The sequence below is a fragment of the Paraburkholderia sp. RL17-373-BIF-A genome (assembly GCF_046030175.1).
In the GTDB taxonomy this organism is placed as follows: Bacteria; Pseudomonadota; Gammaproteobacteria; order Burkholderiales; family Burkholderiaceae; genus Paraburkholderia.
Genome location: NZ_JARESO010000045.1, coordinates 1 through 57,671 on the forward strand (window position 1 = coordinate 1; position 57,671 = coordinate 57,671).

The following is a 57,671-nucleotide window of genomic DNA, read 5'->3' on the forward strand; positions in this document are numbered from 1 at the left end:
GGATGGCAACGGTTGGCTCTTGCAGGAGATTACAGCGCGCTTGTCCGCAGATATCAAGGTGGGCGACCCTAGATTCACCACTGAGGTGGTGAAAGCGATTTTCAGTACGACACCTGATTAGGCATTGCGGCGATAGGGGGATGGTGACTGGGGTTGCGCGCTGCCGGCGCTTGGGCTGAGCATCAAGACATCGGCCAAACCGTGTTCCGAAGCGAATAAATTAGTTTTGCTACGGATCGGAGACCGAAATCTAGAATGTCAGCGAGTGGAGTTTTCGCACCTCGTCAAGTAGCCATTGAAACACAGACTGTTCGGAAGCAGGGGACTGCTGGACCTCGGAAGACAGCTTGCCCAACGTCGCATCCTGGCGCGACAACATTCGGCACATTCGTTTCGCGACTTCAGGATTGGTTTGGAGGATTGGCGTAAGGTCATCTTTCTGGAGTTGATACGCGGCACATTTTGTGAGCGCGGTAATCCGGACCTTTGTCGACAGGCCAGCAAGCAAGCCCGCCTCACCAACGGCATCACCAGGGCCGAGACGTGTCACTTCAAACTGGCCGGAGGTCTCGTCAGCTGTCACAGACAGCACGCCGGAATCAACAATGCTCAAAGTATTTGGCGCGGTATCTGCAGTCACGAGTACTTGTCCGCGGTCAAGCTCCCGTCGTGTGAGCCTGGCTGCCAGTTGCCTGATCTCGTCGTCTTCCAGCGCTGTGAACAGGTCGACATTGCGAAGGAGCCGTTCCCTGGAATCAATCGGATTGCGGGAGGGCCCCGTCACGCCGAGCGGATGCAGGTCAATCCCCGCTGCGGCCAGATGTCGATAACAAAGGTCGTACAGATCGTTGGAGGCTGGGCGTTTCCTTTCCATATCGTCGACATAGGCTGTAACCTCATACTGAATCGAATTGACATTTGTCTTTTTAACCTGAGCGTGGGGGGCGGGTGTCTGCAAAATGAAACATGTTGCCGCCAGCGCATTTTCGAGTGCTGCGAGAACGGTCCTGGGGCGCTCTTCAGGCGATATCTCCAGTAAGACACTGATGGCATGCAGCGAGGGCGGCCGGCTATGGTTCATGATCTTTGTTTTTGCAGCCAGGGCGTTTGGCACGATGACCACGTTGCCTTGTGACGTCAAAAGATGCGTTGCACGCCAGTTCATCTCAAGCACCTTGCCTTCATCACCGTCGATAGCAATCCAGTCGCCCACCTGATACGGCTCGGTCGTGTTAATGACGATACCAGCGAAAACATCACTCAGCGTGCTCTGGATTGCAAGGCCAAGAACGATCGCCAACGCCCCTGAAGTTGCGACCACGCCTCGTATTGGCAAGTCCAATACGAAGGCGAGGGCCGCGACAATTGCGGCAAGAAAAACCACCGCCCCGAACACATCCTGAAAAAGACGCTGCTTACGCCACCGCTTCGGCAGCAGCAATGCGTCGAGCGCAAGTGACAACAGGCGCGCCCCGTTGAGCCACCAGATTATTTCAAGAACCTGTTCCGCAACGTGCTGAGCAGATGAATGCACATCGGGTACGGGCGAAACGGGGCTAAGTCCTGTGGTGAATAGCAGTAGAGTCAGCAGAGCGAAAAGAAGCAGTCGAATGGATAGCCGGGTGTTTTCATTCTCCGGACGCCCGAATCGCCAAAGTAGCATGTCGACTATTACGAGCGTGTACCCCGCAAGTAATGGATGGCTCATGGTTTCCGTGTTCGTTTCATCGTAATCGGCCCCGCGGCAGGGCGCCGTGTCCCATCGCACGCGTTGCACCGGACGGCGTTGTTCAGCCCTCGAGCGCAGCCAACGCAGCCTCCGCAACTGCTATGTCCTGCTCGACGGTTCCTGCGCTGGTTCCGACCGCACCGACAATGCTACCGTTGATGACGATCGGGATGCCGCCGCCGAAGATGACAACCTTACCTACACCACTCTCCTGGATGCCGAAGAGCGGCATGCCCGCCTGAGCGAGCTTGGCCAGGTCAGCTGTGGCTTTTTCAAAAATTCTTGCTGTCACCGCCTTATTGATGGCGAGTGAGATGCTGCCGATGAGCGCGCCGTCATGGCGCAAGAAAGCCACCAGATGTCCACCAGCATCGACCACCGCGATGTTGTAAGCGATTCCCAGGCTCGCAGCCTTTGCCTCCGCGGCGGACAACATCCGCTTGGCGTCTTCGAGCGTAACGGTGTCGTATCGTCTTGGCATATCGTCCTCGACATAGTAGGTGGATCGCGCCAATTGCCTTTCGAGAAGACAGCTGCTTTGTCGCTCACAACTTCCGCCATGCACGCACTGATGCCTGCGCGATTATCCCCACTCCGAAGCCGACGAACCCGCAGGCTTTGGCGTAAAACTAAGCTACCACGTTCGTAATGAGCGAGCAAATGACGAGAGTCTGGAAGTTCTCGGCGCCGAGGCGTCCCGCGACTTCCGGCAACTGGTGGTTTGGAGTGAATTGTGGCGTATCAGGAATAACTCCTTTTACCGAGCGATATTTGCGTAACCGGATCGGGAATCTACAGTGCTTGGTGATCAGGCCACTCTAGATGCCGTAGAAGCCGGTTTTTCGAGAGGCCTTTACGGATGTGGCGCCGGAACCGGAATGTTGCTTCGGTAGTTCAGGCGGATTCGTCGAGTAAAAGCCTCATTGCTTATCTGGATTGTCAATGGAGCATTGCAATGGTTCGTACACACCAACCGGGTGAGTCTGCCTTCAAAACTATTCTGTCCGAGGACATTGAGTGGAAGCAGTTTCCGGCCTTTCCACCTTCGGCCCGTCTCGCCGTCCTTATCGGCGAACCCTCGGAGCCCGGCCCCTATGTGATCCGCGTGAAAGTGCCGGGCGGTGTCAAGCTGATGCCCCACAAGCACCCGGAAGACCGCATCTACACGGTGATGTCGGGCATCTTTTATATCGGGCTCGGCGAGCAATTCGATGGGAGCAAGGTCGAGGCGTATCCACCGGGCAGTGTCATCGTTCTACCTGGTGAGACCTGGCACTTCCACTGGGCCAAATCCGGCGAGTACGTCACGCAGGTCATGGCGATTGGGCCGCTCGGCCTCGATTATCACGATTCTGCCGACGATCCACGCAACCAGGCGCCGAGCGGAGACTGAGCTTCGCCGGAATTACTGTTGCTGTCCGAGTCGACGCTCACGGCCGCGACATGGCTGGATTCGCGAATCCGCACGTCTGTAACGGCTTGGGGTAGTTTCGCGATGTCACGCTCGATGTCAGTGTCGAGCTGTTTTCCAATGTCGAGAATCCGGTTCTGGATGCCGCTGGACGAAATGCCCTTGTCCAGCGGCAGCACTTCCTTGAGCATGTTCGCGGCCTGCCGGTATGGCAAATGAGCTGCCCACTTCGCCTGGAGGTATTCAAGCTCCGGAGTGACGCGCCAGCTTAGGTCTTTGGACAGGAGATGCACTACGTGCTGTGCCGTCCGCGCAGTCCGCTGGCAGGCACACGGCCACAGCCGCGGACTCTTCACCGTCACTTTGCCGTAGACGGTGCGCAGACCGTCGAGCGGCTGTCATCGTGCTCTCAGGCCGAACCGCAGTTCCGACAATGGGTCTGGCCTGAGAGCACGACTGCACCTGTTTCGAAATGAGCTCGGCTTGCATCTGTGCCAGCAACGGCCGTCCCTTCCGCGAGAGTCAGGCCCAGTTCGGCAAGACAGCAATCAGGGCGCTCAATCAGAGCCAGAACTCCGTCACCTTCCTCGACCGTGTCATTGTCTCCGTCTGTAGGTGTTCATAATTGCCGCTAGCCGTGTTCACTGGAATGCTAGCGGCTAAGACGTCGAATGCCCCGCTGCGTAAGGTGAAGACACGATCGGCGCGATTCGATGCCTGTTGCGATGGTGCAACAACCGAGATGAAGCGTGTTCAGTAACTCTGCGAGCGTGGTCCTTGGCGGTCTCGGATATCGAATCTCGCGGCGGATGTGATTCGAAAGATGCTTGCCATAATCTGCAATCTTTATTGAGCGGGGTGCCACGTTGCCAGAAACAGGTTCTGTTCTTGGTGGACGAGTTCTGGACCAAACTTTATTGCTTGTAAGAGGGGATATTCTGAACGACACGCATGGTGGCGTTCCGCGATTACCCAACTGTGCCAAGCGCCCGCTCTAAGTAAGGGGTATTGCTGGTTCGAGGCTCAGCGCGTTGTTCGAAATGAATTGTCAGGCGTGTGTAAGGCACGCTAGCATCATTAACGAACATGCTAGCGCCCTATGAACATTCGCTAGCAGCAATTCTGACCACCTACAGCATTGACGATTGCGACCTGTAGCTCGCGGGCTCAGGTGGCAGGGGCGGTGCTTGAGAAGCTTCCAATGATCGACGCCCCAAAACTGTCGTGTGCGATACGCAAAACCGGGTGTTGACGACTTTACTTCGTTTTTGGTGACGACTTTACTTCGTTTCACGAGAACAACGCCGGTACGCTCGTGAACTATGGCATGCGCTATCACAAGGGGCTGCCGATCAGCAGCAGCATTGCCGAGTCTGCGGTGAATCTGGTGGTCAGCCATCGCATGGCGAAGAAGCAACAAATGCGATTGACGGACGAGGGAGCGCACTGGCTGGCACAAGTCAGAGTTGCTGTTCTCAACGAAGAATTCTCGGTTAAGAAGCTTGCCGTGTTGACCAACACTTCTGCAGCTGCAAACTCGCCGAGTGCGTGCCGAGCGGCGTGAATTGACCTCCCACGGTTTGGTTCACTCTCATCAAAATTGACGCAAAGTTGTCCAGCACTGCTCGCTGTGCTTTATAGACTGGTCTTTGGGTCCGGACGACTTTAAGTCATTGACAGCCGGCGCGACCGAATTGATGCTGACGGGCATGAGATATCGACTGGACAAGATGTATTGGGACCAGCACGAGCTCGCCGTACACATCCTGTCCTCGCGGACCGGGGCTAGGCGCCGGGCAAGCTGAACCGCGACTTTGGGCTTGCCGTCCCCCGACGGCCTTGAACTTGATGACGTGAATGACACCCCAGGCCGAGGAACACCCTTAGTCTTGGGCAATGCTTAGGCGAAGCCCGTCGAGTCCTCATATCTAGCCTGGCCGTAGGCCAGCCCGCTGGGCAGCCACCTGAATACCGTAAACAGTCGAGCCAGTAATTACCCCCGTCATCAACACGCCGATGAAAGCAAGCAAAACCGCGATGATCCGACCAAGCGTTGTGGTCGGCACGACGTCGCCGTAGCCGATGGTCAGCGCAGTGACCGCGCAAAAATAGAACGTCTCGCCCAGAGATGATTGCGTACGTGTGACCGTGTTGACGGCCCCTCCACCGTAATACATCGCGATCGACAGAAAGAAGAAAAGCACGACCAGAATGGCCAGAATGCGGCGCAGGTGCCAGAGGACCTTGGCAACCTCAGCAGCCGCAGTACGCGGCGAGATCTTGGCGTGAAGGTTGTCCTCGTTGCCACTATCCATGTCTCTTAAGCCTGTCAGGTTGATTCGGGCTCTCTTTGAGAGAGAGCCGCGTCCACAGAACCAACATAAAACGTTGTGTCCGGCGGAGATATTGCATGTTTACGTAATCCGAGGCAAGTGCGGGTGTCTGCCGTCGTGGCTGAACAAGCGTCGAGCGCCAACAGCCTCGCTGGATTCATTGCATATACATGTAATAGCCGTTCTTCGCCAAGCCAACTATCATCGGGAGTTCGGGACTTGGAACCGTTCAGTTTGTCAATACGGCTTGGCGATTGCACTGCGGACCTCGATGTGACCGCAGTCCGGATGACCGTCCTGCCGGGCAATTCACGGCAACCGGTTCAGCAACTCGTCCTGGAGAAACGATATGGCTTCGAAAGGGAAGTGTCTGTGGCTCTGTCGAGTTAACGCGGTGAAGTAGATTCGGTCGGACCGTAACGCATGATGAGCATGATGGCAAAGACGAGGCGGCTGGTTCGTCGCTCGGTATATCGCAGCGATCATCGGGATCTGGGTGGCGCTCATCACGCCTGCATCGGTTACGCTTGCCCTTCGGGTAGGGCAGATCGATCCCGCACATAAGGGCACTTCGCTGGCGTTTGTTGCGAGTCTTGGCGCCCTTGCCGCCCTTTTTGCCAATCCCATTTTTGGCGCGCTAAGCGATAGTTCGACCTCGCGGTTCGGGCAACGGCGTCCTTTTATCATTGGCGGCATGATCGGTGGCACGTTGTCGATCTTTTTTATCGGGTTTTTTGCCACCACCGTCAACATGGTGACAGTCGGGTGGGTCGCCGCGCAGCTCTGCTTCAACGCTGCGATCGCCGCTACAATCGCAGTCTTGCCAGAGCGCGTTCCGACCGAAATGCGCGGCAAGGTGTCTGGATGGATGGGAATGACCACGCAGGTAGGCGTAGTCGGAGGCGTCTTCCTCATACAGCTTGCTGGCACAGAGGGATACGGGCCTTTTGTTTGGCCGGCCGTGGTTGGTGCGCTGATGGTTTTGCCGTTTTTGCTGACCCTGCGCGAGAAGCCCAGGAGCAAGGACGAGGTGGTGCCGTTGTCGCTGAAGTCCATCGCATCGTCGCTGTGGATCAATCCAGTCAGACACCGCGATTTCGCATTGGCGTGGTTGGGTCGATTTCTGGTCTGGACGTCACTGTACAGCCTGACGACGTACAAAACATATTTCCTTATTGACACTCTGCACTACACGACGAAAACCGTCGCCCCAGTGCTCACCGTAGCGATGTTCACGCTAGCTCTCTGCATTGCGGCCTCCAGCATCCCGTCCGGATGGCTCTCCGATAAAGTTGGCCGCCGCAAACCGTTCGTCGTCGCTGCCTCTTTGCTTTTCGCAGTCGCAATGGTTATTGTCGCGTACGCCGGATCAGTTAGTCAGTTCGTGGTTGGGGTCGGCGTTGCCGGCTTGGCCCAAGGGATGTATCTGGGCGTCGACTACGCTCTGGTATCGGAGGTTTTGCCTGACAGCAGTGAACAGGCAGCGAGGGGCATGGGTTTCTTCAATCTATCGAGCACGATTCCGCAGACGATCGCTCCCGTGCTTGCCCCGGTCCTATTGAAAATCGGCGCGACAGGCACGACCGGCAACTATGCTGCTCTCTTCGGCGCGGCGGCCGTGTTTGCAGTCGTTGCTGCATGTGTTACTCAGCAGATCAGAGGTGTGCGTTAGTCGTCGAATGTTGAAGTCCTTAAAAACTGCTAATCGTGTCCATAGACTACGCTAATGTAAGACTGTATTTTGACGCCGCAAAATAAGGCATAGCAGCGGTTTCGCACGTCTTTCTAGGCGTTGCATTTCAGCAACGCAGCACGCTCGGACCTCCGTTGATTTTGCTAACGCGTTCGTCGTGTCCGCTAATTCGGCTAATGCGGTTGTAGAGGAGCGCGATAGGTGCATTCGCTTGAAGCGGCAGCAAGTGCAAATACCCGAGGTCATTTTTTGATCTTCGGAAGGTGGCCATCTCAGTGCGCAGATCAAAAATGCCATACAGTACGGCACGTTGTGTGCCACATCGGGCCTTCAACATCCCCTTGTGTGGATGTTGGTCAGCACGGCGTCGTCCTGCGCTTGGTCAGTCGTGTCGGGCAGTGAGTTCGCGTTGTGGTAGAAAAGCCGCGCTAGCAGAATGAATGGGCACGATTTGCGCTTCAACGGACATCATTAGCAGAATTTGCGAACTTCAACATTTGTGAACACCAACAATTGGAGCGTCAATGTCGCAGTCGAGGAAGCTATCTGATAAGGATGACTACTTTTTGACTAGGAAAACAGCCGACGCTCGTCAACTTGACAAGGCCGTACAGATCATCGACGAAACCCCGGCCGTTCCAGTGTCAGCTGCAATCGTTGAGCCTGGTCCAGATGAAAAATGAACGACGGGCGAGACTGGACGAGCAGTGTCTTCAGTTCCATGCTGGTCGTGGTCCGAATGAAGGTGTCTACCGTTTTGACCAGCTGATGCAGGACAATGACCTCGCGATCAAGGTAAGTCTGGTCGAAATCGTAAATTCCGACTTCGTTAAGCCTTGCGAGGTCATCGTAGCTCTGCCGCGTCAGCGCATCGCTGATCTTGCTTCGTTGTGGAGTCGCTCCGAGTCTCTGCAGCAATTCGGCGGTTTCCTGAATGACCTGTCCATGCTCGTCAACCATCCGGCTCGCGAAGCTTTGCACGCCTCTCAACCGAGTTCTGCGCAAGGCTATTTGCCCTGCCGCGATTTCCGCCTGATTCGCCACAAGGATGATACCGACGATCTGTGCATTGGTCAGCCCGTCATCCTGACCAAATGCGCAAATGGATGATGCGAGGAGCAGCAGCAGCGCTCCAGCGGTACATTTCACGTTCATTGCTCACCTGAAACTTGTGTTCCGGTCGTTGACGCACCGTTCAAGCCGCACGTCGGCAGCACAGTTGACATGCTATACCGGCGAGCCGACGAGTGCACCAGACGAACAAAGAACGCCACGCGAGTTGCCCGCAGCTTCCAGAGCTCGGCTCCAGCCGGCGCAAGCAATCAGGGCTGCGATGAGAAGAGGCAGGTTTCTCTTCTCAACGACCGGGTCCGTGGCGTCTGCGGAAAGGGCGCGCCGTTCTGCGGGCAGCCCCGCCGCCACGGAGTTCTGCTGAACGGTCGATTCAGGTCAGAGCGACACGATCTGCCGCAATAGTTCCAGCGCTTTCATTTCGTCAAGACGACCGGTTCGTGCCTTACCTGCGAGCGTCTTGATCAGCGCCTCGGCGATCGGCTCAATACCGATCAGATCGCCAAGGCTGGTCACGGGAGCAGAACGGCGCGGCTCCGCGATGACCTCTGTGATGGAGGCCCGCATCGAGGAGCAGTGTCCTGCACCACACACACGCGACAGGCCCTAACGCACGAACTGTCGCGGCAGCTTTAAACAGTTCCACGCGCAGCCGCCTCAATGCCTTTTCATGGTCCTTCCTGGGCAGCTCCTTGTTTCTCGCGGACCAGTCCATTGAACCAAGGTCCAATGGCGGCGGTTCTTCGAAGGTTATAGGCTGAGTGGGCGAGAAATCTTGTCTGCGGGAGCACTAGATTGCCGCCCACCTTCCCGCAGCCCATCGCGCGGCCCTGTCGGCGGTATGCGCCACCGGACCGCACGCCCCCGCGCGGCTTTGGCCTGATCGCGTGTCAGGAGAATGACGTGAAGTCGCGACCGCAAGCGGATATTGCCCGCATCCTGCTGATCATCGTGATTCTGTCGCTGCTGATCTTCGGCAGTCTTTATATCGTCCGTCCGTTTCTGCCGGCGCTGATCTGGGCGACGATGATCGTCGTTGCCACCTGGCCCGTGATGATCGGTATCGAAAAGCGCGTCGGTGGCCGCCGCTGGATCGCCGTCACGGTGATGCTGGTCGGCCTGCTGGTCGTGATCGTGCTGCCGCTCTACGGGGCGGTGTCGACGATCGCCGAGCACGGCGGCGACATTGTCGACCAAGCCGAGGCGCTGCCGAACTACTCGCTGCCTCCCCCGCCCAGCTGGCTGCATCAGGTGCCGCTCGCCGGCGAAGGCCTCGCACGCGAGTGGCAGCGCCTGTCCGACGCAGGTCGCGGTGGCATCCTTGCACAAGTGCAGCCTTATGCGCTGATAGCCGCGAAATGGCTGCTCTCGCAAGCCGGCACGGTCGGCTTGCTGGTGATCCACCTGGTGCTGACCCTGATCATCGCCGGCATTCTCTATTCGCAGGGCGAGGCCGCGTCCAGCAGCGTGGTGCGTTTCGCGGCGCGCATCGCCGCCGAACGCGGGGCGGCGGCAGTGCGGCTTGCCGGATTGTCGATCCGCGCGGTCGCGCTCGGGATCGTCGTAACGGCGGTCGCGCAGGCGACGCTCGCCGGGCTGGGCCTGTACGTCGCCGGAATCCCCGGCGCGGGGATCCTGACAGCGCTGATCCTGATTCTCTGTCTCGCGCAGATCGGTCCGGGCCTTCCGCTGATCGGTGCCGTGGTCTGGCTGATCTATCACGACCAGCTTGTCACGGGAATCGCGCTGGGGGTCTGGTCGGTGTTCGTCGGGCTGCTCGACAATGTGTTGCGGCCGCTGCTGATCAAGCGAGGCGTGGACCTGTCGCTGCTGCTGATCCTGATCGGGGTGATCGGCGGGGTGATCGCGTTCGGGATCGTCGGCCTGTTCATCGGCCCGGTGATACTCGCGGTGACCTCCACGCTGCTGCAGGCGTGGATCGACGAGGAGGCGCCACCGGCGCCCATCGAACCGGCGCTCACGAGCACCGGCGACCCGCCGGATCGCGAGCGGCGGTAGCGCCACCGACGCGCCGCGCGTGATACGGCGAGTGCGTCGGGTAACGCGCTTGACATGAATGTACCGGCGGTATGCCGTTTCCCGGGGACGTTATGAGTTTTTGTACCGTCAAGGCGTATTTGATGAAGTCTTCAAGCAAGCAGAACGTTCAACGCCACACATACCGATGCACCGGCGTTGCCTGAATCGCGCACGATGAGCGCTCGGTGTGGCGCGCCCGCCTGTGTTGCGTCGAGCTGAGGTCATTTACCCCTAACGGAGCAAAAGCATGGGTACTGGAATCGTGGACGTAGCGGAACAAAAACGCCTGAACGACGCGCGTGAGGCCCAGGTGCCGTGGAAGAAGTGGGGGCCTTACCTCAGCGAGCGGCAGTGGGGGACAGTGCGAGAGGACTACAGCGACAACGGCGATGCCTGGAACTACTTCACCCATGACCATTCCCGCTCACGTGCCTATAGGTGGGGCGAGGACGGGCTCGGCGGACTCTGCGACGAGAGACAGCAGCTGTGCTTTGCGCTTGCGTTGTGGAACGAGCGCGATCCGATCTTGAAGGAGCGCCTCTTCGGCCTCACCAACAGCGAGGGCAACCATGGCGAGGACGTCAAGGAATATTACTTCTACCTCGACAGCACGCCCACCCACTCCTACATGAAGTACCTCTATAAGTACCCGCAGCGAGAATATCCCTATCGGGACTTGATCGAGACCAACCGGAGGCGATCGCGGGAGGAGTTCGAGTACGAACTGCTCGACACCGGTGTCTTCGATGATGACCGGTATTTCGATGTGTTCGTCGAATACGCGAAGGCGGATCCGGACGACATCCTCGTTCGTATTTCCGTGCACAACCGCGGACCAGAAGCGGCACGGCTGCGGGTCCTGCCGACGCTATGGTTCCGCAACACATGGTCATGGGGTGAGGACGATCGCAAGCCCTCGCTGCTCGATGCGGGCCCAGGCGCCATTCAGGCCACGCACCCTGAACTGGGCCAGTACTGGCTCCATTGCGATGGCTCCCCGGAGACGCTCTTCACCGAGAACGAGAGCAATGCGCAGCGTCTGTGGGGCCAGCCCAACGCGTCTCCCTACGTCAAGGATGCGTTCCACGCCTACGTCATTTCGGGACAAGGCGACGCGGTGAATCCCGCCAGGACCGGAACCAAGGCCGCGGCCCACTATATCTGCGACGTGCCCGGCGGCGGCAGCACGACCATCCAGCTGCGTCTGATGGCAACCAAACTGGACAATGCGTTCCGCGACTTCGAGAACATATTCAATAGCCGCATCGCCGACGCTGACGAGTTCTACGAGCGGATTGCGCCCGCATCGTTGACCGAAGACCAGCGCCGGGTGCACCGTCAGGCGTTGGCGGGAATGCTGTGGAGCAAGCAGTACTACTACTTCGACCTGCAGCTCTGGCTGCGCGAGCACCGTAGTCATCCATTGCTCGAGGCCCAGCGCCACGACGTGCGCAACACCGAGTGGTTCCACATGTTGAATGCCGACGTGATCTCCATGCCGGACAAGTGGGAGTATCCGTGGTACGCCGCCTGGGACCTGGCCTTCCATACGGTCTCCCTGGCGCTGGTGGATTTCGATTTCGCCAAGGAGCAGCTGCTGCTGATGCTGCGCAGCCTGTACGTCCACCCAAGCGGGCAGATTCCAGCCTACGAGTGGAACTTCAGCGACGTGAATCCGCCAGTGCATGCCGCTGCCACGCTCTGGCTGTACAAGTACGAGAAACAGCTGGGTCGGGCCGACCTGCGATTCCTGGAACGCTCGTTTCAGGGGTTGATGCTCAATTTCAACTGGTGGGTCAATCGCAAGGACCCAGCGGGCCGCAACGTCTTCGCTGGCGGTTTTCTGGGTCTGGACAACATCGGTGTATTCGATCGCAGTGCACAGCTCCCGACTGGTGGCTCGCTGGAGCAGGCGGACGGGACGGCGTGGATGGCGTTCTATTGCCAGAGCATGCTGGAGATGGCCATGATTCTGACCGAGTACGACCCGATGTACGAGGAGGTCGCCTTCAAGTTCGTCCAGCATTTCATGTGGATCGCCTATGCGATGGACCGTCGTGGCGAACATAGCGATGAGATGTGGGACGAGGAGGACGGTTTTTTCTATGATCTGTTGCGGCTCCCCGACGGCCAGACGATGCGTTTGAAAGTGAGGTCACTGGTGGGATTGTTGCCACTGTGCGCGTCCACGGTGTTCGAAGCGGAGTCTGTCACGCGGTATCCGAAGCTGATGGAGCTGATTGCGCAGTTTCGAAAACGCTACCCCGAGCTGGTTGCCCATGTGGCTCCGACCGACGCGGGTTTCATCGGCCATAGGGAACGGAGACTTCTATCGATTCTCAACAAGCGGAAACTCGAGCGCGTGCTCGGTTACCTGCTCGATGAGAACGAGTTCCTGGGGCCGCACGGCATTCGTTCGCTTTCTCGCTATCACCTGGAACATCCGTTCGTGCTTCACGTCGCTGGACAGGAGTACAAGGTGCAGTACCTGCCGGCCGAATCGAATACCGGCATGTTCGGTGGCAATTCGAACTGGCGCGGCCCGGTGTGGATGCCAGTTAATCTGCTGATCGTCCGGGCGCTGATGAATTTCTACACTTTTTTCGGCGATGACTTCAAGGTTCAATGTCCGACCGGCACGGGTCCGCACATGACGCTGTTCGAGGTAGCGCAGGAGCTTGTCCGTCGGCTGACGGGTACGTTTCTGCGCGATGCCGACGGGCTACGGCCCGTCTACGGCGGGGCGGCCAGATTCCAGGACGATCCGCATTGGCGCGACCTGATCCTGTTTTACGAGTACTTCCACGGTGACAATGGCGCGGGCCTTGGGGCCAGCCACCAGACAGGCTGGACGGGCCTCGTCGCCCCTCTCCTGGACCTGTTTGGGCGTGTCGATGCGCAAACTATGCTGGAAACCGAACGCGCGCGTGTGATGGCGGGGATCGTAAGGGGGCAGGTGGGCGGAGAAGGGATCGGCGAGAAGTAAAGGAGAGGATATGTTCGACTTACGCTACCCGGCGCTGTACCAGATCAACACCCGCGTCTGGCTGACCGGGTTGTCTCGCGTGCTGGGGAGGAGCGCGACGCTGGACGATATTCCGGATGCCGAACTGGATCGCCTTGCCGAGTTGGGCTTTGACTGGATCTGGTTGCTGAGCGTCTGGCAGACCGGCTACGCAGCGCAGGCGATCTCGCGTGCGAACCCCGAATGGCGTCGCGAATTCGCCGAAACGATACCGGACCTCTGCGACGAAGACATCGCTGGCTCCGGGTTCGCCATCCAGAGCTACACCGTCCATCGCGATCTGGGCGGCGCCGGGGCGCTCTCCCGATTGCGGCAGCGTCTGCAGCAACGCGGACTGAAGCTGATGCTCGATTTCGTGCCGAATCACATGGCGCCGGATCACGACTGGATCGATGAGCATCCGGACTACTTCGTCCACGGGAGCGAGGCGGACCTGGCTCGCTCACCGCGCAACTACCGCCGGGTGCAGACAAGGAACGGTCCGCTGGTGCTTGCCCACGGCCGGGATCCATACTTCGACGGATGGCCCGATACGTTGCAGCTCAACTACGGCAATCCGGAGTTACAGCAGGCGATGATCGACGAGTTGCAAAGAATCGCAGGGCAATGCGACGGCGTGCGATGCGACATGGCCATGCTGGTCTTGCCCGACGTGTTCGAACGCACCTGGAACATTCGCGCCGATCCCTTCTGGCCGAAGGCGATCGAATCCGTGCAGCGCAAGCATCCGCAGTTCCTGTTCATGGCGGAGGTCTATTGGGACCTGGAATGGACGATGCAACAGCAGGGCTTCGATTACGCCTATGACAAGCAGATGTATGACCGCCTGCGCGATGCGCACGCACGGTCGGTGCGCGAGCATCTGCACGCCGGGCTCGATTACCAGGACAAGCTGACCCGCTTTCTGGAAAACCACGACGAGCCCCGGACCGCGGCGGCCTTCGAACCCAGCAGGCACGAGGCAGGCGCCATCATCACGTTTCTTTCGCCTGGTCTGCGCTTCTTTCACCAAGGCCAGTTCGAGGGCTGCAGGAAACGCATTTCGCCGCACCTGGTCCGGTCGCCACAGGAGCCTATCGACGCAGCGTTGCAGGCGTTCTACGAGAGCCTGTTGGCGGTGCTGCGTCAGCCCGTCTTTCGGGACGGCGCGTGGAACCTGCTCGAATGCGTGCCGGCGTGGGAGGGCAACTGGACCTCGGATTGTTTCATCGCGTGGTCCTGGCAACGAGCCGACGGCGACCGGCGGCTCGTTGCCGTCAACTACGCCGACAACCAGAGCCAGTGTTACGTGCGACTGCCGTTTCCCGACATGGCCGGCCGCACGGTGCGGATGAAGGACATGATGGGGCCGGCCAGTTTTGATCGCGACGGCAACGATCTCATTTCACGCGGTCTTTACCTGGATCTGCCACTATGGAGCTACCACGTCTTCGAAATGACCGCATCGTGAAGGCGCGCACGACGCCAGGCGTGAGAGCATTGCAACCCGAGCTGTAACCCGTTGGCGAAACCGGGGCAACTCCAGCTCCACCCGTCGCGACGTGCCCACGGCGCCATTGCGTTATTACGGGCCGCGACCGTCCGCTGACGTGGGACAAGTCCGAGTCTCCGCCCGGCACGTTGCAGATCCTTGTAAAAGCGCACCAGTCGTGGCGCGAATAGTGGCGAGCCCAAGTGTTTCCACGTTCAGCCAGCGATTGAACCAGCGGTATTGGAGCGCGACCGCGACGGTCTGGAAATTTCCACCGATGCGTGTCGATAACCCACGCGACCATGCGAGTTTGGTTGACCATTGTGCAGCAAGTGGAACCGACAACGTGATCCCATAGCGAGTACTGCTTTGCAGATCTTGGTTCTCGACGCCATTGATCATTGTCCGGCCGCCCGTGAGATACGTAACGTCCGCGGCAATCCACAGTCCGGGCCGCCAGCCGAATCGATCCGACCGTGTCGGGGAAAACCACACTACGCCTCAAGATCCGCGCCGCGAGCCGCATACTGGCGGCATATCCTGGAAGGCTGTGTTCACATTTGCGACGGTGCCAAATGCGCGGGCAAGCGATGCAACACGAGATAGCTGTCGGCGAGCTTGTCATATCGAGTGGAGACGCGGCGAAAATGTTTGATGCGGTTGAAGCGATATTGGACCAAAGTTCAATTGCCTTTTAACGCAAACGAGATCAATACTCCTTTCAGCCATTATGAGTTGCGAACCGTCGTCTGCTCATCGACGAATGCTTGTCTCATATTCGCAATGGCCCAGCGTCGTGCGCGCCAGGCGGATCTCGAAGACGACGTCAACGATTTTGAGCAACCTCGGGCCGCAAGAGATACGTCACGGCAAGGAAGTGGCGGGCCTGATCGGGACGGTGGTGACGTGCACGGTTCCGGTTTCGGCTTTGCGCCTTGACGGCGTGTTCACCGCCGTCGATAGGCGGGTCGGCGAATATTCGAAAGCATTTTTTGGGGCTTTTCGCAATGCAACGAATTGTTCGATTTTCGATCGGCCTGGCGATCTCGTCGCTGGCAATTGCGGCAGCGGCGCAGCAGCCCATCATTTATCCCGCCCGGGGGCAGAGCCCGGAACGCCAGCGAACGGACACCGCAGAATGCCAGGCGTGGGCTCAGCAAACCACCGGCGTCAATCCTGTCGCGCTCGCGCAGCAGATGGCGAGCAGCCCACCACCACCCTCGCAGCAAGGCCACTTGTTCCGCGGCGCCGCGGGCGGTGCGTTGTTCGGAACGCTGATAGGCGGCGCCGCTGGCGGCCATTGGGGCGAGGGAGCGGGAATCGGCGCACTCGTCGGAACGATGGGGAGCGGCATGCGGATGCGGCGCGAGCAACAGCAAGCGGCCATGGAGCAGGGAAGCATGCAGCAACAGGCGTCGAGTCAGCTTTCGACATACAACCGTGCGGTGGGAGCGTGCATGACCGGCCGTGGCTACACAGTCGAGTAGTCACTGGCGCTGGTGATCCAGTCCATCGAGCGCTTGCTCGCTGATTCACGACAGTCAGGAGTAGCAGCTATGTTGAAGACACTGCGGACAAGCACCCTCGCGATCCTCGTTTGCTCGGCGCCGTCATGGGTGCTCGGCGCAGACTTCGACGGTAGCAAGCCGCTGTTGTGCGCCACTATCGATGCGCATTTCTGCGGCGTCGGGGAGGTTTGCTATCGAACGGTGCCGGCGGTCCTTGGCGCGCCGCAATTCATCCGCATCAACTTCGCCAAAAAAGCCGTGATCGGGTCGCAGCGCACCACCGAGATCCGGCACATGGAGCCGAGCGAGGGCCAGTTGCTCCTTCAAGGCACCGAGCTGGGCTACGGCTGGAGCATTGCACTCGATACCAGGACGGGCAGCATGTCCACGACCCTCGTCAACCGTGAAGACGTGTTCGTGCTCTTCGGCGCCTGTACGCCGTCGTAGCTCGCTCGCGGCTCCGGATGCCGCGCCAATCGCGTCGCGCGGGAGGCACGGACCCGGATCGCCCCGGCGCCGATGTCGCACTTCGAGCACCGGGTTCCGCTGTTGTCATGGAAACGGCCACATGCCAGCGTCATCGGAGATTCTCCGTTGCACGTGCTCCTAATCGGACATGCGTAGATCATGAACAGCGAGGATGTCGAGAAGCAGCACGCAGAGCTCGTCGCGCTCGCCATCGTTTCGCTCATCGCGGGCGCGGCCTGCGGAGCGCTGGGAACGCTTTTCCGGCTCTCGCTCGCACGAGCGGACCAGGCGCGCGACGTGTTCATCGCGTGGGCGCGCTCCGAGCATGCCGTCGTCGGCTTCGTCCTCGTGCTGCTCGCCGCGTCGGCATCGACCGCACTTGCCGCGTGGCTCGTCAGGCGTTTCGCGCCGGAGGCGAGCGGCAGCGGCATCCCTCACGTCGAGTCCGTGCTGAACGGCGACCAACCCACCGCGCCCCTGGCGCTCATCCCGGTGAAGTTCGTGGGCGGCGTGCTCGCCATCGGCGCCGGGCTCGCGCTGGGCCGCGAAGGTCCCACGGTTCAAATGGGCGCCTCGATCGCTCATTTGCTCGGTACACTCTTTCGCCGCAATGCGGACGACTGCCGGGTCCTGCTCGCGGCGGGCGCCGGTGCCGGACTTGCGACGGCATTCAATGCACCGATCGCCGGCGCGGTATTCGTACTCGAGGAACTGGTGCGCCGCTTCGAGACGCGTACGACCATCGCGGCACTCGGCGCATCGGCCGGCGCAATCGCGGTGGCGCGCTTGATGCACGGCGACTCGCCGGACTTTCAGTTCGCGGCGCAGCCCTTCCCGGGCTTCGGCACGGTGCCGGCGCACCTCGCCCTCGGCGTCGTCGTCGGGCTGCTGGGCGCCGCCTATTGCCGCGCAATACTCCTGGCGCTCGCCGCCTCCGACCGGCTTGCACGCTGGCCGGTCGAAACGCGCGCGGCGCTTGTCGGTGCAGCGGTAGGACTGCTCGCGTGGCTTGCACCGGACCTGGTGGGCGGCGGCGACGCGGTCACACAGCGCGCCCTCGCGGGCACAGGCGCGCTTTCCGGCATCGCGCTCACGCTCCTGATCCGCTTCGGGCTGGGTGCCGTGTCATATGCAGCGAATACCCCGGGCGGACTGTTTGCGCCGATGCTCGTGCTCGGCGCACAAACGGGCCTCGCGTTCGGCCGGATCTGCACGCACTGGTTCCCCGGGGTGGCCGCTGATCCGACCGCGTTCACCGTGGTAGCGATGGCGGCCATTTTCGCGGCCGTCGTGCGCGCGCCGATTACCGGCATCGTCCTCGCCACTGAAATGACGGGGAGTTTCACCCTACTTTTACCGATGCTCACCGCATGTTTCAGCGCGATGATCGTTCCCATCTTGCTGCGCTGTCCGCCGATCTACGATTCGCTGGGCGAGCGCCTTCCGCATAAAAGCGGGCACGCAGGGAAACCTGCGCAATGATGGACCCGTCGGTGAGTTGGCGCTCTCACTGTGGGTATTGACCTGGGTTGCGAGTCCGTACCGGACGCGACGACGCTGCTCAATTTCCGTCGGATGCTTGAGGCGAACAAACTGGGGGAGCAGCTCTTCGCCGAAGTGGGCCGGGTCCTGCAAGCCAGCGATGCAGTGAACGGGACCTGAAACCGAGGGCGAGCCGTCAGACCTCGTCCAACGGTCTCCTCGTTGAATCGCCGCTACCAGCGGGGCGTCGGTTGCGTCGGAAAGCAGTGCTCCGGCTGTCGGCCTGGACTCGGGTCGGCTGGCCTGATAGCGTTTGCTGACAGATGACGTGTCCGTCGCCGTGTCGTATATGGCCCAAGTTTGTCTACACCAATACCCGCATGGGAAAGAAACGATTCCGGACACGGGCAGCAGGCCTCGTGCCCGATCAACGGTGCGTTGCGGTGCTACCGGACGCGAATCGTGCGCGTCATCGCGGAAGCACGTGGGCAGCGCGCGATGATCGAATCGCTCGACGCAACGAATGCAGGACATTCATCAGCACGGTCAAAGCGGGCAGCCCGCGCGAATTAGGCGCCCAGCTATTCTGAACTTGGCCTGCATCGCGGCCCATCTCACAGTCAAACCTTCGTTTCACACATTAACAGTGCGTGCGGGTCGGATATGGCCGATTCCCCGCAGGGAGGGCGGTGTCCATTCCATCTAGGCCGGTCAGCGACCGCCCGGCTTGCCTGCGTTACGCCGAGCTTCGCTGGATCGTGTCGTAATAGGTGCGGACTGTTTTCTCGCACGGCGAAGGAGCGATGCCGCCACGCCTGCGCGGTGCTTCGCAACGGGCGGCCTGCACGACCGGTAGACCGACTCATCCCCCCGGCGCGTCCGCGAGCGGAGCAGGCGCGATGTTCTGGTTCAGGCGGAACAGGTTCGTCGGGTCGTACTGCGCTTTGATCGCGCCGAGCCGCCCGAGCTTGGTTCCATACGCCGCCTGCAATCCTGCGAAGCCCTCGTCGCCGCCGAGATAGTTTACGTACGCACCCGGCGCCCTGTACGGCCCCAGTGCGTCAAGCAGCTCACGCGTCCACGCAATGTTCCGTTCGCTATCCTTTGCATCGGACCATGCAGACGTTACCACGATATTCCACGGCCAGTTGCGATGCCCGAACGCGGTCGCCGATTCGGGAACGCGACTCCATGCGCTGTTGCCATAATTCTCCAGGACGACCACGGTATGCCGTGACGGGACATGCGCGAAACGATCGACCACGATGTCGATGGCCGCGTCGTCGAGCGCCTTGAAGTAGCTCGATTTCCAGTAACTGTGCAGGCCCGGCGGCCACAGGAAGTCCGCCATGCGCTGCGCATCGTTGTATGGCGTGGGTGCGAACTTGTCGACAAGGGGCGGCCCGTATTCGCGCAATCGCCGTAGGATTTTCTCGCCTTCTTCCACCGGCCCGGCGTAGACGCCACCCAGACCAGCGACCGGGGCGCCGCGCATCGGTGGAGGCAGTGAAGGATCGTCCGGCATGTGGAACAGAAGCGCGCCTAGCGTCGATTCGTCCGGTGCTTCCGCTTCGAGATCGCGCCATCTGCGGATTGCACCCGCCGCTGCTCCGGCGGGATGGAGCACAATGCCAGCGAGCACCGTTCCGGCCGGGTGCACCTTGAATTCGAACGAAGTCACCACACCAAAGTTGCCTCCGCCGCCGCGTATCGCCCAGAACAGATCCTCATTCTCGTGGCTGCTGGCCTTCACCCTGCGACCGTCGGCGAGCACGACCTCGGCGCCCAGCAGATTGTCAAGCGCAAGTCCATGCTTGCGAACGAGCCAGCCGAGGCCACCGCCCAGCGTCAGTCCAGCCACGCCGGTGATTGACACGAAGCCGCCCGTGGCGGCAAGGCCATACGGCTGGAGCGCGTCATTGACTTCGCCCCAATTGCAACCGCTTTCCGCACGCACGGTGCGCACCGACGGATCTACCGTCATCGCTTTCATGCGCGACAGATCGACCACGACGCCGTCGTTGCATACGGCATATCCGGCGACGTTGTGACCGGTGCTGCGTACGGCAAGCGACAGGTTGTGCTTGCGCGCGAGCACCACAACCCTTGCCACGTCGTCGGCGTCGACGCAGCGCGCGATCAGCACAGGACGCTTGTCAATCGAGACATTGAAGACGGCACGCGCCTCATCGTAATCCGGATCCTCAGACTGAATGAGCTCACCCCGAAAGCCGGATTGCCGAATTTCAGAAGAATTGATCATCGCATCCTCCTTCGGCGACTTGCTAATCAATCAGTACGCCTATGTGGGCGTCAAGCGCTACATAAAATATCGCGAAGTCCCGCGCCGATGACGCATACAGAGTGCATTAGAAAAAATGGACAACTGACGATTTCTAGTCGTAACTCTGGCCCAATGCGGCCCAGCTTCACTCTAGGAAAATGTAAGCCGCATATCAAGGTTCGCGACAGGATTAGGGCGGCTGAACCCATAGTCGTTCAATCAGCACTTAAGACGTACAACATCCGGGACCCCAAGTGTTGATGGAAGCCATTAAAAACCCCGGGATGTTCTCTGCCAGGTCCACGTAACACGTCGTTGTCCAGTCCACGGAAACTGTCGCCGAGCGAGTTCGTCAAATTCTTGGTTCAACAGCGACGCGCGCTTGCACGACGCTGTGTGCTCCCACTCGACTCCAGCGCCGCTTCTGAATACGCTGGGTGAAGCGCGAGACTTGAATTTTCACCGAGGCTAACTATCCGCTATCCAGGTTATTTGATCTGTTGATGGCGCGCGGGTTACGTTACGAAAACGAAGACCAACCGCGCGAGCCGAATCGAAGCGCGTGGCTTGACATGCGACAAAGCCGTCCGGGGCATTAGTTATGAAGCCATTCGGAGGAGACGCAATGCCCGACATCGACTTAATGAAGCGAGAAAGTCGCGTTTTCGAAGCCGGAGCAAACTTTTTTGGTCTAAGCCATTTTCCGAGGTTCTTGACGACAGCAATGCCCGCCCACTTGTCGCGAAGAATGCGGGGTTATCGCTACTTGTCCAGCGGTCTCATGCGCCGATAATTGTCAATTTTGACCTTCCCCCGGATCGAAATGCGCGACCGAATCGACGATGAGATCACCTTTCGCAAGCTGGAAGTCCTGCTCGCATTCATGGAGACCGGAAACCTGTCGAAGGCAGCCGAGGCGCTGAACGTGAGCACGGTCAGCGTGCATCGAGCGCTGCACTCGCTCGAACAGGGCGTACGATGTGCGCTCTTCCGGCATGAAGGCCGCAACCTCAAGTCGACGGAAGCTGCGCAAATGCTCGCCGATGTGGCACAAGAGGTGCTCACTCTGATGTCCGCCGGCATTCACGCGACCCGTGAGGCGGCGGGGTATTCGTCGGACCGGCTGAAGATCGGCTCGCTGTACTCGCTGACCATCAGGACCGTGCCTGACATCGTCGTCGACATCAAGGTGCGGCGGCCGACGCTCCAGGTCGAACTCGTGCTCGGTTCGAATGCCGAACTGCTCGACAAGCTGAAGCAGGGCACCATCGATGCGGCCCTGATGGCCTTGCCGGACGGCGAGCCCGAAGTCGATTCCATCCCACTTTTCGAAGACGACATCTTTTTCGCGGCGCCTGCCGGTTCACCATACGCGAACCAGGAGGCGGTCGATTTGCGGGACTGCCGCGACGAGACCTTCGTTTCCCTCGGCGAGGGCTTCGTGACATATCGAGGCTTTATGGAGGCATTTCGCGTCGCGGACTTCACGCCGAAGGTGACCATGAAAGTCGGCGATATTTTTTCGCTGATGAACCTTGTGAGCGGCGGGGTCGGGTATACGCTATTACCAGGCCGCGTGCGTGGCGTGTTCGGCGACAAGGTGCAATTCATTCCTCTCAAGCCGCAATACCTGATGCGCCAGTCAATCGGTGTCAGCTTTCTCCACGCACGCGAGCGCGACCCGAACCTGTTGGCGCTGATGGCCGTCTGCCGTCTTTGCACGAGAAGGGCTGGCTGAGGTTTCAGCCCTCACTCGCGCACCCGTTCCCGCTCGATCAGCGCGCCAAGGTCCGGCAGCGCCGTCTCGCTGCAACTCACCGCGATCCCCTCTGTGAGAATCGCGCTGCTCAACCGGGTCAGCACGTTGGCCGGCGGCATCTCGACGGCGAGGCGTGCGCCTCGTTCCCACGCAAGCCTCACGGTGTCATGCCAGCGCACCTGCTGCGCCATGTTGCCTGCAAGATCGGCCGCGATGCGTGGGCCGTCAAAAAGCGGGCGTGCAATGTTGCTGCTCAGATACACGATACGAGGCGCGCGCACGGTGATCTGGCCAAAGGCATCGGCGAGCGCCACCGCGGGTGCGTCGAGCAAAGCGCAATGCGACGGAGTCGCCACGTCGAGACGCTCGCAGCGTTGCGCCCCGTATTCGATCGCAAGCGTCGTAAGGCGGTGCATGGCAGCATCGCTTCCTGCAACGACCATCTGCGTTTCTGCGTTAATGTTCGCAAGGAACACGGGCGTGGCCTCGCTGTTCACTTGCGCGATCAGTCTTTCGAGCGCCCGCTGCGTCATGCCGATGATCGCAGTCAGGCCGTAGCCGCTCGGGTAGGCGCGTTCCATCAAGTGGCCGCGCAACTCGACGAGCTTCACGGCGTCGGCGTATTGAAGCGCGCCCGCGATCACGGCGGCCGGATAGGCGCCGATCGAAAGCCCCGCCACCATGTCGGGTTCGTAGCCGCGGGCGCTCATCACGCGTGCCTGAGCGACGCCCGCGATCAAGATGCAAAGTTGCACCGCGACGGTAGAGCGCAGCGAATCGGTATCGTCGAGCGATGTGACGTCGTAGCCCAACGTGTCGCTCGCTTCCTGCAGTGTTCGAGCGGCTTCGGCGTGAGACGGGAGCGCATGCAACATGCCCGGGCGCTGCGAGCCCTGACCGGGGAATGTGAACAGTACGCTCATGATGCGCCAACCCAGGGATCCGATACGAGCAAGGGTCCATGCCCCGTCTTCAGCAGAACGCGATCCGCGTTGCCGGCCCATTCCGCGAGCGCGAACCCGCCGTGGCCTGTGTCGACCTGCATGTCGATGCGCGCGGGCGACGCTTGCAGCAACGCGAGAAGCGAGCGGGCTTCGTCGCGCGGTAGAGGCTTCGATGCGCGCAGCAGCAGATCGAGGTCGCTGTCCTGCCGCAGCGTGCTCACGCCGCTCGCAAGCGCAAAGCCGACGCTGCCGGTGATGCCCCACGTCAACCGAAGCCGGTCGAGTTCTGGCGCCAGGCGACTCAGTGCGCGCACGCAGGGCAGGGCCGCGAGTGCGGCGTTGGTCCGCCAGGCGCCGCCTTTGGCGAGCGCCTCGGGCGTGACGCTGAGACGAATGCGCTCGCGCGCCACGTGAGCGGCGAACCGCTCACTGCGTGCACGACCGCGAAGCCCGACCGGCACCACGCCCTGCTCGCCGACCGCTTCGCGCCGCATGACCACCGGCGCGTGCGAAAGCCACTCGCGCGAAGCCCATCCAGGTACTTCCGATGTCGAACGAAGGTCCTCCCGCTCACTGATCCACAGGAGGTCGTGCGGGCGAAGCGGTTCGTGAGCGGTAGACATGAGGATTCTCCCAGGCCATCAAGCGTCCATCAAAGCCTTAGTCGCAAAGAACAACAGCGAAGGTCCGAGCAGGCAGCCGACGCCCGTATGGAACGTCGCGATCAGCGCCCCGTAAGGCACGAGCCGACGATCGGTCGCGGCGAGACCCGCGCTCACACCGCTCACCGTGCCCGCCAGGCCGCCGAAGATCATCGCGGAGCGCGGCGTCTTCAGTCCCATGAAACCGGCCGCGAGCGGCGTGCCGATCATCACGATGATCGCCTTGATAAGGCCCGTCGCGATGCTGAGCGCGATCACATCCGAGCTCGCGCCGATCGCCGCGCCCGTCACCGGTCCCACGATATACGTGACGGCGCCCGCGCCAATGGTCGTCATGCTGACAGCATCGGTGTAGCCGAACGCATGCGCGATACTTGCGCCGACGATGAACGGCAGCACGGTCCCGAGCAGCAGCGACACCACGCCAATGAGTCCCGCCTTACGCGCCTCGGTGGCCTGCACCTCGAACGCGGTCGCGACGATCGCGAAGTCGCGCAGCATCGCGCCGCCCATCAGACCGATGCCGGTAAAGAGCGGCAGGTCGGCGATACCCTTTTGCCCGCCGGTGAAGGCGCCGCCGACATAGGCGAGCGCGAGGCCGATTACGATGGCGATTGCCGAGCCGTGCACGCGGCCGAAGGTCAGCTTGCGCGAAATCAGCGACGACACCCACATGATGAGGCCCACCAGCGCGAACGCAGTGACGAGGCCGTTCTGAATCAGATTTTTATCGAGAATTTGCAACATGACTGACTCCTGATTCAGATTTCTTCAAGATGCGGAGCGTTCACGAACGATGTGCTATCGCGACCGGTGCGGGAAAGAACGGCAATGCAGCATGCGCAGACGGCCGCAGCCCCCAATGCCGAAAGCAGTGCGACGGGGCCGCCTTTGAGCGCGGCGACGACGTTCTGGTTAGCCGCCATCGCGACGACGACGGGGATGTACATGGCGCCCCAGAAGCCGACCCCAAATTCGGTTTCCTTCGGCAGCAGTCCCTTCTTTTGCAGATAGAGCTTCAGGAAAATCAGCAGCAGCATCGCGATGCCGACGCCGCCGACGTTCGTCTTCACGCCGATCGCGACGCCGAGCAGGTCGCCGAGAAAGAGTCCCGCGAGATGGCAGAACGCGAGAAGTGCAGTTCCATAGATGATCATTTCATGTCTCCTGTAATACCTTTATTGGCTTCTGACGAGCCGGTGCGAGAAGTGACGCTCTACCGCCATTGCTCCCGCAGCTTGCGGCGAACCGTCGCGGAGGCCGCGCGGTGCTCGCTGCCGAGCCGACTTTCCAGACCGCGCGACGGGTCGTTGCGGATGTCGTCGAAAGCGGCTTGCAGCGCCTTCTCGACGGTGGTCTGATCGGCGTTGGTCGGCGCATCGGCGTTGGTTACGCTCAGGAGTTTCCAGAGCAGCCCGAGCGATGCGTAGTTGTCGATGTCGTAGGCCATCGGCGGGACGCGCGCCGTGAACGCTTCGAGATCGGCGACCGAGCGGAGCGTGACCCGCGCCGCCGATTCCTTGCCCATCGCGTGGACCATGACCTTCGGATCGGCGAGTGCGATGAGGCGGTTGGCCTGATAGCCGTGCGCGAGAAACGCCCCCGACATCGCGCGCCCGACGATCAGCCCGATCACCGGATGGCCCGCGAGACGCGCGCTGGCGTAGGCATCGGCGGCGGCGGCGAGCGCCTGGTGGATGCCGTACGCTTCCTCGCGCCGGCCGTACGCCTGGCTCGCCACGTCGATCACCGCGACGATCGCGCGTTTCTCTTCACGCTTGCAATCCGCATCGACGACCTCACGCACCGCGCGCGCCACTTCCCATCCTTCGACGAGACCGACCTCGCCGCCGCGCGCCCGCGGGAACGGATTGTCCGGATCGGGCACCACGGCGATGAAGCGCGTGGGATGGTCGCCCAACCGCGCATCGGCGACTCGCACCGAAGGCGGATAACCAGCCTGCAGCGGCGCGCTGTAAGTGAGCGCGTCGAGCCAGACTGCGCCGCGCTTCGAAAGCTCTTGTGTGCTCATAACTGAAACCCCTTGCCGTAGATGGCGGCCGCCTGTTCCGGCGTGGCCTGCACGCCCGGATCGACCTCGGAAAGCCGCGTCAGAAAACCCGCGACGCGCTCGCTGCGGCATGCCTCGGGCCGCCCCGCGCGAAAGCGTTCGATGACGGCCGCGCGGATCGCGTCGGCGTCGTCGGCGACGTAGTCGTCGACGAGTCCCGTGCGATGCCGCTGCTCGCAGCCGGTGAAGCTCCAGATCATCGGACGGTCGCGCGAATCGAATTCGGCGATGCCCGCTTCCTGTTCGATGACCGCCGGGCCGTTGAGGCCCAGGCGCGCTTCGCGGGTGCCGATCAGATAGCTGCACAGTCCCGCCGCGATCGACATGCCCCCATAGCAGCCGATCGGCCCGGCCGTGATGCCGATCACCGGCTGGTAGCGCCGCAAGTCGACGACGCCTGCGTGAATTTCCGCGATCGCGGCGAGCCCGAGATTGGCTTCCTGCAAGCGCACGCCGCCCGTTTCGAAGAGGATGACGGCGCGCGTCGGGATGCCTTTGCGGTTGTCCTCGGCGGCGAGTTCGAGGCTGCCCGCGATCTTCGCCGCCGACACCTCGCCCATGCTGCCGCCCTGGAATCCGCCATCGATGCCAAGCACGACGGCTGGCTGCCCGTCGATGGTTCCCTTCGCGACTACCATGCCGTCGTCGGCCTGCGTCACGATGCCTTGGCGCATGAGCCACGGCGACGTGATGCGCTGGAACGGATCGATCAGTTCGCTGAAGGTGCCTTCATCGAGCAGCTTCTTCGCGCGGCTGCGCGCGTCGAGCTCAATGAAGCTCTGGCGTTCGAGCAGTTGCTGTGTATCCATGATCATCACGCTCCGCCGGTTGATTTCAGTTGTTCAAAGACCTGCCCGATGCGCATCTGCACGACCCCCGGCGTCGCGCCCGAATCGTTGATTTCGAGCTTCGCGGCGGGGAGCGACCCATCGCCGAAGATGCGTTCGAGCACGGCCTGCCAGAGGCGGCCCTTGCCGTCGACGGAAGTCGTGACGCTCACGACGGTGCGGTGCGCCGTGTTCGCTTCGAGCAGCACTTCGAGGTCGCCCGAGGCGACGACGCCCGCGAGCGCGCGGCCTTGTACGGGTTGCCCCGCCGGGAATTCAAGGACGATGGTTTCCATGTGTGTTCCTATGTGTTCGACGTGTGAGCGGCTTCGCGTTGAAGCCGGTCGAGAAAGAGCGTGGCGGCGAGCAGGTCGGCGGCTCCCCCGGGCGATACGTGCAGCTCGACGAGACGGCGGTCGAGCACCTTCAGTTCGCGGCGCCCCGCGAGCGCCGCGGCGCCGCCTTGCTCCAGAACGCTCCGCGCGCCGTCCTGCATCTCGACGAGCGCGTCGGGTCCGCCGCGCGCGAGCACGCAGGTGTCGTCGAGGCTCGCCATCACGGCGAGCAGCGCGTTCAGGCGCGCGGCCGTTTCGCTGTCGCCGCGCATGCGCGAACGCACGAGTTCTGGCAGCGCGACGTCCACGACGTGCGGAAAGCCGGCCTGCGCCTGTCCGCGCGCGCCGCCGACGTTGTAGTCGAGGCACGCCTGCTCGCCCTTGTTGCCGGTCAGCGCGGGCGCGTGGCGATCCTGCACACGCGCAATCGATCCGGCGCGTGCGGCGACTGCCTCCGGCGCGAGGTCCGCCGGTTCACGCGCTGCGCCGGTCACGAGCAGCCCGAGCGCCCAGATCGCGCCGCGATGCGTATTCACGCCGCCGGTCGCATCGAGCATGCGCGCTTCGCCAACGCGCCCGATTCCGCCGATGCGCTCACGCAGCGCGAGCAGCGGTTGCGTTTCGATGCCTGCACGCGCCAGTTCGACGAACGTCGGCTGCAATGCGAGTGCCGATGCGCACATCAGTTTCCAGTCGAGATCGAGATGCGCGCCGCGGCTGTGGATATCGACGAGTCCGGGCTTCGGCGCGAGCGTGACTTCGTCAATCAGCGCTTCCACCACATGTGCGCCGAAATGGTCGGCCAGGTCCGGCGCCTGGCGCAGCGGCTGCGCCGCGTTCATTGCGAGGTTCTCGCGCATTACCAGCTCCGAAAGCGTGCGGGCGGCTCGTACAGCCCGTCCGACCAGTCGACGATATCGGCCATGCTCTTCGCGGCGAGCAGCGACCGGCTCGCTTCGCTGCGGTGGATGCCGAGGTCCTCGGGCAGCGCGACGAAGCCATCGCGGCGCAGCGCCGCGAGCTTGCCTGCGTCGCTCTTGAGACCGATCGGCGTGACGCCCGAGACGGCCGCGATCATCTCCTTGCGATGGTCGAGCGAGCGCGCCTTGTAGAGATACGCGATGCCTTCCTCGGTCAGCACGTGCGTGACATCGTCGCCGTAGATCATCACGGGCGCGAGCGGCATGCCGGATTCGCGGCCGACCTCGACGGCGTCGATCGATTCGACGATGGTCGGCTGGCCGCCCGCCTGGAACGTCTCGACCATCTGCACCACGAGCTTGCGGCCGCGCTCCAGCGGGCTGTCCGTCTGCAGCAGATCGAGCCACGCGGGCGTCGCGTGGCGCCGGCCGTGCGGATCGTGGCCCATGTTGGGCGCGCCGCCGAAGCCGGTGAGCCGCCCGTGCGTCACCGTCGACGAGTTGCCTTCTCCATCCATCTGCAGTGTGGAGCCGATGAACATGTCCACCGCGTATTGCCCCGCGAGCTGGCACATCGTGCGATTGGAGCGCATCGAGCCGTCGTGGCCGGTGAAGAAGATGTCGGGCCTTTGCGCGACGTAGGCTTCCATGCCGAGTTCGCCGCCGAAGCAGTGCACGCTGTCGACCCAGCCGGTTTCGATCGCGGGGATCAGCGTCGGATGTGGGTTGAGTGTCCAGTGGCGGCAGATCTTGCCCTTGAGACCGAGCTTCTCGCCGTAGGTTGGCAGAATCAGTTCGATCGCGGCCGTGTTGAAGCCGATGCCGTGATTGAGCGACTGGACCTGATGCTTCTCGTAGATACCGCGAATCGCCATCATCGCCATTAGCACCTGGATCGGCGTGATGAGGCGCGGATCGCGCGTGAAGAGCGGCTCGATGAAGAACGGCTTGTCGGCCTGCACCACGAAATCGATCCACGAGCCGGGGATATCGATGCGCGGCAGGTCCTTCGGATTGTCGACGATCTCGTTGACCTGTGCGATCACGATGCCGTCGCGAAACGCGGCGGCTTCGACGAGCGACGGCGTGTCTTCGGTGCTCGGACCCGTGTAGAGATTGCCTTCGCGATCCGCCTTGTAGCCGGCGCACAGCACGACGTTCGGCGTGAGGTCCACGTAGAGCCGCGCATAGAGTTCGATGTAGGTATGGATCGCGCCGATTTCGAGGATGCCGTCCTGCAGGAACTGCGAGATGCGCAGGCTCTGCGCGCCGGCATACGCGAAGTCGAGCTTTCTGGCGATGCCGCGCTCGAAGAGATCGAGATGCTCGGCGCGGCTCACGCTCGGAATGATGAGATGCAGGTTGTGGACGACTTCCGGATCGACCTTCGCGAGGGAACGCGACAGGAAATCCGCCTGTTTCTGGTTGTTGCCCTCGACGACCACGCGGTCGCCCGGGGCGACGAGCGCCTGCAGGACATCGACGATGCGTTCGGTGGGTAGCACCATGCCATCCGCGATCGATGCAACCTGCGCGAGGCGGCGATGTTTTCCCGCACGGCGCGTGGCCCAGCGGGATTGGGTCTGACTTTGACTGGACATGTGGACTCTCGCTCAAGACATGAGGCAAGTCTAGGGAGCGAGGTGCACCGGTTCAATGACGCTCGGGACGCGTCTGTTATCCCAAGGGTAATGATCATTCGACGTGAACGCTGAAACCGTGACAGAACGGGGCAGGGGGCTTAACCGCATCGCCCAGGGGTTTTCCCGGTTTCGCTGACGGATGTGCTCGACCGCGCGATGGACATCGTCCGGTTGATGTGCGAGGAATTGCAGGCCCGAGTTCCCGAGCCTCGGCGAGGGCTTCCTCCGTCGAATGGTTGAGTGAAATACGGATAAACCAACAGCGTGTCATACGAACCGGTGCCGGTTCGTTGTTTCGGTACGGACGCCGGTTTGGCTTTATGCCGTTGCGACAGTATTTCCGGCAGAAGCTCGCGGAGTGCAAAATAGAGGCAGCGGCACCGCAGATTGCCAAGACGCACGGCGCAAACCCGGCGATGGACCTTATCCTGCGGTCCTTTGTCCGCTCGGGGAGACCGTTGTCATGGATGACCTTGGTTACTTCGGTCGCACACAATCGTGACGGCGACTGATATCAGCCCTGCGAAGGCGCATTGAGTGTTTCGGTTGGCAGAGGTGCACGCGTTATCGTGGTCGAAAACGATGCGCTCGCTGACCTGAAGTCGCGATCTGCCACACGAATCCCGGTGCTTGACCAGCTACGACAGACCATCTACCTCGGTAGCTTCTCCACGAGCGTATCGGCCGCGTCGGGGACTGGCAACCAGTCCGACATACGTTGCTGTCGCATCGTGATCCTACTCCTTGCGATCGTTCGAGAATCAAGACAATCGTTGACCTGGCTTTGTGCATTCACTTGACGGCGGGTGGTACCGGAATCATCCCCGGGAAGACATACGCCTGCAGCATGGCAATCACGCCGATCACCGCCGCGCCAGCGATCGAATGAAAGAATACAGTCCGGAAAATCGGTCCAAGCGCGAACGACCGCTCCTTCGGATCGTCGTAGCAGGCGGCGCACGCGACCATGATGGATTGAGCGTCGATCATCTTGCCCATTACACCGCCCGTCGAGTTTGTCGCCACGATCAGGATGGGGTTCAGGTTGAGTTGCTGTGCGGTGATGCGCTGCAAGCTGCCGAAGAGGGCGTTTGACGCCGTGTCGGAGCCCGTCAGGAATACACCGAGCCAACCCAGGTACGCCGCGAAGAACGGATAGAGAACCCCGGCACCCGTGAATGCAAGACCGAGGACTGCGTCGGTGCCTGAGTAGCGCGTCAGGAACCCCAAGCCGAGTACCTGGGCAATGACCAGCACTGGGATCTTCATCCTGCGCATGGTCTGCATGAAGGCGTCCTTCCATTGCGTTGCGCTCAACCTGAGTGCGAGACCGGAAAGCACCGCTGCGACAAAAACGCCTGTGCCCGCGGCGGACAACCAGTTGATCGTGAATCGGGCCGCCTCCGCTTTCGCGTTGACGGGTACGACAGGCGGCATCCGTTGCACGAGGTTATGCAGCGCGGGCATGTCCCACACAGGCAGCGACAACGACCCCTTGAGCGGAGAGCCGAGCAGCGTCGTGGAAAATGTGACTCCGGCAAATAGGTTGTTGAGGAACTTCTTGAATTCCGGTACGCCCCACAGTGCACAACAGGCGATCAGAATCACCCACGGCATCCACGCATAGGCGGTTTCGGCGGCTGAGTAGCTGTACTTCCACGCGGTGCTTTCTGTCGTCGTGGTTGCCGTGCTCTTGTTTGCCAACGCGAGTGCCTCACGTTCGGAGCGGAGCAGGAAGCGTGTTTTTGGTTGCCAGACGAAGCGCAGGAACAGCGCCGTGCAGATCACCGAAAAGACGCCGGATACCACGTCGGTCATCAAATGGAGCGCGGTGCTCCCGGAAGCATAGAACTGCATGAGCGCAAACGATCCACCCGCGCACAGCATTGCCGGCCAGACTTCGAAGACTTGCTTCCATGACCCGCCTTCCATCTTCACGAACGTCGCGACCAGCCAGAAGGGCACGAGAACCGACACGAACGGCAACTGGTGGCCCGCCATCGTGGAAAGCGTGACCTGATCGAGTTCGCTCACGGCCGCGAGTGTGATGATCGGCGTGCCGATCGCGCCCCAGGCGACCGGCGCGGTATTGGCGAGCAGATTCAGCACGGCGGACTGAAATGGCTTGAAGCCGAGGCCCACCATCACTGCCCCTGCGATCGCGACGGGTGTCCCGAATCCCGACGTGCCTTCGATGATTGCGCCGAATGAGAAGGCGATCAATACGCACTGCAGTCGGCGATCGAACGAAATGTGGACGATAGACTCCTTGACGATCTCGAACTTCCCGGTAACGACGCTCATTGTGTACAGGAACATTGCGGCCAGGACGATCCAGATAATTCCCAGAAGTCCAGAAAGGGAGCCCAGCGCAAAGGCCGAGATGGCCGTCACCACCGGCATCCGGAAAACCAGACACGAGATGATAAAGGCGGCGACGACGCCGAAAAAAGCAGCGTAGGGCGCCGAGATGCCGAAGTGCACGTTGCCCTGCGTATCACGGCGCCGGTGCAAGGCAATGAAATAGAGTAGTGTCAGAATCGGGATCGCGGCAACGATCGTGGAAAGGAATGCATTGCCCAACGGGTCATAGGTCTGCTGGTACATGGCTTTCCTTTTTGATCTTAGGATTCGCGCCCCGCTCGTAGTCCATTCGAGGTCTCACAACCACCGGGAAACTTCGATAGCGCCAAGGCAACGCTATTTCCTTACAGATTACGACTGATGCTTTGAGGTATAGCGGGCGAAATCATCGATTTCAAGTTTTGCGGCTGCCACGGCGAGCGCCCGCGCTATCCGGAGACCGTATCAACCAGGAGCTTGAGGTTGAGTATCACGATGACGCCCGCTACAAGCCACGCGAGCAGCGTCATCCATCGTGGGGTGACGCAGGCGCCCATTTTGAGTTTGTCCGATGTAAAGCGCACGAGCGGGATAATGGCGAACGGAAGCTGCATCGAGAGGATCACCTGGCTTAGCACCAGAAGCTGCGCCGTGCCTTTCTCGCCGTAGAGAGCGGTGACGACCACGACCGGCACGATTGCGATGCCGCGTGTGACCAGCCGACGCGCCCAGTAGGGCATGCGAAGCCTGAGAAAGCCCTCCATGACAATCTGCCCCGCGAGCGTCGCCGTCACGGTCGAATTAAGCCCCGAGGCGAGCAGCGCAAGCGCGAACAACGTCGATGCAATGCCGAGCCCGAGCAACGGCGAAAGAAGCCTGTAGGCCTCACCGATTTCGGCGACGTCCGTGTGGCCGGTACCGTGAAACACGCTCGCTGCGACGATCAGGATCGCCGCGTTGATGAAGAGCGCGAGCATGAGCGCAATGGTGCTGTCCGTCGTGGCCCATCTGATCGCATCGCGCCGTCCCTCATCGTCGCGCGCGTATGCCCGGGTCTGCACGACCGACGAGTGCAGATACAGGTTGTGCGGCATAACCGTCGCGCCGATGATGCCGATTGCGACATAGAGCATCTCGCGGTTGGTCACGATTTCCGGCGAGGGCACGAAGCCCCGCAGCACGGCCATGACCGGCGGTGCCGCTGCGACGATCTGCACCGCAAAGCACACCGCGATCACGAGCAGCAGCGCGATCACGAAGGCTTCGAGAAAGCGGAAGCCCTTGTTCATCAGGAGCAGCAGCAGAAAGGCGTCGAACGCGGTGATAAGCGCGCCGGCGATAAGCGGGATTCCGAAGAGCAATTGCAGCGCAATAGCCGTACCGATCACCTCAGCGAGATCGCATGCGATGATCGCCGCTTCGCAGGCGAGCCACAGCATGATATTAACGGGCCTCGAATAATGCGCGCGGCACGCCTGCGCTAGGTCGCGCCCAGTCGCGATCCCTAGGCGCACCGATAGCGCCTGCAGCAGGATCGCCATGAGATTCGACAGCAGGATCACCGCGAGCAGTGTGTAGCCGAAGCGCGAGCCGCCGGCAATGTCGGTTGCCCAGTTGCCCGGATCCATATAGCCGACGGAGACCATGTAACCGGGACCTGCGAATGCGGCAAGCCTGCGCAGCCAGTGCCCACCCTGCGGCACGGTGATGGAGGAATGCGCTTCCGGCAAGCTTCGATCGAACTCGTCGCCCGGCCTCGAGAACCTCCAGGCGAACCGTGACACGGGCAGTTCTTTATCGTTGGACATGTGATTGCTCTGCTGGAGCGATGTTGGGTCAGGAAGTTCCCCAACAGTAATTATGCCAAACGCGCGGAAAAATCACGCGTCCTTCAGGACGTGAAGCAACTGGCTCATGTCGGGCCGGAAACTGCCGCTCACGAGTCGATTCCGAACGGCTCAAAGGGTCGAACCCGGCCAGCCGTTGAATTGGAGCAAAATGAATGAAGCGGCGCAGAGCGGACAGTGGCGCAGCACTCAGCGCGTGATCATTTGAATAGTATGCGATTTCTGTTTGGGTTCGGGCCGTCTGGAACCCTCATGTCTATTGGGACGCTTTTGCACGAAAAATTGGATCAAGCATGAAGTGGCGCGGATTTCCGACGCGTGCCTCACGGCTAGACACGAGGGGGAATCGCGCATTGAGGCGCGCTGGGGTTGGGTGCAGCCTGTTTTCCGGAAGAACAGGGAAGTGGACGTGCTGCTCAACGGCGGAACATTGAAGCGCGCCGGTACGCACAGTTGTGCGTCATTGGTTCTGCCATGCGTTGTTCGAAAGAGGGAGACGTCATGAACAAGCTTACGTCCGTTCTCGTGCGGGGTGTCGGTTGTGCTGGGATGCAAATCGCCGACCCGCCCGCGTCGCGGCCCGTCGGCCACTTGTGACAAATTCAATTCGCGATCCACAGTTCTTTGCGTGACGAGGGTAACCCGGCTTGCACGATGCCCTTTAAGCGTTGAGTGCACGGTACTTTCGCTTTCAGATGAGCCTGCGCGACATAGCGGGCTCACTTTTCACTCCTCGCGCTTGAACGAGTCGCAGCCCTGTCCGGTGCTATCATGACCTCTCCAGCCGGCTTACGTGAGGTCCGCCATGAATATTCTCTTGCCGGTGGACGGTAGTGAGTTCACGCAACGCACACTTGACTACGTTGCAAGCCATGGCACGCTGTTCGGGCCAGGACATACCTATACGGCATTTACGGCTGTCGCTCCAATTCCCGTACACGCGACACGGTATTTGAACCGTCCTATCGTTGAAGAGTACTATCGTGACGAGGCTGAGAACGTACTGGCGCCGTTGCGCGAGTCAGCAAAACTTCATTCGCTCTCCATTACGACTCAGTACGCCATCGGTCACGCTGCAGAAACCATCGCCGCATTCGCCAGGAACGAGCATCAGGATCTCATCGTGATGGGTTCCCACGGCCACTCGTGGATTGCGAACGTCATTCTTGGCTCGGTAGCGACTGGCGTGTTGGCACGCTGCGACGTGCCGGTACTCCTCGTTCGCTAGATCGGAACCACGCAATAGCGACAGTCGGATTCTCCTGTCGTCGGCCAGGAAGCGGCATTCGCCTGCACCGTCGCTCCGACATTCATACGTCGTTTCCACCCAGAAAGTGGATATTCAATTCACGCGGAACGACGCCTGGCGACTCAGGCGGTGAGGTGCCCGCCGGACAGGCGACGTTAACCAAGACAACACGCTTGATACCGAGGAGGTAATCCGCTCGCGTGGCTCGCCTTCAAAAAACTGACCATTGGGTTTGGGGAATGTAGGAATTGGCCCCTTTGCGCGCTAGCCCCGATCCTCCGGGAATTCCTCGCTGCATGATGGTAGACCAATGCAGGCGTCTTTAGGCTCTGGTGTACATAGGTGGCGTGGCCAAAATGTTTCTTATAGATATGGATGCCTTATTGATTGAACAGGAGCGCATTCCAGTCCGAGGACGCGGTGGCGTCTTTGAGCCCGAGAGCGGAAAGGTCGAACTGACAAGTCCACTGTCTGGTCGGCCCGATCCACCACCCGATACAGATAGACCCACCGGCCACGGATCTTCAGATAGGTCTCATCAATACACCATGACCGCCCTGGCGGGGCGTGCCAAAACTTTGGATGACCTGCTTCAATCTTTCAGCCACATCCACAACATGAATCAGTGACGCTCGCCCACGGTGCAGCTCGTCTGTTGATTGGCCACGATATCAAGCGCGGCCTTTGCCTCTTCGACCCGTAATCCATCCGGCAACGCCACACCGTTCTTGACCGCCGTCACCTCGGCCAGTATTGACACCGCGATTTCGGGCGGCGTCCGGCTGCCGATAAAAATGCCGACGGGTCCACGCAGCCGGGTAAGTTCTGCGTTACCGAAATCGAAATACGTTTCCAGCCGCTCACGCCGCGCGGCATTGCTTCGGCGCGAGCCCAGCGCGCCAACGTAAAACGCGGGCGTTCGCAGCGCCTCCATCAGAGCGAGGTCGTCGAGCTTCGGATCGTGTGTGAGCGCAATCACGGCGCAGCGCTCGTCGAGTTTCATATCGAGCACGGTGTCGTCCGGCATCGTACGTACGAGCGTCGTGCCGGGTATGTGCCAGGCGTCGGTGTACTCCTCGCGCGGATCGCAGACGGTCACTTGATAGTCGAGCCCGAGTGCGATCTGGCAAAGATATCGCGAGAGCTGACCGGCACCGATGACGAGCATCCGGTAACGTGGACCGTGAACGGTCAGGAGCCTGCGCCCGTCGAAATCGAGGCCGTCCGTCGAGTGCGCCGGCACGAGCCTTGCCGCGCCGCTCTTCATATCGAGCGAGCGCGCGACGAGTTGCCCGGCAGCCACCCGCCGGCACAGATCGTCGATGCCGCTCGCGCGCGTCAGCGGCTCGAGCACCAGCTCGATCGTGCCGCCGCACGGCAAGCCGAAGCGGTGCGCCTCGTCGGCGGAGATTCCGTATTTGAGGACTTCCGGGCGCGTCGGTCCGATGCCGAGCCGGCGCACGCGGTCGATCAGGTCGTCCTCGATGCAGCCGCCGGATACCGAGCCGACCACCGAGCCGTCCTCGCAAATCGCCAGCATGGCCCCTTCGGGCCGCGGCGACGAACCCCACGTCCTGACTACGGTGACAAGCAGCACGCGCTGGCCGCCCTCGATCCAGCGAACGCTCGCCTTCAGCACTTCGAGATTGACGCTATCCATGAAAATACCGGGTGATTGCCTGACCGTAACCTGGGCTTCGGAAGTAACCCGTCAGTGTCGCGACAGCGCCGAGCGCAAGGACATTTCTCGCGCGGCTTCTGGCGTGATGGTTCTGTTGAGCATGAAACAGGCGACACCGGCGGCCAGCATCGGCAACGCAGCGAGAAGAAAGATCGTTCCGATCGGCGTTCCGATGGCAATCAGGACACCCGCGAGCAGCGGGCCGAGGATGGCGCCGATGCGCGCCACCGCGAAGGAGGCGCCGGTCGCGGTCGAACGGATGAAGGTCGGATAGATCATGCTCGAAATGGCATTGAGGCCGATATTTCCCCCCAGGACCAGCAGACCCGAGACCAGCGCCATCGCCATGGTGAGACTGGCGCCCGTACCCACGGCCAACCCGAGGGCCGCCACCGGAATGGCGCCGAGGATCATCGTCAGCGTCATCACCCGTACGCCTTTCTTGTCGATCATCCAGCCGAAGAACCAGCTGAAGCCGGCACCAAGCTGGAAGAGGGCCTGGCTGCGGGCCGCATTGGCGAAGCCGATTTCGTCGGTCAGCAGCGTCGTCATCCACTGCGACAGGAAGAAGTGGGTGACGAAGGAAAAGCCAAGCGCCAGCCACAGGAAAGCGGTCATGGCCGAACGGCCCTCGGTGAAGAGGTGCGTCACCGGCACACCCGTGCGCGCCTGCTCCTGGATGGTAAAGCGCGTGTCGTCCGCGAATTGCGCACTGGGTTTCAGCTTACGGGCATAGGCCAGGATGCGTTTGCTGGAGGGGTTGCGCAGGATCAGGTAGCGGATGGATTCCGGCAGGCCGGCGAACAGGATGATGCCCGCCACCACGGCACCTGCGCCACCGAGATAGAAGACCGAGCGCCAGCCATAGGCCGGGATGATCTCCGCCGCGAGAAGGCCGCCGCCGGACGAGCCCGCGGTGTAGCCGAGATAGAGGAGGGTAATGATCAACCCCCGCTTACCCGAGCGGGCGTAGTCCGTGATCAGCGAGACCGCCATCGGCATGCCGCCGCCAATGCCGAGCGCAGCGCAAAAGCGCAGGATCGACAGTTCGACCAGGTTGTGGGCGAACGGCACGGCGAACGTGAAGGCGCCGAACAGCGTGGTAGCCAGCAGGATGGCGCGCCGCCGGCCGATGCGGTCGGCCAGCATGGCGAAGACGACCGAACCCGCCATCCAGCCGACGATGCTGACGTTGAACACGGGCGTCATCAAGGCCCGGTTGATGCCCCATTCCTTGATGATGCCGGGGGCGGCGTAATTCAAAGCCTGATTGTCGAAGCCGTCCGCCAGCATGACGAGGGCGCACAGAACGAAGAGGGTCACGGTGAACCAGCTGCGTTCCTGCGTCTCGACGACCTGGGCGATATCGACGGTATTCTTTTGAGTCATGGCGGTCTCCGGATGCCTCTGCTCCAACGGCTGTTTACCTTCGGTTGGCACGTTGGTGCTCATTCGCCGTGGCCGCCCGAAGCTTCACGCACCGGTGTTTCCGGCTTCACGCCGCCACGCCGGTTGGTCCAGGTGCGCTCGCCCGTCTCGCGCCAGCCGCCGGAGGTCGCCGCCTCTGCATACTCATCCCAGCGCTTGTCCCAGTCGCCCAGGTGATAGCCATGCCAGGGTGACTGCGGCGTGAGGGAGGGGAGTTGCAGCTCTTCCCAGATCTTGCGTGCCGCGCTCATGTAGGGCTCCGTGGGCAGCGCCAGCGGCGGCATGGCGTGCTTCAGCGTCGCGTCGATCAGCAGCGTACTTTCGAGCGGCGCGCGACCGGACTTGGGGCCGTGACCGCTGGCGCGATAGGGTGTCACGTGCAGGTCATGTGTGAAGTCGGACCGATAGGCCAACGACCAGAAGATCGCATCGGCGTTTTCCGGGTTGATATCCTCGGAGACCGCGATGACCAGCTTGCCGCACTGCGCCTGCAGCGTCGCGGCCCCTTGCAGGCCGCGCCAGACCTCCGCCTGCTGCGTGCCGCGCGCGAACTGGAGGAAGATCACCTTGCGCAGGTTGGTCAGCGGCTCGTGCATCACCACCCGCTCGATGCCGCGCACGCCCATCACCTTGCGCAGATGCTCGAGATATAAGGGCTCGTAGGCCACTTTCTTCAGCACGGAACTTTCGCTGGGCGTGACCTGGCTGATGATCGAGACGAACACCGGCTTCTTCTTCATCGTGATCGCGGTGACGTGCATGGACATGTTGTAGTCTTCGAGCGCGATGTGGCCGTGGCTTTCGCCGAACGGGCCTTCGGGCTCCAACGCATCGGTGTCGATCAAGCCTTCGATCACGATTTCGGCATCGGCGGGAACGACGAGATCGATGGTTTTACAGCGCACCACCTCGACCGGCGCGCGCATCAGGCCGCCGGCAACGGCCATCTCGTCCTGGTCGATCTGGAGCTTCTGCGGCCCGGTGAACAGCACGGCGGGCGCGCAGCCCAACACGATCGCACACGGCATCTGCTCGCCCTTGGCCCGATATTTCTCCCAATGGAGATAGCCACCGGCACCCGACAGGCGGCTCGCCATGCGCACACCCAAGCGGTCTTCCGACTTCAGCGCGGCGCGGTAAGTGCCCATGTTCTGGACGCCGCTGTCGGGATCTTTGGTCACGCAGAGCGTCGCGGTCAGATAGGGCGCCGCGTCAAAGCCTGGCGTGGAAACCGGCACCGGCAGGCGCGACAGGCCGTTTTCCTTCAGCGCATCGCCGCTGATCACCACCTCCTGGCAGGGCGCCTGCTCCACCATGACGGGTGGAACCGGCTCGGCGATCGCCTCCGTCCAGGCCTTGCCGATCTGCTCGACAGGCAAGCCCAGGCCGGTAGCGTAGATCTCCGGCGAGGCGGCAAGCCCGCCGATCAGCACCGGGATGTCATAAGTCCGGCCGTCGCCGTCGACCACGTTGGTGAACAGGAACGCGCGGCGCTGATCTTCGTGCAGCCCGCCCTGGAACTGCCAGCGCGCTAGCGGGTGCAGTTCCGTATCCTTGTTGATCGGCCGCTCGATGCGAGTCAGCAGCCCCTTGGCTTCCAGCCGGGAGATATGTTCCTGCAGATTACGCGGAGCACCGCCGGCCGTTGCCGTTCGCGAAAGATCGTGAGGCGATGATGACATTCTGTCTCCTTAGCGTGAGACCCAGCAGGTGGGTAAATTGGTGTGATTGTATGATTGCATAACAGTATTACGGATGTCAACGCGACGCCACCCACTGACGCACGGCGCCCCGGCGGCGCCTGGATTGCTGTCGAACGAGTGCTGGGCGGTGGTCTTGTAATGAATCCGGCTGGTAGCCTGCTGCCGAAGCGGCATCGCTCAGAGGCCGCCCATGCACAGGTACTTGATCTCGAGATATTCCTCGATGCCGTACTTCGAGCCTTCGCGGCCGAGGCCGGACTGCTTGACGCCGCCGAACGGCGCGACTTCGTTCGAAATCAGGCCGGTGTTGATGCCGACCATCCCGTATTCGAGCGCCTCGGACACGCGCCAGATCCGGCCTATGTCACGGCTGTAGAAGTAGGCGGCAAGACCGAACTCGGTGGCGTTCGCCGCCTCGATTGCTTCGCGCTCCTCGTGAAAGCGGAAGAGCGGGGCGACCGGGCCAAAGGTCTCCTCGCTGGCAAAGCGCATCGACGCGGTGACGCCCTCGACCACGGTCGGCTCGAAGAAGAGCTTGCCGGCCGTATGACGCTTGCCGCCGGCGAGCACGCGCGCGCCGTGCGCCACCGCATCGGCGATATGCGCTTCGACCTTCTCGATGGCGGCCTCGTTGATGAGCGGGCCTTGCGTGACGCCGGCCTCGAACCCGTTGCCGACCTTGATGCGGCCGACCGCCGCCGCGAATTTTTCGGTGAACGCGTCGTACACGCCGTCCTGTACATAGAAGCGGTTCGTGCAGACGCAGGTTTGCCCGGCATTGCGGTACTTCGAGGCGAGCGCACCTTCGACTGCCGCGTCCAGGTCGGCATCGTCGAACACGATGAACGGCGCGTTGCCGCCCAGTTCGAGCGAGAGTTTCTTGACCGTCGGCGCGCACTGACTCATCAGCAGTCGGCCCACCGGCGTCGAGCCGGTGAACGAGAGCTTGCGCACGATCGGGTTGCTGGTCATCTCCGCGCCGATCGCGCGCGGATCGCCGACGACGATACTGAACACACCGGCCGGCACGCCGGCGCGATGCGCCAGTTCGGCCAGCGCGAGCGCCGACAGCGGCGTGGCTTCGGCCGGCTTCACGATCATGGCGCAGCCGGCGGCGAGCGCGGGCGCGACCTTGCGCGTAATCATGGCAGCCGGGAAATTCCACGGTGTAATCGCGGCGCAGACGCCGATCGGCTCCTTCGTCACGAGCATCCGCTTGTCGGTGGCCGGCGAGGCGAGCACGTCGCCGTCGACCCGCTTGGCCTGCTCGGCGAACCATTCGATGAACGACGCTGCATAACCGATCTCGCCTTTCGCTTCCGCGAGCGGCTTGCCTTGCTCGGCCGACATGATCATCGCGAGGTCGTCGGTGTTCGCGACCATCAGCGCGTGCCAGCGCTTCAGGATGGCCGCGCGCTGCGCCGCGGTGAGTGCGCGCCAGCCGCGCTGCGCGCGTTCGCCGGCTTCGATCGCACGGCGCGTCTCGACGCCGGTCATCAGCGGCACGTCGGCGATCTTCTCGCCGGTGGCGGGATCGTTGACGGCGAAGGTGCGGGCGTCGTCGGCGCCGCACCATGCGCCATCGACATAGGCGAGCGAGCGCAACAGGCTCGGATCGGCGAGCCGGGAAAGCGGATTGGATTCAGTCATGATCGTCGCAAAGGGCGGCCCCGCCCACGCTAGCGGCGCGGCGGGCCTGAGATGTTGATGAAAGCGGGCGGCGCACGCGTTACTGCCGCATTACTGCTCGGGTTGCTGTTCCTTCCAGCGCTTGACCACACCCGTCTCGATGTCGAACAGATCGAGCATGCGGCCGACTGTGTGATTGACGATGTCGTCGATCGATTGCGGCTTCGAGTAGAACGCTGGCACGATCGGCGCGATCACCGCGCCCATGTCCGAAAGCTGCACGAGCGTGCGCAGATGTCCGCCGTGCAGCGGCGTCTCGCGCACGCCGAGCACGAGACGCCGGCGCTCCTTCAGCACGACGTCGGCCGCGCGGCTGATCAGCGAGCTCGTGATGCCGGTGGCGATCTCGCTCATCGAGCGCACCGAGCACGGCACGATCAGCATGCCCTTCGTCTTGAACGAGCCCGAGGAAATCGCCGCGCCGATGTCGCCGGCCGCATACCAGTGCGACGCGCGCGCGCGCAGATCGGCGGCGCGCATGTCGGTTTCGTAGGTCATCGTCAGCTCGGCGGCCTTGCTGATCACGAGATGCGTCTCGACGCCCGCCTCGGCGAGCAGTTCGAGCGCGCGGATCCCGTAGATCACGCCGGACGCGCCGGTGATGCCGACGATGATCCGTTCAGGAGTGCCGTTATTTGTCGCCACGATCGCCCTCGACGCCGCGCACCGGCGAATTCGGCTCGACGCCGCTCTTGCGGCGCGCCTGGTAGGACGCGTCGCGCTGCATCCACTCGCCGCGCGTCGCCTGCTCGGCGTTGCGGTCCCATTCCTCGGTCCAGTCGCCGAGCGAGTAGCCGTACCAGGGCGACTCCGGCTTCAGTGCCGGCAGGCCGAGGCGTTCCCACAGCACCTTGGCGTTCTCCATGTATTCCTTCTTCGGCAGCGCGAGCGGCGGCATGGGTGTCTTCATCGTCGCGTCGATCAGCATGGCCGAATCGAGGCCGCTTGCATGATCCGAGCGGGGACCGTGGCCCGCCTCGCGGTACGGAATCAGCTTCACGTCCTCGACCGGATTGCAGCGATAGCCCATCGCCCAGAACACGGCGTCCGCGTTGTTCGGATCGATGTCGTCGTCGATCGCGATCACGAACTTGCCGATCGCGGCCTGCAGCGACATCGTGCCGTACAGCGCGCGCCAGACCTCGGTGCGCTTCGCGCCGCGCTCGAACTGGAGGAACACGAAGCGGCGCAGGTTCGTGAGCGGCTCGTGCAGCGACACCTTCTTGATGCCGCGGATGCCGAGATGGTCGCGCAAATGACGCAGGAACATCGGCTCGTAGGCGAGCCGTTTGATCACGCTCGATTCGGACGGCGTGACCTGCGAGATGATCGAGGTCAGCACCGCGTCCTTGCGGCGCGTGATCGCCGTGACTTCGATGGCGAGGTTGTAGTCCTCGAGCGCGACATAACCGTGGCTCTCGCCGAACGGACCTTCCGGTTCGAGATACGTCGGATCGACATAGCCTTCGACGACGACTTCCGCCTCGGCCGGCACCAGCAGATCGACGGTGCGGCCTTTGACGACGCGAATCGGCGCACCGGCGAGACCGCCGGCGACGCTCAGCTCATCGACGTTCGGGCGCAGCTTCTGCGGACCTTGGAAGGCGACGACGGGCGGCGCGCCGAGCACGATGGCGACCGGCATCTTCTCGCCGTTGGCCGCACACTTGCGCCAGTGGTCGAGGCCGCCCGCGCGCAGGTTCACGAGCATCATCATGCCGAGGCGCGTGGCCGACTTCAGGTGGCCGCGATAAGTGCCCATGTTCTGCACGCCGGTTTCCGGATCGCGCGAGATCACGCCGGTCATCGTCATGTACGGCGCGGCGTCGAAGCCCGGCGTGGAGATCGGCAGCGGCAGCGATTCGAGTCCGTTGCCGGGACCTTCGAGGTCTTTGCCCTCGATCACGATGTCATGCACGGGACCGCTTTCAACGAGGACGGGCGGGATCGGATTGTCGATCGCGTGGTTCCACGCGTCGCCGATGTCGTCGAGCGACGGCACGTTCATGCCGATCCGGTAGATCTCCGGATTCGCGGCGATGCCGCCGACGATGACCGGAATGTCGTACTTGCGGCCCTTGCTGTCGACGATATTGGTAAAGAGGAACGCCTTGCGATCGGCTTCCGGAATGCCGCCGCGGAACTGCCAGCGCACGAGCGGATGCATTTCGGTGTCTTTGTTGACCGGCTCGTCGATCCGGTACAGCAGGCCTGCCGCTTCGAGGCGCGCGATGTGTTCGTGCAGGTCTGCGTAACCCGGGTTCGTGGAAGACGTGGAAGTAGTGTCTTGATCAGCCATGACTAGAAGTCCCATGAAGCGCAGCGTTGCGCTGCGCCTCTATTGCTTGAAGTGTTGCCCGAGGCGGGCAGGGTACTGCGTGTTCGATTCGTGCCGCACCTGCCGCTGGTGCGGCACCGCGGCGGCGTATCAGCGGCGCATCGACGTCATTGCGTTCGCGAGCGACGCGCCCGCGACTTCGCTTGCGAGCGAGAAATCGGGAATCGTGATCTCGCGGGAGTACGTCTTCAGCGCCGCGATGGCGATCCGATCGCGCGTGCAGATCGAGGCGACCATCGCGTCCGCGCGCTCGCTCAGACTCGCGGCCGGCACGACTTCGGCGACGATGCCCCACTCGCGCGCGTTCGCGGCGTCGATGGTCTCAGTCAGATAGACCATGTGCGCGGATGCCTTCGGCGGAACCTTGTAGCGCAGCACGGACATCACGAGCGTCGGCGGCAGGTTTTTCTGCAGTTCGGGCAGGTTGAAGCGCGCGTTGTCCGAGGCGACCGCCAGGTCGCACGCGGTGACGAGCGCGCAGCCAAAACCTTCCGCATCGCCTTGCACTTCGGCGAGGAGCGGCACTTCGCTTTCGTGCATCGCGCGGTAGACGTCGAGAATCGGATCGGCCACATTGCGGCGGTACTGCGCGGACGTCGGCGGCGTGGCCGGCGGCGCGCTGACGGCGCGGCCGCGGCAGAACGCGGGACCCGACGCGCGGAGGCGGATGATTTTCACGTTACTGTCGCGGCCGGCCTTGCGGATCTCGGCGGCGAGCGCGCGCATCGCGTCGAGCGTCAGCATGTTGCCGAGGTCCGGCTGGGCAAGGGTGATCCGGTATTCGGAATCGTGGAGCGCTGCGGTGAATTCGGTCGTCATGGAGAAGAGGTGTCGTTAATGAAAACTGGGAATGAGCGCTCGCGATGCGCAAGCGCCCGCGCCGGTCAGCGCGCGTAGGCGCCGGCCTCCTTGAGTTTCTGGAATACGCGCTGCGGAACGAGCGGCGCTTCGGTGAACTCGACGCCGTATTCCGAAAGCGCGTCCTCGATCGCCGCGACGATCGCGGCGGCCGCCGGAATCGTGCCGCCTTCGCCCGCGCCCTTGACGCCGAGCGGATTCAGCGGCGACGGCGTTTCGAGGTGCACGATGTCGATGTTCGGCACATCGGTCGCCATCGGCAGCAGGTACTCGCCGAAGTTCGTCGTGGTCGGCTGCGCGTTCTCGTCGTACTGCATCCATTCGAGCGTCGCGTTGCCGATGCCGTGCGCGACCGAGCCGATCACCTGGCCGTCGACGAGCAGCGGGTTGATGAGCTTGCCCGAGTCGTGCGCCATCACGTAGTTGAGGATCGTGATATGGCCGGTCTCGCGATCGACTTCGAGTTCGACGACGGCGGTGCCGTTGCAGTAGGTCGACTGCGCGGGCGAGAAATACTTCGTTTCTTCGAGACCGGCAGTGAGGCCCGCCGGCATCGTGAAGCCCGGCATGCCCTGCGAGATCTTCGCGAGCTGGCCGTAGCTCATGCGCTGCTCGATGCCCGAGCGGCGCGCGACGTGTCCTTGCGCGAGGATGAGGTCGTCGGTTTCGCACTTCCACAGGTGGGCGGCGAGCGTGAACATCTTGTCGCGCACGGCCTGGGCGGCGATGTAGACCGAGTTGCCGGCATTGACCGTCGCGCGGCTCGCGAACGTGCCGACGCCCATCGAGATGCCGCCCGTATCGCCGGTGACGACATCGACCAGTTCGAGCGGTACGTTCAGCTGTTCGGCACAGATCTGCGCGAAGGTCGTCTTGTGGCCTTGGCCTTGCGGCGACGCGCCGGTAATCACGGTGATGCGGCCGGTTCCCTGAATGCGCACCGTCGCGCCCTCGAACGGGCCCATGCCGGTGCCTTCGACAAAGCTCGCCATGCCGATGCCGACGAAGCGGCCCTGGCGGCGCGCTTCGGCCTTGCGCACGGCGAAGCCCGCATAGTTCGCGCGCTCCAGCGCCGCTTTCTGGCAAGCCGGATAGTCGCCGCTGTCGTAGCGCAGCGGGCTACCGTCGCGATAGATGAAACCCGCGTCATACGGCATCTGTTCCGGCTGGATCAGATTGCGCCAGCGCAGCTCCGCGCGATCCATGCCGAGCGCGCGCGCGGCCTTGTCGAGAATCCGCTCCATCGCGAACACCGCCTGAGGGCGGCCTGCGCCGCGCACCGGCGAAGTGGCGCACTTGTTTGTGTAGACGACGTCGAGCTTTGCGCCCATCGCTGGGATCACGTAGGGGCCGGGCGTCGTCGTGATCGAGATATACGGGGTGATGATGCCCCACGGCAGGAACGCGCCGTTGTCGTGCACCATCTCGAGTTTCACGCCGCGGATCTTGCCGTCGTTTCCGAGCGCCATCTGCACCGTCCACCACTGGTCGCGCTCCTGCGTGACTGCGAGGAAGTGCTCGCGCCGGTCTTCGATCCATTTGACGGGACGCTTGAGCGCGACCGCCGCGATCGCGACGAGCGCCTCTTCCGGATAGAAAGGCAGCTTCGGACCGAAGCCGCCGCCGACGTCGTTCATCAGCACGCGCAGCTTTTCGGCATCCCATTCGAGCAGCTCAACGAGATTCTTTTTCTCGTGATGCGGCGCCTGACCCGACGACCAGACCGTCAGCTCGCCGTTGGTGGCGTGATATTCGGCGATATAGCCGCGCGTTTCCATCGGATGCGCGGAGCCGCGGTTTTGCCAGTATGTTTCCTCGACGACGTGCGGCGCATCCTTGAAGGCCGCGTCGATGTCACCGAAACCCATTTCGATATGCGCGACGACGTTGTCTTTCGCGTCGGTGTGGCAGAGCGGCGAGTCCGGGCGCAGTCCGTCGCGGCACTCGGCAACGGCGGGCAGCGGGTCGTACTCGATCTCGATCAGACCGCAGGCGTCTTCCGCGATATAGCGATTGTCCGCGACGACGAACGCCACGGCTTCTCCCGCGAACGTTACTTCCGTCGAGGTGAGCAGTTCCTGGGTGCGCTCGAAGCGGATCGCCGGGTTCGGCAGCATCGACGGCGCGCGGCCGCGTGCGCGGCCGGTCAGGTCCGCGTGCGTATAAACAGCGTGCACGCCCTTCAGTTCGCGGGCGGCCGTGCAATCGATCGAGACGATTTTCGCGTGCGCGTGCGGGCTGCGCAGCACCGCGGCTTGCAGCATGTTCGGCAGGTGTACGTCGTCCACATAGGAGCCCTGGCCTTGCAGCAGCTTCTTGTCTTCGGTGCGCATGACGCGCCGGCCGATGTAGCGCTGGTCGGTGGGGGCACCCTTCAGGTCGGAATGGTCCATTGCGTTACTCCGTAGCTTGGGCTGCCGGCGCGGCGGCACGCTGGTCGCGGATGCGCTGAGCGGCGAGCAGGGCAGCCGCGACGATCGGCTGGTAACCCGTACAGCGGCACAGATTGCCCGTGATCGCTTCGCGGATCTCGGCTTCGGTCGGCGAATCCGTTTCGTTCAGCAGTTCGGTCAGCGTCATCAGCATGCCGGGCGTACAGAACCCGCATTGCAGCGCGTGCGTTTCGGTAAAGGCCTGTTGCAGCGCGTTGAGCGTGCCGTCCGCCTGGGCGAGCCCTTCGACTGTCGTCAGCGAATGTCCATTCACCTGGGCGGCGAGCGTCAGGCAGGCGCGCGCGGTGCGGCCGTCGATCAGCACGGTGCAGGCGCCGCAGACGCCGTGTTCGCAACCGTAGTGCGTGCCGGTGAGATTGAGGTCGTGACGCAGGAAGTCACCGAGCATGCGACGCGGTTCGACCTCGTGCTCATAAGCGGTGCCGTTGACGACGACTCTGACGGTACGAGTCTCCATGTGCATCTCCTTTGTCACGCTACGATTGTGTTGCGACGCGCGAGAACGCTGTCTTCAGCGCTCTTTCGGTCAGGACGCCGGCGAGATGCTGGCGGTAGTCGGTGCTGACGTGCGCGTCGGTCATCACGTCGAGCGCGCGCGCCGCGTCGCTCGCGATGCGCAGCGCGTCTTCGTCCATCGGGCGGCCGCGCAAGGCGGTCTCGACCTCGTGCATTCGCACCGGGCCGGGAGCCACACCGCAGATCGTCAGCGACACGCGGTCGAGGCGCTGTTGCGCATCGACGGTGCAGAGCGCCGCGACGCCGACGATGGCGTAATCGCCATGACGCCGCGCGAACTCTTCGAATGCGTAGCCATGGCCTTCGGGCCAGATGTCGAGCGAGATGCCGGCGAGCAGGTCGCCTTCCTCGAGCGCGGGCGTCATATACATCAGCGCCCAGTCGGACATTGGCAGCTCCCGGGTCGCGACTGCGCCGTCTTCGTAGCGCACGATCGTCAGGACACCGTCGAGTGCGGCGGTGAAGCATGGCTGCTCGGACGACGGATCCAGCTGGCACAGGCTGCCGCCGAGCGTGCCGCGATTGCGGATCTGCTTGTGGCTGACGAGCTGATACGCCTCGCGGATCAGCGGCGCGCGCTTCATGACGAGCGGCGACAGTTCGATGTCGCGCTGCCGCGCCATCGCGCCGATGTGAAGACGGCCGTTGCGCTCCTCGATGCGGGTGAGTGCCTCGACGCCGTTCAGGTCGATCAGGTGACTCGTCATCAGATACCGGAAGTTCATCATCGGCATCAGCGACTGGCCGCCGGCAAGCACGCGCGCATCCTCGAGTGTGCCGAGCAGCTGCGCGGCCTCGTCGACGGTGGTCGGCGCGTGATACTGGAATTCACTGGGTTTCATGCGTGCTCCGATAGTGCGGTGGCTTCCTCAGTGGGGCTGCTTGCGCCCGAAGAGCCGCGCGAAGTAATTCCGGATCGACTGCCACATCGCTTTGCGCATGAGTGCGCCCGCATCGAGAGGCACGACCGGCGCCGGTGCGGGGGGCGGGCGGCGCGCTTCGGTGGCCGGCCTGGGTGCAGCCGGTTCAGCGGACACGTTCGAAGCCTCCGGTTCACCCGCGGTGTTCAGCGCGGCGGCCGGAGTGGCCGGAGTGGCCGGAGTGGCCGGAGCCTGCGCCGCGGCGTGCGCTGCGTCTGCCTCGATAAGCGCGGTCAGGTTCTTGGCGAACTGGTTCAGCAGTTGCTGCGAGAGCGCCTCGATCATCCCGGCACCGCGTCCGTACTGCGCGACCGTGCCCGACAGGTTCACGTCCGAGACGACGTCGACTTTCGTCTTGCCATCGCCGGCGTCGGTGACGGCCGCGTTGATCTGCGCATCGGCGCCGCCGCGGCCCTTGGTGTCGGTGCCGCTTGCGGACACCACGACCGTGCGGTTGGCGTCGTTCTGTTCAGCAATCTTGAATTTGCCCGCGAACTTCAGCGTAAGCGGGCCGAGCTTGACGGTGAAGCCGCCCTTGTAGCTGCCGTCGGGCTGCTGTTCCTTGAGTTCCGCGCCCGGAAAACACGGTGCGGACCGTTCGATGTCGATCATGGTCTTCCAGACGTCGGACGGCGGTGCATCGACGATGAAAGATGAACGGATTGTGATTGCCATACTGCCTCCTCGGGCGGTTGGCCCGTACGGGCGCCGCTCCACTTATCTGGTAACTACCGAGTCGCGCGGCGCGTGAAACTGTCCCAGCGCGCGGGCACGCTCGCGTTTTATTTCATTGAGCGAGGGTCGACAGGAAATCGTCGAATACCGTTGCAAAAGCTTCGTGCATGTCGAACGCTCCAAAGTGCGCCGCGCCCGGAACGACTACGAAGCGGCTCGTCGGCAGCGCGTCGGCGATCTTCTGCGATACCGCTGGCGGAATGCTCGCATCGGCATCGCCCGCGACGACGAGCGCCGGTGCCGACACGCGTGGCAGTTCGCCCAGGTTGTCGAGCAGCGAGATCGCCTGCCAGTTCGCGCTCCAGCTGTACCAGTCGTCGGCGGCGAGGCGCGCACGGCACTTCTGGACGAGGTCGGGGCGCGGCGTATCGGCGGCGAACCAGCGCGTGATCGTGTCGTCGATCACTTCGGACATCGAGCCTTGCCGGCTCATGTCGCCGCGCATGAGAATGCGCGGGCGCACTTCGTCGGGAAATCCGCCGGCCGTTCCGCACAGAATCAGCGCACCGGCCAGCTCGGGAAACTGGATCGCGACACGCTGCGCAATCATGCCGCCCATCGACACGCCTATCAGGGTTGCGCCGGCAAGCCGTTCCTGGCGCAGCACCGCGGCGACGTCGGTCGCATGATCGGCGAGGGTGATGGGGGCGGTGACGAGGCTGGAGTCGCCGTGGCCGCGAATATCGATCGCGACGACGTCATACGATGCGGCCCAGTGATCGACATACTCGTCCCACCAGCTCCGGTCGACGCCGATCGGGTGAAGCAGAACCAGCGGCCTGCCCGTCCCGCGGCGGGAATAGGCGATGCGACCGGCTGGGATTTCGCAGAAAGTTGAATGAGACATGATGGTTTCGGGTAATGCGCGGGTTCCGGCAGGTGCTTCGCGCGATCGGCTAGCGAGTCGGCAGCCGAAAGCACGAAACCCTTGCTGCCCTCTGGACTGCCAGGCAGGTACGCTTGGGATGAGATGACGATTCGCGAGGCGCCTTGACGAACCGCAAGCCGTCTTCAGGCAGCAGCGGCTTTCGCCTTCAGGTCGAGCACAACCGCCTTCGCGCGACGCAGCCCTTCGGCCGCGACTGGAATGCCTGCGTAGACGCCGGCTTGCAGCACCACCTCGGCGATTTCTTCTTCCGTCACGCCGTTATTCACCGCTCCACGCGTATGCACTTCGAACTCGTGCCAGCGGCCGAGCGAGGCCAGCATCGCAAGGTTCAGCATGCTGCGTGTCGCGCGCGGGAGGCCCGTGCGGTTCCACACGTTGCCCCAGCACACGTCTTCCGTGTACTCGAGGAACACTGTGTCGAACAGGTGGGGATTGGTATTGCTCTGCGTGTGGCTCGAGCCCAGCACTTCTTTGCGGATCTTTGCGCCGATGGCACGGCGTTCGGATAGCGTGATGTCTTCCATGATTATCCTTCGGGGTTTAACCAGCTGTTGTAGGATTGTATAATGGTAGGCAGTATCAGAGCTTCGCTGCGGAATGTCAATATGATTGTATTACGAAGATCAGCGCGGCTCTTTTTTGATTCATATGACAAGGGGATGGAATGAATACCAACAGGCTGGTAGTGCGACCGGTGGCGACGCTGCGCCAGCAGGTGATCGACGGATTGCGCTCATGTATTAGCGACCTGACCTTCAAGCCGGGCGACCGGCTGATCGAGCGCGAACTGTGCGAAATGCTCGGCGTGAGCCGCACGCTCGTTCGTGAGGCGCTGAGTCAACTGGTGGCCGAGGGGCTGGTGCAGATCATTCCGCACAAAGGTCCGATCGTCTCGGTAATGACGGCAGACGAGGCGCGAGGGCTCTATGAAGTGCGCGCCGTACTCGAAGCACTGGCGGGCCGGCAGTTCACCGAGCGAGCGACGGTCGACCAGCGTGCCGAGCTGAAACAGGCGTTGGAAAAGCTCGCCTCGATGCGGGACATGCAAGGCCAGGAGGGCACCATGAGCTTCCTGAAACAGAAGGCGCAGTTCTATGACGTGATGCTCGAAGGCGCCAACAACCCGGTTCTCACGGAGATGCTACGGCTCGTCCATACGCGAGTGATGATGCTGCGCGCCACGACGCTTTCGCAGGCAGGGCGCCTTCCGCAAAGCTATGACGAAATCGCGACGATCGTCGATGCAATCATGCGCAATGACGCCGACGCAGCCGCGGCGGCGTGCAAGCGCCATGTCGAGCAAGCCGAAAGCCTCGCGGTCGAAGTGCTCGCGGCAGCAACCAGCTAAGTCAACGAAACGCCGCGTCTGCCGGCCTCTTTCGTACCCGGTACGTTAGAGGCGGAATCGTCGCCTCGACACGCAACGGTCCGGCTTGCGGACCGGTCCGATGAGCGGTACGCAACATGAGGCGCTCTTTTTCCCTCGTTACTCGCGGCGTTAGCCCTTCCCAGCGCGCTTTCCCGCCTAGGCCCAGACGGGTTTGCGGGCTGCGGACATCGCTCATTTCTTTCGATACCTCCCTGTATGACGCCGCGCCGTAGGCGTCTCCCGTGGCCAAAGGATCGGCAGACAGTAATACAATAATCTGTATTGCAATCACACTGCATTACGATATACTCCGCCAAATGACGAAATCGGGCGCTACGACCCGCATCGAGCAACGTGCTCGCTTATTTGGCGGCAGATAGGAGACGGGAAGAATGGGCATATCGCAGGGCGCCAAGGCGGCGCCGGTGGCTTCGGCCGAGTCTCAGGGATTCAGGTTGTCGCGCTACCAGTGGCTGGCGCTGATCTCGGCGTTCCTCGGCTGGATGTTCGACTCGATGGATCTGAATCTCTTCACGCTTGTGCTCGTGCCGAGCGTGAGCCAGCTATTGCACAGCACCGACGCGACCGAAATCAGCAAGATCGGCAGCTACATCATTGCGGGCAAGCTGCTCACGTGGGGCATCGGCGGCGTGCTGTTCGGGGTGGCCGCGGACCGGTTCGGCCGCTCTCGTGTGATGGGCTGGACCATCCTCATCTACGCGGCCTTCACGCTGCTGAGCGCATTTTCGAAGACCTGGCCTCAGCTTGCCGTCGCACAGGCGCTGGCCGGTTTCGGCATCGGCGGTGAATGGGCGGCAGGGGCCGCGCTCGTCGCCGAATCATGGCCCGGTCGCCAACGCGCCCGCGCCATGCAGATCATGCAGATGGCGTTCGCGTTTGGCTTTCTCGCGGCAGCGCTCGACAACCTGCTGCTTGGCCGCTTCGGCTGGCGCGTCGTACTCGGCGTGGGCGCCGCGCCCGCGCTCGTCACGATTCTCGTGCGCCGCTTCGTGCCTGAGCCTCAACGCTGGGTGCAAGTGCGCGACAGCGTCATAGCCGAATCGGCGATGCAAACTTTCACCGCCATCTTCGCGCCGGGATTACGCCGCAAGACAATCATCGGCGTGATCATCTCGTCGGCTGCCATGCTGGGCTGCTGGGGCGGTCTCACGTTTCTGCCGAGCTGGATTCACCAGTTGTCGGCTGCAGCCATTGATCATCGCGACGTCGGCAGGACGGTCAGCTACGCGTTCATTCTCATGATGATCGGTGCGACGCTCGGCTACCTTACGCTGATCTGGATGCTCGACGCACTCGGCCGGCGCATGTCGTACTTCATCTTTTCGGCAGGCTCACTCGTGGTGTCGCTCGTGCTGTTCATGACGGTGCATGACATCGGCCGGGTGCTGTGGCTGATGCCGGTGTACGGTTACTTCGTCATTGGCGCGTTCGGCACTTTTGCCGCTTATTTGCCCGAGCTCTTTCCGACCCGCGTGCGTGCGACAGGGCAGGGCTTCTGCTGGAACATGGCCCGCGCGCTGACAAGTATCGGTCCGATCGCCGGCAATGCGGTGGTCGCGAAGTTTGGTTCGTTCCCGGCTGCATCGGCGGCGGTGTCGCTGCTCTTTATTGTCGGCATGGTGTCGATCTGGTTCGGCCCCGAGACAAAGGGCGTTCCGCTCGACAACTGAGGATCACTGAAGACTACCGGGCAGGCGGAATCGTCCGCCCCGGCGATACAGGTGTTTCCTTCGTGCGATAGCGCTCGAAGGGAACGGGTGCGACGCGGCCCCAGTCGAGTCGCCGGACAGGATTTCGTTTTTGGCCTAATGGAACACACCTTGAGCACAGACATGCCGAAATCCGGCGCTTCGATCCGGGAGGCCACCGCAGACAGTCCATCCGCGCGCGTCTTCGACGTCGGAATCAACGAGCGGTTGCCACTCCCGCAACTGGCCGTGCTCGCGCTGCAGAACGTGTTCGGAATGACGGGCATGTTCGTGTTCCCGGGACTTCTCGGCCGCGCGTTTCATTTGTCCGATCCGCAGATCGCGTACCTGTATGGCATGACTTTCATGGCCTGCGGAATTGTCACGATTCTGCAGTCGGTGCTGCTGCTGCGTCTGCCGATCGCGCAGGGTCCCTACGCAGGCAGCTTTGGTGCGCTCCTGACGGTCGGTCATTTGCAGTCGGGTGGCCTGGGTACAGCATTCGGGTCGTTCTTCGCCGCGTCATTGATCTGGTGCGTGCTCACGGTGCCGATCCGTGGACGCAGCGTGGCGGGCATGTTCGCGAGGCATTTGCGCCTGCCTATCATTTCCGGAATGATCGTCATGCTGATCGTGGTGCAGATTGCCAGCGTCGCGCTGCCGACCTGGATCGGCAGCGCTAAAAGCCCCGGCTTTCCGGTCGTGAACCTGCTTTCCGGCGCGGTCGCAGTGGCCGGTATCGTTTTCGCGATGCTTTGGGGCGGCCGCCGGCTGCGGCGCGTCGCGATCCTGCTCGGCCTTGCGCTCGGCACGCTGGCCTACACGCTGTTCGAGCCGGTTTCGTTTGCGGCGGTGGCCGCTGCGCCGCTTCTCGTCGAGCCGCGCATCTTCCCGTTCGGTTTCGGCGTGCGCCTCGATCTCGTCGCAGTGTTCCTGCTCGTGCTGATTCCGGCGGGCATGGGATCGATGGCCCTCTACCAGACAGTCGCCGAATGGGGCGAAGAGACGCTCAGCCCAGGCCGCATGTCCGAAGGCCTGTTCGGCGTCGCGCTCGGCTCGGTGGTCGCGGCAGTGTGGGGTGGCTTCAGCACGATCGCGTATCCGGACAACATCGGCATTCTGCGCGCCACACGCATCGGTTCGCGCTTCGTGACGCTCGCCGCAGGCATCCTCCTGATCGTACTCGGCGGCTGCGTGAAGTTCGACATGCTGCTCGTCGTCGTCCCGATTCCGGTGATCTCGGCCGCCGCGACGCTGCTGTTCGGCATTGTCTTCATGCATGGCGTACATATTCTCGCGCAGGTCGAGTGGGACGATCGCCGCCTGATCGCGTCGGGGCTCGCGTTTCTCGTTGGCCTCGGCGGTCTGTTCATCTCACCGGAAGTAATTCATGCGATGCCGTTGATGCTCCAGCTCGTGCTTCAGCAGCCGGTGATCTCCGGCGGACTCACGCTCGTCGCATTACACTCGCTGCTTTGCTCGAAGCAGCAGCCGTCGAGCGCGTCGGCGGCCAGGCCTTCCCGCACGCAGAACCAGGCTTAGGAAACGCCGCAAAACATGTCCGGGCGGGCAGCGGCCTGTCCGGACTCTTCGACCCACGGTTATTTCTGGATGTAGTGCGCAGACACCGGGAAAAACGCCGTAATACAGATTTAATACTTTGTACTACGTATCAATAAAGAGAGCGAGCGCTCGGAGCGTCATTCGACACATATCAACGTGTTCGAAGGCGCGCCGCTTCGCAGCCATGAATCCAGGTTTGGAAAGGCGGGAGACATAGATGAAAATAAAGTTGGGGATGAAAGCGCTCATTGTCGGCGCAGCGCTGTTCGCCGAGGTGGCCCACGCGCAATCGAGCGTGCAGCTCTACGGGCTTCTCGATGCGTTCGTCGGCTACAAGAAGCCGATGAACGGTCAGTCGAGCGTGATCGCCGGTAACGGTGGCATGACGGCGCCGTACTTCGGCCTACGCGGGTCGGAGGACATCGGCGGCGGCACGAAGGTCATCTTCGACCTCGAAAGCTATTTCAATATCGAGAACGGCACGATGGGCCGCGCCGGTTTCCCGCATGACGGCCTGTTCTCGCGTAACGCGTACGTGGGAGTGACCGGCCCATACGGCACGGCGACTGCCGGTTTGATTCCGCCGCTGCTGTGGTTCTCGACCATTACGTTCAACCCCTTCGGAAACTCATTCGTGTTCTCGCCGAGCGTACTGCACAGCTACGTCGGCGTGAACGGCCAGGGCGTATTCGGCAATGCGGGCGAGTGGTGGAACGCCGTGTACTACGCGTCGCCGTCGTTCGGCGGCCTCATCGGCCGGGCCATGTACTCGTTCGGCAACGACCCAGGCCATCTCGGCCAGAACAAGTGGAGCGGCCAGATTTCGTACAACCGCGGCGCTTTCGCGACGTCGGTTGTTTATCAGCAGATCAAGTACAGCCTGAACGCCGGCGACCTCGACACCGTGCTGCCGGGACTGACGACGCAGTCGGTGGTGAACCTCGGCATGTCGTACGACCTTCACTACGTGAAGCTGTTTGGCCAGTACCAGCACGTGTGGGATTCGATTTCGAATGGCGACGTCGGCATCGATACCGGTCAGATCGGCTTCTCGATTCCAGTGGGCCTCGGCAGGATTCTCGGCTCGGACGCGTATTCGAAGAGTAGCGGCCATAGCTCGGTTTATCGCAACACCTGGGCGCTCTCGTATGACTACCCGCTATCAACGCGCACCGACATCTATGCGGCGGTGCTGTCCGATCGCGCGACCAGGATGTCGAGCGGCACCACGATCGGTGGCGGTCTGCGCACACAGTTCTGATCGACTGCCGGCGCCGACGACGCCGACGACGCGCGCGACATGCCGATCCGGCTCCGCCGGAGAGAAGCGGGTGCGCGAATTCAGACAGCAATGATGGGCCGTCGCATGCAGTTCGAACCCGACCTTCGTGCAACCACGGCCTCACGAATTTAACGATGTCAATGGAGGAACTATGTTTAAGAGTGGAAGGACCGGGAGCGGCGCGCGCAGGTTCGGTCGGCGGCCAGCAGTGGCCGCAATGACCTTGTTGGGGCTTTCAGGGAGTGCCGCTTACGCGCAAAGCAGCGTTACATTGTATGGCTCTCTGGACGGCGGCCTGCGCAATGTCGTGAACGGCACGAAGGCAGGCGGCGCGGCGCTGACGATGGCATCGAACGGCGTCTACAAATCGAATCGCTGGGGGTTTCTCGGGATCGAGGACCTGGGCGGTGGATATTACGCCCGCTTCAATCTGGAAGCGGGCTACATTCTGTCGACTGGTGCCAACAGCAGCACGACCAACCAGCTGTTCCAGCGTACGTCGACCGTCGGGCTAGGCGGCCCGTTCGGCGAGGTCAATATCGGCCATCAGTTCACGCTGCAGCACAGGTTGATCAAGGACTTCGAGCCGTTCGACCTGCACTATCTAGGCATTACCGAAGCGGCGGCGATTTCGGGCGGCACCAGCGGCCGCGACGACAACGCTATCCACTACCACGGCAACTTCGGCCCGTGGACGGCTCGCGCGGTCTATGCGCCGGGCGGCGTGGCAGGCAGTCTCGCTAGCGGCACCATGCTTGCGGGCGGCTTGAACTACCACACCAAACTGTTCAAGTTCGGTGCGGGCTATACGCATCGCTCAAACCCGTTTTCGGCCACGTCGAGCGCGTATTTCGCCAACAATCAATACACTGCGGGCGGCGCCGTGACGCTCGGTCCCGTCGACCTGATGGGTGGCTATTCGCTCGCAACCCAGGCGGTTCCCTCCACGGCGCACGGCGAGACGCGCAATCAATATTTGTGGGGCGGTTTTCGCTATCACGCGTCGTCGGTCTTCAACGTAACGGGTGCGTATTACGACGACAAGAACGCGACGAACGGCGTGGACGGCAGAAAGGACGTCGCCATTCTGGGCGTCAGCTATGCGCTGTCGAAAAACACTGAGCTTTACGCCGATATCGACTACACGCATTTCACGGGTGGCTACGTGACCAATGCAACGCTGAACCCGTCCTTGCATGAAAAACAGACGGGCGTCTCGTTCGGCATGAACCACTTTTTCTAAGCCGAACCGGACGTGAGGGACGCGTCGAATATCTTTGAGCCCATGCAACACGGGCTCGAAGGTTGCACTGATCTTTCCCGGTCGGGCGCCGGACGCGAGCCCTCATCGATACGAGCCGCCGGGGAGCGACTGGATGCCGGCGACTCAGTCGGAGCCGTGTGGCGAGCGATGAACGCGTGA

48 protein-coding genes and 3 pseudogenes (1 of these 51 running past the window's edge) are annotated in these 57,671 nt (G+C 62.2%); 18 read left to right on the top strand and 33 right to left on the bottom strand.

Annotation, left to right across the window (positions count from 1 at the left end; genetic code table 11):
- Positions 1–250: 250 nt before the first annotated feature.
- The gene (locus P0D80_RS35985; RefSeq protein ID WP_408290939.1) at positions 251–1,708 is read right to left on the bottom strand and encodes a mechanosensitive ion channel domain-containing protein; all 1,458 of its coding nucleotides are present in this window, start codon (positions 1,706–1,708) and stop codon (positions 251–253) included.
- A gap of 82 nt (positions 1,709–1,790) precedes the next feature.
- The gene (locus tag P0D80_RS35990) at positions 1,791–2,243 is read right to left on the bottom strand and encodes a GlcG/HbpS family heme-binding protein (protein WP_408290941.1); all 453 of its coding nucleotides are present in this window, start codon (positions 2,241–2,243) and stop codon (positions 1,791–1,793) included.
- A gap of 441 nt (positions 2,244–2,684) precedes the next feature.
- On the opposite strand from P0D80_RS35990, the gene P0D80_RS35995 reads away from it, so the two are divergent.
- On the top strand, positions 2,685–3,122 hold the full coding sequence (locus P0D80_RS35995; RefSeq protein ID WP_408290944.1) for a cupin domain-containing protein: 438 nt from the start codon (positions 2,685–2,687) through the stop codon (positions 3,120–3,122).
- Here P0D80_RS35995 and P0D80_RS36000 read toward each other — a convergent pair.
- Positions 3,074–3,331 carry a hypothetical protein gene (locus P0D80_RS36000; protein WP_408290946.1) on the bottom strand — a complete coding sequence of 86 codons (258 nt, stop codon included), beginning with the start codon at positions 3,329–3,331 and terminating at the stop codon, positions 3,074–3,076. The genes P0D80_RS35995 and P0D80_RS36000 overlap by 49 nt on opposite strands.
- 1,124 nt (positions 3,332–4,455) lie before the next feature.
- Between P0D80_RS36000 and P0D80_RS36005 the strand changes: the two genes are divergently transcribed.
- Positions 4,456–4,704, top strand: coding sequence for a hypothetical protein (locus P0D80_RS36005; RefSeq protein WP_408290948.1), 249 nt, complete (start codon positions 4,456–4,458; stop codon positions 4,702–4,704).
- 364 nt (positions 4,705–5,068) lie between these two features.
- On the opposite strand, the gene P0D80_RS36010 is transcribed toward P0D80_RS36005, so the two are convergent.
- Complete coding sequence (locus tag P0D80_RS36010; protein WP_408183380.1) at positions 5,069–5,455, bottom strand: potassium channel family protein; 387 nt, start codon at positions 5,453–5,455, stop codon at positions 5,069–5,071.
- A gap of 514 nt (positions 5,456–5,969) precedes the next feature.
- Here P0D80_RS36010 and P0D80_RS36015 point away from each other — a divergent pair.
- Positions 5,970–7,145: an MFS transporter gene (locus tag P0D80_RS36015; RefSeq protein ID WP_408290951.1), complete on the top strand. Its 1,176-nt coding sequence runs from the start codon at positions 5,970–5,972 to the stop codon at positions 7,143–7,145.
- Positions 7,146–7,781: 636 nt separating this feature from the next.
- Here the strand turns inward: P0D80_RS36015 and P0D80_RS36020 are convergent.
- Both P0D80_RS36020 and P0D80_RS36025 read right to left on the bottom strand, forming a co-directional pair.
- Positions 7,782–8,321: a DUF4142 domain-containing protein gene (locus P0D80_RS36020; RefSeq protein ID WP_408290953.1), complete on the bottom strand. Its 540-nt coding sequence runs from the start codon at positions 8,319–8,321 to the stop codon at positions 7,782–7,784.
- A gap of 294 nt (positions 8,322–8,615) precedes the next feature.
- Positions 8,616–8,804, bottom strand: a complete 189-nt coding sequence (locus tag P0D80_RS36025; protein WP_408291021.1) for a hypothetical protein — start codon at positions 8,802–8,804, stop codon at positions 8,616–8,618.
- Positions 8,805–9,140: 336 nt separating this feature from the next.
- Here P0D80_RS36025 and ydiK point away from each other — a divergent pair, with 336 nt between their 5' ends.
- From ydiK to P0D80_RS36060, 7 genes and pseudogenes are all read left to right on the top strand, one after another.
- Positions 9,141–10,256, top strand: a complete 1,116-nt coding sequence (ydiK, locus tag P0D80_RS36030) for an AI-2E family transporter YdiK (RefSeq protein ID WP_408291018.1) — start codon at positions 9,141–9,143, stop codon at positions 10,254–10,256.
- A 268-nt stretch (positions 10,257–10,524) separates the two neighbouring features.
- Positions 10,525–13,263, top strand: a complete 2,739-nt coding sequence (locus tag P0D80_RS36035; RefSeq protein ID WP_408290955.1) for an MGH1-like glycoside hydrolase domain-containing protein — start codon at positions 10,525–10,527, stop codon at positions 13,261–13,263.
- Positions 13,264–13,273: 10 nt separating this feature from the next.
- On the top strand, positions 13,274–14,752 hold the full coding sequence (locus P0D80_RS36040; protein ID WP_408290958.1) for an alpha-amylase family glycosyl hydrolase: 1,479 nt from the start codon (positions 13,274–13,276) through the stop codon (positions 14,750–14,752).
- A 1,028-nt stretch (positions 14,753–15,780) separates the two neighbouring features.
- Complete coding sequence (locus tag P0D80_RS36045) at positions 15,781–16,260, top strand: glycine zipper family protein (RefSeq protein ID WP_408290960.1); 480 nt, start codon at positions 15,781–15,783, stop codon at positions 16,258–16,260.
- Positions 16,261–16,329: 69 nt separating this feature from the next.
- The gene (locus P0D80_RS36050; protein ID WP_408290962.1) at positions 16,330–16,728 is read left to right on the top strand and encodes a hypothetical protein; all 399 of its coding nucleotides are present in this window, start codon (positions 16,330–16,332) and stop codon (positions 16,726–16,728) included.
- Positions 16,729–16,908: 180 nt separating this feature from the next.
- A complete protein-coding gene (gene clcA / locus P0D80_RS36055; RefSeq protein WP_408181235.1) occupies positions 16,909–18,231 on the top strand; it encodes a H(+)/Cl(-) exchange transporter ClcA in 1,323 nt (440 codons plus the stop codon).
- Positions 18,232–18,264: 33 nt separating this feature from the next.
- Positions 18,265–18,372: pseudogene (locus tag P0D80_RS36060) on the top strand (IS5/IS1182 family transposase); the annotation flags it as partial.
- A gap of 721 nt (positions 18,373–19,093) precedes the next feature.
- Here P0D80_RS36060 and P0D80_RS36065 read toward each other — a convergent pair.
- Together P0D80_RS36065 and P0D80_RS36070 are read right to left on the bottom strand one after the other, a co-directional pair.
- Positions 19,094–20,494, bottom strand: a complete 1,401-nt coding sequence (locus P0D80_RS36065) for an FAD-binding oxidoreductase (protein WP_408290965.1) — start codon at positions 20,492–20,494, stop codon at positions 19,094–19,096.
- Between the two features lie 291 nt (positions 20,495–20,785).
- Positions 20,786–20,942, bottom strand: a pseudogene (locus P0D80_RS36070) (ISKra4-like element ISBusp5 family transposase); the annotation flags it as partial.
- Between the two features lie 396 nt (positions 20,943–21,338).
- Between P0D80_RS36070 and P0D80_RS36075 the strand changes: the two are divergent.
- On the top strand, positions 21,339–22,253 hold the full coding sequence (locus P0D80_RS36075; RefSeq protein WP_408181237.1) for a LysR family transcriptional regulator: 915 nt from the start codon (positions 21,339–21,341) through the stop codon (positions 22,251–22,253).
- Positions 22,254–22,264: 11 nt separating this feature from the next.
- Here the strand turns inward: P0D80_RS36075 and mdcH are convergent, their stop codons facing one another.
- The 11 genes from mdcH to P0D80_RS36130 all read right to left on the bottom strand — a co-directional run bounded on the left by mdcH (position 22,265) and on the right by P0D80_RS36130 (position 33,827).
- Complete coding sequence (mdcH, locus tag P0D80_RS36080; protein ID WP_408290967.1) at positions 22,265–23,197, bottom strand: malonate decarboxylase subunit epsilon; 933 nt, start codon at positions 23,195–23,197, stop codon at positions 22,265–22,267.
- Positions 23,194–23,841 (bottom strand): malonate decarboxylase holo-ACP synthase, encoded by a 648-nt coding sequence (locus tag P0D80_RS36085; protein ID WP_408290969.1) that lies wholly within the window; start codon positions 23,839–23,841, stop codon positions 23,194–23,196. The genes mdcH and P0D80_RS36085 overlap by 4 nt, the downstream gene beginning before the upstream one ends.
- Positions 23,842–23,859: 18 nt before the next feature.
- On the bottom strand, positions 23,860–24,627 hold the full coding sequence (madM, locus tag P0D80_RS36090) for a malonate transporter subunit MadM (protein ID WP_132380913.1): 768 nt from the start codon (positions 24,625–24,627) through the stop codon (positions 23,860–23,862).
- A 14-nt stretch (positions 24,628–24,641) separates the two neighbouring features.
- Positions 24,642–25,037 (bottom strand): malonate transporter subunit MadL, encoded by a 396-nt coding sequence (gene madL / locus P0D80_RS36095; RefSeq protein ID WP_132380911.1) that lies wholly within the window; start codon positions 25,035–25,037, stop codon positions 24,642–24,644.
- A gap of 59 nt (positions 25,038–25,096) precedes the next feature.
- Positions 25,097–25,912 carry a biotin-independent malonate decarboxylase subunit gamma gene (gene mdcE, locus P0D80_RS36100; RefSeq protein WP_408290972.1) on the bottom strand — a complete coding sequence of 272 codons (816 nt, stop codon included), beginning with the start codon at positions 25,910–25,912 and terminating at the stop codon, positions 25,097–25,099.
- Entirely contained in the window at positions 25,909–26,760 is an 852-nt protein-coding gene (locus P0D80_RS36105; protein WP_408290974.1) for a biotin-independent malonate decarboxylase subunit beta, read from the bottom strand. The genes mdcE and P0D80_RS36105 overlap by 4 nt, the downstream gene beginning before the upstream one ends.
- Positions 26,761–26,765: 5 nt before the next feature.
- On the bottom strand, positions 26,766–27,074 hold the full coding sequence (locus P0D80_RS36110) for a malonate decarboxylase subunit delta (protein ID WP_132380905.1): 309 nt from the start codon (positions 27,072–27,074) through the stop codon (positions 26,766–26,768).
- An 8-nt stretch (positions 27,075–27,082) separates the two neighbouring features.
- On the bottom strand, positions 27,083–27,973 hold the full coding sequence (locus P0D80_RS36115; protein ID WP_408290976.1) for a triphosphoribosyl-dephospho-CoA synthase: 891 nt from the start codon (positions 27,971–27,973) through the stop codon (positions 27,083–27,085).
- On the bottom strand, positions 27,973–29,634 hold the full coding sequence (mdcA, locus tag P0D80_RS36120) for a malonate decarboxylase subunit alpha (protein ID WP_408290978.1): 1,662 nt from the start codon (positions 29,632–29,634) through the stop codon (positions 27,973–27,975). Before mdcA ends, P0D80_RS36115 begins: the two co-directional genes overlap by 1 nt.
- A gap of 834 nt (positions 29,635–30,468) precedes the next feature.
- Complete coding sequence (locus P0D80_RS36125) at positions 30,469–32,283, bottom strand: L-lactate permease (RefSeq protein ID WP_408290980.1); 1,815 nt, start codon at positions 32,281–32,283, stop codon at positions 30,469–30,471.
- Positions 32,284–32,468: 185 nt separating this feature from the next.
- Positions 32,469–33,827, bottom strand: a complete 1,359-nt coding sequence (locus P0D80_RS36130) for an Nramp family divalent metal transporter (protein WP_408290982.1) — start codon at positions 33,825–33,827, stop codon at positions 32,469–32,471.
- 844 nt (positions 33,828–34,671) lie between these two features.
- On the opposite strand from P0D80_RS36130, the gene P0D80_RS36135 reads away from it, so the two are divergent.
- Positions 34,672–35,094: a universal stress protein gene (locus tag P0D80_RS36135; RefSeq protein ID WP_132380895.1), complete on the top strand. Its 423-nt coding sequence runs from the start codon at positions 34,672–34,674 to the stop codon at positions 35,092–35,094.
- Positions 35,095–35,553: 459 nt separating this feature from the next.
- Here the strand turns inward: P0D80_RS36135 and P0D80_RS36140 are convergent.
- The 14 genes and pseudogenes from P0D80_RS36140 to P0D80_RS36205 form a co-directional block, all read right to left on the bottom strand.
- Positions 35,554–35,679: pseudogene (locus tag P0D80_RS36140) on the bottom strand (DDE-type integrase/transposase/recombinase); the annotation flags it as partial.
- Between the two features lie 58 nt (positions 35,680–35,737).
- A complete protein-coding gene (locus P0D80_RS36145) occupies positions 35,738–36,775 on the bottom strand; it encodes an XdhC family protein (RefSeq protein WP_408290985.1) in 1,038 nt (345 codons plus the stop codon).
- Positions 36,776–36,826: 51 nt separating this feature from the next.
- Entirely contained in the window at positions 36,827–38,185 is a 1,359-nt protein-coding gene (locus P0D80_RS36150; protein WP_132381356.1) for an MFS transporter, read from the bottom strand.
- A gap of 59 nt (positions 38,186–38,244) precedes the next feature.
- Positions 38,245–39,906 (bottom strand): UbiD family decarboxylase, encoded by a 1,662-nt coding sequence (locus tag P0D80_RS36155; protein WP_408290988.1) that lies wholly within the window; start codon positions 39,904–39,906, stop codon positions 38,245–38,247.
- A 198-nt stretch (positions 39,907–40,104) separates the two neighbouring features.
- The gene (locus P0D80_RS36160; protein ID WP_408290990.1) at positions 40,105–41,577 is read right to left on the bottom strand and encodes an NAD-dependent succinate-semialdehyde dehydrogenase; all 1,473 of its coding nucleotides are present in this window, start codon (positions 41,575–41,577) and stop codon (positions 40,105–40,107) included.
- Between the two features lie 90 nt (positions 41,578–41,667).
- Positions 41,668–42,261, bottom strand: a complete 594-nt coding sequence (locus P0D80_RS36165; RefSeq protein ID WP_132380888.1) for a UbiX family flavin prenyltransferase — start codon at positions 42,259–42,261, stop codon at positions 41,668–41,670.
- Positions 42,248–43,915, bottom strand: a complete 1,668-nt coding sequence (locus P0D80_RS36170; protein ID WP_408290993.1) for a UbiD family decarboxylase — start codon at positions 43,913–43,915, stop codon at positions 42,248–42,250. The genes P0D80_RS36165 and P0D80_RS36170 overlap by 14 nt, the downstream gene beginning before the upstream one ends.
- Before the next feature lie 129 nt (positions 43,916–44,044).
- Positions 44,045–44,773: an enoyl-CoA hydratase/isomerase family protein gene (locus tag P0D80_RS36175; RefSeq protein WP_132380884.1), complete on the bottom strand. Its 729-nt coding sequence runs from the start codon at positions 44,771–44,773 to the stop codon at positions 44,045–44,047.
- 65 nt (positions 44,774–44,838) lie between these two features.
- Complete coding sequence (locus tag P0D80_RS36180) at positions 44,839–47,205, bottom strand: xanthine dehydrogenase family protein molybdopterin-binding subunit (RefSeq protein WP_408290996.1); 2,367 nt, start codon at positions 47,203–47,205, stop codon at positions 44,839–44,841.
- A 4-nt stretch (positions 47,206–47,209) separates the two neighbouring features.
- Positions 47,210–47,722, bottom strand: coding sequence for a (2Fe-2S)-binding protein (locus tag P0D80_RS36185; RefSeq protein ID WP_132380880.1), 513 nt, complete (start codon positions 47,720–47,722; stop codon positions 47,210–47,212).
- A gap of 19 nt (positions 47,723–47,741) precedes the next feature.
- Entirely contained in the window at positions 47,742–48,623 is an 882-nt protein-coding gene (locus P0D80_RS36190) for an FAD binding domain-containing protein (RefSeq protein WP_132380878.1), read from the bottom strand.
- 27 nt (positions 48,624–48,650) lie between these two features.
- Positions 48,651–49,376 carry an SRPBCC family protein gene (locus P0D80_RS36195; protein WP_408290999.1) on the bottom strand — a complete coding sequence of 242 codons (726 nt, stop codon included), beginning with the start codon at positions 49,374–49,376 and terminating at the stop codon, positions 48,651–48,653.
- Between the two features lie 112 nt (positions 49,377–49,488).
- Positions 49,489–50,283 (bottom strand): alpha/beta fold hydrolase, encoded by a 795-nt coding sequence (locus tag P0D80_RS36200; protein WP_132380875.1) that lies wholly within the window; start codon positions 50,281–50,283, stop codon positions 49,489–49,491.
- A 164-nt stretch (positions 50,284–50,447) separates the two neighbouring features.
- A complete protein-coding gene (locus tag P0D80_RS36205) occupies positions 50,448–50,849 on the bottom strand; it encodes a carboxymuconolactone decarboxylase family protein (protein ID WP_132380874.1) in 402 nt (133 codons plus the stop codon).
- Between the two features lie 140 nt (positions 50,850–50,989).
- On the opposite strand from P0D80_RS36205, the gene P0D80_RS36210 reads away from it, so the two are divergent.
- The 6 genes from P0D80_RS36210 to P0D80_RS36235 form a co-directional block, all read left to right on the top strand.
- Positions 50,990–51,673 (top strand): GntR family transcriptional regulator, encoded by a 684-nt coding sequence (locus P0D80_RS36210; protein ID WP_408181256.1) that lies wholly within the window; start codon positions 50,990–50,992, stop codon positions 51,671–51,673.
- A 413-nt stretch (positions 51,674–52,086) separates the two neighbouring features.
- Complete coding sequence (locus tag P0D80_RS36215; RefSeq protein ID WP_408291003.1) at positions 52,087–53,385, top strand: MFS transporter; 1,299 nt, start codon at positions 52,087–52,089, stop codon at positions 53,383–53,385.
- 150 nt (positions 53,386–53,535) lie between these two features.
- The gene (locus P0D80_RS36220) at positions 53,536–54,945 is read left to right on the top strand and encodes a uracil-xanthine permease family protein (protein ID WP_408291005.1); all 1,410 of its coding nucleotides are present in this window, start codon (positions 53,536–53,538) and stop codon (positions 54,943–54,945) included.
- Between the two features lie 238 nt (positions 54,946–55,183).
- Positions 55,184–56,227: a porin gene (locus tag P0D80_RS36225; RefSeq protein WP_408291007.1), complete on the top strand. Its 1,044-nt coding sequence runs from the start codon at positions 55,184–55,186 to the stop codon at positions 56,225–56,227.
- Between the two features lie 238 nt (positions 56,228–56,465).
- A complete protein-coding gene (locus tag P0D80_RS36230; RefSeq protein WP_408181260.1) occupies positions 56,466–57,491 on the top strand; it encodes a porin in 1,026 nt (341 codons plus the stop codon).
- Between the two features lie 158 nt (positions 57,492–57,649).
- Positions 57,650–57,671, top strand: the 5' end (the start) of a protein-coding gene (locus tag P0D80_RS36235; protein WP_408291010.1) for a hypothetical protein. The gene runs 1,448 nt beyond the window's last position; only the first 22 of its 1,470 coding nucleotides appear in the window; its start codon is at positions 57,650–57,652; its stop codon lies beyond the right edge, outside the window.

What these genes read in the sequence shown, in the direction of transcription:
- P0D80_RS36025 (WP_408291021.1), bottom strand. Translation starts at nt 8,804, where the DNA reads ATGCGGGCCTCCATCACAGAGGTCATCGCGGAGCCGCGCCGTTCTGCT.
- mdcA (WP_408290978.1), bottom strand. Translation starts at nt 29,634, where the DNA reads ATGTCCAGTCAAAGTCAGACCCAATCCCGCTGGGCCACGCGCCGTGCG.
- P0D80_RS36145 (WP_408290985.1), bottom strand. Translation starts at nt 36,775, where the DNA reads ATGGATAGCGTCAATCTCGAAGTGCTGAAGGCGAGCGTTCGCTGGATC.
- P0D80_RS36000 (WP_408290946.1), bottom strand. Translation starts at nt 3,331, where the DNA reads ATGCTCAAGGAAGTGCTGCCGCTGGACAAGGGCATTTCGTCCAGCGGC.
- P0D80_RS36190 (WP_132380878.1), bottom strand. Translation starts at nt 48,623, where the DNA reads ATGAAACCCAGTGAATTCCAGTATCACGCGCCGACCACCGTCGACGAG.
- clcA (WP_408181235.1), top strand. Translation starts at nt 16,909, where the DNA reads ATGAACAGCGAGGATGTCGAGAAGCAGCACGCAGAGCTCGTCGCGCTC.
- P0D80_RS36170 (WP_408290993.1), bottom strand. Translation starts at nt 43,915, where the DNA reads ATGGCTGATCAAGACACTACTTCCACGTCTTCCACGAACCCGGGTTAC.
- P0D80_RS36075 (WP_408181237.1), top strand. Translation starts at nt 21,339, where the DNA reads ATGCGCGACCGAATCGACGATGAGATCACCTTTCGCAAGCTGGAAGTC.
- P0D80_RS36160 (WP_408290990.1), bottom strand. Translation starts at nt 41,577, where the DNA reads ATGACTGAATCCAATCCGCTTTCCCGGCTCGCCGATCCGAGCCTGTTG.
- P0D80_RS36105 (WP_408290974.1), bottom strand. Translation starts at nt 26,760, where the DNA reads ATGGATACACAGCAACTGCTCGAACGCCAGAGCTTCATTGAGCTCGAC.
- madM (WP_132380913.1), bottom strand. Translation starts at nt 24,627, where the DNA reads ATGTTGCAAATTCTCGATAAAAATCTGATTCAGAACGGCCTCGTCACT.
- mdcE (WP_408290972.1), bottom strand. Translation starts at nt 25,912, where the DNA reads ATGAGCACACAAGAGCTTTCGAAGCGCGGCGCAGTCTGGCTCGACGCG.
- P0D80_RS36130 (WP_408290982.1), bottom strand. Translation starts at nt 33,827, where the DNA reads ATGTCCAACGATAAAGAACTGCCCGTGTCACGGTTCGCCTGGAGGTTC.
- P0D80_RS36215 (WP_408291003.1), top strand. Translation starts at nt 52,087, where the DNA reads ATGGGCATATCGCAGGGCGCCAAGGCGGCGCCGGTGGCTTCGGCCGAG.
- P0D80_RS36205 (WP_132380874.1), bottom strand. Translation starts at nt 50,849, where the DNA reads ATGGAAGACATCACGCTATCCGAACGCCGTGCCATCGGCGCAAAGATC.
- P0D80_RS35985 (WP_408290939.1), bottom strand. Translation starts at nt 1,708, where the DNA reads ATGAGCCATCCATTACTTGCGGGGTACACGCTCGTAATAGTCGACATG.
- P0D80_RS36125 (WP_408290980.1), bottom strand. Translation starts at nt 32,283, where the DNA reads ATGTACCAGCAGACCTATGACCCGTTGGGCAATGCATTCCTTTCCACG.
- mdcH (WP_408290967.1), bottom strand. Translation starts at nt 23,197, where the DNA reads ATGAGCGTACTGTTCACATTCCCCGGTCAGGGCTCGCAGCGCCCGGGC.
- P0D80_RS36115 (WP_408290976.1), bottom strand. Translation starts at nt 27,973, where the DNA reads ATGCGCGAGAACCTCGCAATGAACGCGGCGCAGCCGCTGCGCCAGGCG.
- P0D80_RS36050 (WP_408290962.1), top strand. Translation starts at nt 16,330, where the DNA reads ATGTTGAAGACACTGCGGACAAGCACCCTCGCGATCCTCGTTTGCTCG.
- P0D80_RS36195 (WP_408290999.1), bottom strand. Translation starts at nt 49,376, where the DNA reads ATGGCAATCACAATCCGTTCATCTTTCATCGTCGATGCACCGCCGTCC.
- P0D80_RS36175 (WP_132380884.1), bottom strand. Translation starts at nt 44,773, where the DNA reads ATGACGACCGAATTCACCGCAGCGCTCCACGATTCCGAATACCGGATC.
- P0D80_RS36185 (WP_132380880.1), bottom strand. Translation starts at nt 47,722, where the DNA reads ATGGAGACTCGTACCGTCAGAGTCGTCGTCAACGGCACCGCTTATGAG.
- P0D80_RS36225 (WP_408291007.1), top strand. Translation starts at nt 55,184, where the DNA reads ATGAAAATAAAGTTGGGGATGAAAGCGCTCATTGTCGGCGCAGCGCTG.
- P0D80_RS35995 (WP_408290944.1), top strand. Translation starts at nt 2,685, where the DNA reads ATGGTTCGTACACACCAACCGGGTGAGTCTGCCTTCAAAACTATTCTG.
- P0D80_RS36110 (WP_132380905.1), bottom strand. Translation starts at nt 27,074, where the DNA reads ATGGAAACCATCGTCCTTGAATTCCCGGCGGGGCAACCCGTACAAGGC.
- P0D80_RS36085 (WP_408290969.1), bottom strand. Translation starts at nt 23,841, where the DNA reads ATGTCTACCGCTCACGAACCGCTTCGCCCGCACGACCTCCTGTGGATC.
- P0D80_RS36045 (WP_408290960.1), top strand. Translation starts at nt 15,781, where the DNA reads ATGCAACGAATTGTTCGATTTTCGATCGGCCTGGCGATCTCGTCGCTG.
- P0D80_RS36230 (WP_408181260.1), top strand. Translation starts at nt 56,466, where the DNA reads ATGACCTTGTTGGGGCTTTCAGGGAGTGCCGCTTACGCGCAAAGCAGC.
- P0D80_RS36020 (WP_408290953.1), bottom strand. Translation starts at nt 8,321, where the DNA reads ATGAACGTGAAATGTACCGCTGGAGCGCTGCTGCTGCTCCTCGCATCA.
- P0D80_RS36035 (WP_408290955.1), top strand. Translation starts at nt 10,525, where the DNA reads ATGGGTACTGGAATCGTGGACGTAGCGGAACAAAAACGCCTGAACGAC.
- P0D80_RS36065 (WP_408290965.1), bottom strand. Translation starts at nt 20,494, where the DNA reads ATGATCAATTCTTCTGAAATTCGGCAATCCGGCTTTCGGGGTGAGCTC.
- P0D80_RS36210 (WP_408181256.1), top strand. Translation starts at nt 50,990, where the DNA reads ATGAATACCAACAGGCTGGTAGTGCGACCGGTGGCGACGCTGCGCCAG.
- P0D80_RS36150 (WP_132381356.1), bottom strand. Translation starts at nt 38,185, where the DNA reads ATGACTCAAAAGAATACCGTCGATATCGCCCAGGTCGTCGAGACGCAG.
- madL (WP_132380911.1), bottom strand. Translation starts at nt 25,037, where the DNA reads ATGATCATCTATGGAACTGCACTTCTCGCGTTCTGCCATCTCGCGGGA.
- P0D80_RS36135 (WP_132380895.1), top strand. Translation starts at nt 34,672, where the DNA reads ATGAATATTCTCTTGCCGGTGGACGGTAGTGAGTTCACGCAACGCACA.
- P0D80_RS36180 (WP_408290996.1), bottom strand. Translation starts at nt 47,205, where the DNA reads ATGGACCATTCCGACCTGAAGGGTGCCCCCACCGACCAGCGCTACATC.
- P0D80_RS36200 (WP_132380875.1), bottom strand. Translation starts at nt 50,283, where the DNA reads ATGTCTCATTCAACTTTCTGCGAAATCCCAGCCGGTCGCATCGCCTAT.
- P0D80_RS36010 (WP_408183380.1), bottom strand. Translation starts at nt 5,455, where the DNA reads ATGGATAGTGGCAACGAGGACAACCTTCACGCCAAGATCTCGCCGCGT.
- P0D80_RS36040 (WP_408290958.1), top strand. Translation starts at nt 13,274, where the DNA reads ATGTTCGACTTACGCTACCCGGCGCTGTACCAGATCAACACCCGCGTC.
- P0D80_RS36155 (WP_408290988.1), bottom strand. Translation starts at nt 39,906, where the DNA reads ATGTCATCATCGCCTCACGATCTTTCGCGAACGGCAACGGCCGGCGGT.